This is a genomic window from Streptomyces yangpuensis (assembly GCF_024666385.1).
Classification (GTDB): Bacteria; Actinomycetota; Actinomycetes; order Streptomycetales; family Streptomycetaceae; genus Streptomyces; species Streptomyces yangpuensis.
In genome coordinates this window covers 2,666,510-2,724,180 of record NZ_CP102514.1, presented here as the reverse complement: position 1 = coordinate 2,724,180, position 57,671 = coordinate 2,666,510, and the positions used below count along the sequence as shown (strand labels likewise).

Here is a 57,671-nt window from a genome sequence, read left to right as displayed (position 1 = left end):
ACGGGGCCGGGCGCGGGCGAGGAGGTCCGCAGGGTGGGCGAGCTCCTCGCGGAGCAGCTGCGCGGCCCGAGCGGGCTGCCGCTGCCGGTGACCGTCGGGGCGCGGGGGGACGGGATCCGGCTCAGGATCGACGCGGCGGCCGACGGGGTCGGGGAGGAGGGGTACCGGCTGGTGTCCGGGCCGAGCGGGGTCGACCTTGTCGCGCGGACCCCGGCCGGACTCTTCCGCGCGGGCCAGACCCTGCGTCAGCTGGTGCCCGTAACGGGGCCCGGGACGGTGCCGGGCGGCACGGTCACCGACCGGCCGCGCTTCGCCCACCGGGGAGCCATGGTCGACATCGCACGGCACTTCTTCACGGTGGAGCAGGTGAAGCGGTACGTGGACCAGCTCGCCCAGTACAAGATCAACACGTTGCACGTGCACCTCACCGACGACCAGGGGTGGCGGCTGGCCATCGACTCCTGGCCGCGGCTGGCGCAGTACGGCGGCGCGAGCGAGGTCGGCGGCGGGCCGGGCGGCCACTGGACCAAGGACGAGTACCGCGAGCTGGTGGCGTACGCGGGCGAGCGGTACGTGGACGTGGTCCCGGAGATCGACATGCCGGGGCACACCAACGCGGCGCTGGCCTCCTACGCCGAGCTGAACTGCGACGGGAAGGCGCCGCCCCGGTACACCGGGACCAAGGTCGGCTTCAGCTCGCTGTGCGTGGCGAAGGAGCGGACGTACGAGTTCGTCGACGAGGTGCTCGGGGAGCTGGCGGAGCTGACGCCCGGCCGCTACCTGCACATCGGCGGCGACGAGGCGCACGCGACGCCGGCGGCGGACTACGCGGCCTTCATGGACCGGGCCCAGGAGGTGGTGGGCCGCCACGGCAAGACGGTGGTGGCCTGGCACCAGCTGGCATCGGCGCGGCCGGCGGCCGGGGCGGTGCTCCAGTACTGGGGGCACGACAAGACCTCCGCCGCGGACCGGTCGGCCGTGGCGGCGGCGGCGAAGGCCGGGCACCCGCTGATCCTGTCGCCCGCGGACCGGGTGTACCTGGACATGAAGTACGAGGCGGCGACGAAGCCGGGGCTGTCGTGGGCCGGCCACGTCCCGGTCGCCCGGTCGTACTCCTGGGACCCGGGGACCTACCTGGCCGGGGTGCCGGAGTCGGCGGTGCTCGGGGTGGAGGCCCCGCTGTGGACGGAGAACGTCGCGACGCGGGCCGAGTGGGAACTGATGGCGTTCCCGAGGGTGCTGGGCCTGGCGGAGCTGGGCTGGTCCCCGGCGGCCGCCCTCGACTGGACCGCGTACAGCCGCCGCCTCGCGGCGCAGGCGCCCCGCCTGGACGCCCAGGGCATCGGCTACCACCGCGCCCCGGACGTCCCGTGGACGCGCTGACCACGCGGCCGTCGCCCGGGCACGGCGAAGGCGTGACCGCGACGAGGGCCTTTTCGACGTCGCGGTCACGCCGTCACACGGTCGGCGCGGGGGAGGTGCCGAGGGACCGTATCGGCACCTCCCCCGCCCCGTGTCTCACCGTCGGGCGAAGGCCGCGACGGGGTTCTTGAGGCTGCCGATCAGCTGGAGCGCGGCGGACGGGTCGGAGAGGTCGACCATCTGCTTGTTGTTGCGCAGCTGGAGGCGGTTGAGGCAGGACAGCTGGAACTCCTCGGCGAAGAAGTCGTAGCGCTCGAACTTCTCCGCCAGGGCCGGCATGGACTCCTGGTAGTCGTGGGCGCAGTCGGCCACGGCCCGCCAGAAGGTCTCCTCGGTGCAGATGCCCTCCGTGACGAGGATGGAGGACAGGAAGCGGAAGAAGCAGTCGAAGACGTCGGTGAAGATCGACAGCAGCTTCATGTCCTCCGGGACGTCCGCCCGGATCCGCTCGACCGCGGGCGGCAGCACCGCGTCCGCGTCCATGATGACGATCTCCTCGGCGATGTCCTTGAAGATCGCACGCTGTACGACGCCGTCCTTGATGACGAGGATGGTGTTCTCGCCGTGCGGCATGTACGCGAGGTCGTACTGGTAGAAGCAGTGCACCAGCGGCAGCAGGTACGCGCGCAGGTAGGGCTTCAGCCACTCGGCCGGGGTGAGGCCGGACTCCTCGATGAGGGCGCCGACGAAGGACCTGCCCTCGGCGTCCACGTGGAGGAGCGAGGCCATGGTGGCCAGGCGCTCGCCGTCCCCGAGGGAGTTCACGGGGGATTCGCGCCACAGGGCCGCCAGCATCTTGCGGTACGGCGAGTAGCGGTCGGTGGCGCGCTCGTACTGCAGGTGCCGGTAGCCGATCGCCGCCCGCTCGCGGATGATCGAGAAGTCGACGGACTGAAGAACCTCGTCGGACTCGATCAGCTGGTGCAGCCAGTCGTTGATGGCGGGGGTGGCCTCCATGTAGGCGGCCGACAGGCCCCGCATGAAGCCCATGTTCAGGACGGAGATGGCCGTCTTGACGTAGTGCTTGGTCGGGGTGGTGGTGTTGAAGAAGGTACGGATCGACTGCTGCGGGAGGTAGGCGTCCTCGCCCTCGCCGAGCAGCACCAGCCGGCGGCCCGCGATCTCCGCGGCGAAGGTGATCGTGGTCTTGTTCCACCACTGCCAGGGGTGGACCGGGAAGAGCAGGTAGTCCGCCGGGTCCAGGTCCAGCGAGCGCAGCTTCGCCGCGAACAGGTCGACCGCGGCGTCGCCGAGCTCGGCGCGCATGAAGCTGTCGTGCTCCAGGCCGGCGCCGGCCGTGAACGTGGCGACGTCCTTGTGCGCGGCGGCCCAGATCAGGTGGACCGGGTTCGCGGCCTCCGGGGCGTACGCGTGGTACTCGTGCACCCCGAAGCCGAGCCGGCCGTTGTTGGCGACGAAGCAGGGGTGACCCTCGGTCATGCCGGTCTCGATGTCCTGGAAGGAGGACTTGGCCAGCACGGCGGCGGAGATCTGCGGCTTGGTGTACTTGAAGGCCGAGCCCGCCAGGGTGGAGGAGATCTCCTCCAGGTAGACCGGCATGACCTCTGCGCTCAGCCCCAGGGTCTGCTGGAACTCGATGTGGAAGTCGAGGGCGTCCAGCGGCAGCGACTGCCCGTCCCGCAGCCGGGTGAGGGTGGCCTCGTCCACCGACCAGTGGTCGAGGACCTGCCGGGCGGCGTCGAAGTGGTACTCCACCGCGCCGTCGTCGGAGACGACCGAGTAGCGGTCGCCGCCGAGGGAGACGGGGGTCAGCAGGCGCTCGTGCGCGAACTCGGCGATGGCCTTGCGGACCAGGGCGCGGTTGGCGCGGGCCCACAGCTCGGGGGCGAGGTGGGAGACGGTGTCGGTGAGGCTCATATCGACACCCCCTGGGCGATGCCGGTGGCGGCCTCGAACTGCGCGCGGGTGCAGAAGCTCAGCAGCGCTTCCTTCTCCGGCTTGGTGACCTGGCGCTCCGGCACGAAGCCGACGACCGCGTTCAGGGCGTGCACGGCGGTGTTGGCGACGTCCGGCTCGACGACGACGCGCGCGGTGGCCGGGTCGGCGAAGATCGCGGCCATGACGGTCGTGATGACCGCCCGGGTGAAGCCGTGCAGCGGCCGGTCGCTGGGCGCGACGAGGAAGTGCATGCCGACGTCGCCCGGCTGGGCGTCGTACAGGCCGACCAGTTCCAGCTCGCTGGGGTCGTAGGTCTCCATCAGGAAGGCCGGGCGGCCCTCGTGCAGGCCGATGTAGGCCTGGTGGTGCTCGTGGGCCGTGATGCGCATGTACTCGCGCTCGACGTCCGGCAGCGAGGCGTCCTGCATCATCCAGAACGAGGCCTTGGGGTGCGTGACCCAGCCGTGGAGCAGCTCCGCGTCGGCGAAGGGGTCCAGCGGGCGGATCGCGAAGTCCCCGAGGACGGAGTCCGTCCTGGAGTAGAGGGTGTCGGTGGTGCTCATGCGTGGGTGCCTTCCGGGGCGGCGAACTGCTGGAACGCGATGGACTTCTCGACCTTGTAGTACTCGCGGCCGAGCAGCTCACCGACGAGATACGCGTTGCGGTACGCGGCCATGCCCAGGTCGGGGGAGGTCAGGGAGTGGTTGTGGGTGGTGCCGTTCTGGAGGTACACCTCACGGCCCGTGGTGTCGACGCTGTAGTTGCGGGCGGCGTCGAGGCGGCCGCGGCCGTCGAAGTTCAGCCGGTCGCGTACCGGGTTCAGGAAGTCGGGGGTCCGGTACTTGTAGCCGGTGGCCAGGACCAGGCCCTCGGTGCTGAGGGAGAAGTCCCGCTCCTGCTCCTCCTGGCGCAGCCCCAGGGTGTAGGTGCCCGTGGTGGTGTCGTACGCCGTGCTGTTCAGCGAGGTGTTGGTCAGCAGGGTCGTGGGCACCGTGCCCGGCATGGTGATCTTCTTCTGGTAGAGCAGGTCGAAGATGGCGTTGATCAGGTCGCCGTCGATGCCCTTGAAGAGGTTCTTCTGCTGCGTCTCCAGCCGGTAGCGGGTGTCCTCGGGGAGGGCGTGGAAGTAGTCCACGTACTCGGGGGAGGTCATCTCCAGCGTCAGCTTGGTGTACTCCAGCGGGAAGAAGCGCGGGGAGCGCGTGACCCAGTTGAGCTGGTAGCCGTACACGTCGATCTCGGCGAGGAGGTCGTAGTAGATCTCCGCGGCGCTCTGGCCGGAGCCGATCAGGGTGATGGACTTCTTCTTCTGCAGCTCCGCCTTGTTGGGCATGTAGGCGGCGTTGTGCAGGAAGTCGCCACCGAGGCCGGCGCAGGCCTCCGGGACGTACGGGGTGGTGCCGGTGCCCAGGACGAGGCGGCGGGCGCGGTGGGTCTCGCCCCGGTCGGTGCGGACCTCGTAGAGGGCGGCGGCCTCGTCGTAGGTGACCTCGGTGACGGAGGTGGAGTACAGGACGTTGTCGAGGCGGTCGGCGGCCCAGCGGCAGTAGTCGTTGTACTCGGCGCGCAGCGGGTAGAAGTTCTCCCGGATGTAGAAGGAGTACAGCCGGTCCTGGTCCTTCAGGTAGTTCAGGAAGGAGAAGGGCGACGTCGGGTCGGCGAGGGTGACCAGGTCCGACATGAAGGGCGTCTGGAGGTGCGCGCCGTCCAGGAACATCCCCGCGTGCCACTCGAAGTGCGGCTTCGACTCGATGAACAGGCCGTTCAGCTCGTCGATCGGCGCGGTCAGGCAGGCCAGCCCCAGGTTGAAGGGACCGAGGCCGATGCCGATGAAGTCGTGGGGCTCAGTGGTGGACGGCAAGGGATTCTCCCAGGAACTGCTCGGCGTGTGCGGCGAGGAGGTCGAGGACGGCGGTGATGTCGGCCGTCGTGGTCTGCGGGTTGAGGAGGGTGAACTTCAGGTACTGCTTCCCGTCCACCTTGGTGCCGGCGACGACGGCCTCACCGGAGGCGAAGAGCGCCTTGCGGGCGTGGAGCTGGGCCTCGTCGAGGAGTTCCGCGGGAACGTCCTCGCCGGGCAGGAAGCGGAAGACCAGGGTGGAGATCTGCGGTGCGACGACGACCTCGAAGCGCGGGTCGGCCGTGATGAGGTCGTAGCCGGCGGCGGCGAGGTCGATGACCTCGTCGAAGAGCGAGCCGATGCCGTCGGCGCCCATGATGCGCAGCGTCATCCAGAGCTTGAGGGCGTCGAAGCGGCGCGTGGTCTGGATGGACTTGTCGACCTGGTTGGGGATCCGCTCCTCGGCCATGCGCCGCGGGTTGAGGTAGTCCGCGTGGTACGTGGCGTGCTTGAGGGTGTCGCGGTCGCGGACCAGCATCGCGCTGGAGCTGACGGGCTGGAAGAACGACTTGTGGTAGTCGACCGTGACCGAGTCGGCGTGCTCGATGCCGTCGAGGAGGTGCCGGCGGGTGGGGGAGACCAGCAGTCCGCAGCCGTAGGCGGCGTCCACGTGCATCCACGCGGAGTGCTCGGCGGTCAGGCGGGCGATCTCGGGGAGCGGGTCGATGGACCCGAAGTCGGTGGTGCCGGCGGTGGCGACGACGGCCATGGGGAAGAGGCCCTCGGCGGCGCACTCCTCCAGCTCCAGCGCGAGGACGGAGGTGTCCATGCGGCGGTTGCGGTCGACGGGTACGGAGATGACGGCCTCGTAGCCGAGACCCAGCATGGCGGCGGACTTCTGCACGCTGAAGTGGCTGGCCTCGGAGGTGAAGATGCGCAGCTTCGGGAGGAGTTCGGCCTTGGTCAGGCCGATCCCGGCGTCCATGGCGCGCTTCATGACGGTGCGGCAGGCCTCGTCGCGGGCCAGCAGCAGGGCGTGGAAGTTGGACTGGCTGCCACCGGAGGTGAAGATGCCGTCCGCCTTCTCCCCGAGGCCGATGCGGCGGGTGGTCCAGTCGATGAGGCGGCGCTCGATGAGCGTGCCGCCGATGGACTGGTCCCAGGTGTCGAGGGAGGAGTTGACGGCGGCCATGACGGCCTCGCCGACCACCGCGGGGATGACTACGGGGCAGTTGAGGTGGCCCAGGTAGCGCGGGTGGTGGAAGTAGACGGCGTCGCGGAGGTAGACGTCCTCCAGCTCGGCGAGCGCGGCGGAGGAGTCGCCGAGCGGGGTGTCGAGGTCGATCCCGTCGATGACCGGGGCGAGTTCGTCCACGGATATGCCGGTGTGGGGCCGCTCGGTGGTGGCGAGCTTGGCGGCGACGCGGTCGACGCTCTCGGTGACGGAACGGCGGTAGATGTCCGCGGTCGTCTCGTTCAGCAGATGCCGACGCATCAACTTTCCTCCGGGCAGGGGGGAGATGGGGAGGGTGGGGTGTGTGATGTTTAGGTTAGCCTAACCTAAACAAAATGGCCAAATGGCGATGGACCCTGGTTTCGACCAGGGTCCATCTCGAACTGCCATGTGGCGAAGGGGAGCTGACGGGGAGACGCCCCTACAGCTCGGAGGCGGGGTCCTCGCTGGGCGCCTGGCCCGCGTACGCCTCGGCGAGGAGCTGCTCCTCGCTCGCACCGAGTCGCCAGTAGCCGGTGAAGCGCACCGAGCGGCGGTCGACGGATCGTTCCTGCACGAAGTGGCGGCGCACCGCGCGCACGGTGCCGGCCTCGCCCGCCAGCCATACGTACGGGGCCTCGGCGGCCGGTGCCCCGGCCGAGCGGAGCGCGTCCAGGACCCGTCCGCTCCGTTCCCGGTCGTCGCCCTCGCGCACGATCCAGGTGATGTCCGCGTCGGCGGGCGTGTCCAGTTGAAGCCGGTCGTCCTCGTGCGGGACCTCGAACCAGGCCCGGACCCGCAGGCCCGCGGGCAGCCGCTCCAGGATCGCGGCCGCGGCCGGCACGGCGGTCTCGTCCGCGTACATCCAGACCGCGTCGGCGTCGGCCGGGGCCTGGAAGCGTACGGACTTGTTCTCCGCGACGGCCGGGCCGATCGCGAGGATCCGGCGGCCGGCGCTCGCGCGACCGGCCCAGTGGGAGGCGGGGGAGGAGTCTCCGTGCAGGACGAAGTCGATGTCGACCTCGACCGCGCCCGCCTCGTCACGGCGCTGCTCGCGCACGGTGTAGGAGCGCATGACCGGCCGTTCCTCGTCCGGCATGCCGCGCCAGGCGGCGAACCAGGTGTCCTCGTCGGTGGACGGGAGCTCGGTGTGCTCCACGCCGGACGGGGGCAGGAAGAGCGACAGGCTCTGGTCGAAGCCTCCCGAGCGGAAATCCGTGAGGGACTCCCCGCCGAACGTGACCCGCAGGAACGAGTGGCCCAGGCGGCGGGTGCGGAGCACTTCGAGCGCGAAGAAGCGGAAGTGCGCCACGGCCGGGGTGTCGGACGCGGTGACGGTCATGCGGAAGTCCCCCTGGAAGTCGGTACGGCCTCGGACGTGCCCAGGGCGTGTCCGTGCGGACACGCCCCGGGGGCGGGCGCCCGGGTCACCGGGCGCCGCGCGTGGGTCAGGCGACCTTCTTGGCGTTCTGGACGGCCTTGGCGAGGTCCTCGAGGATCTGGGCGCACTTGTCGTACGAGAAGATCGGCTCGGTGGTGCGCGGGGCGACCTGGCCGGCCTTCACGGCGGGCATCTCGGCCCAGGTGGCCTTGGCCTTCAGCTCCTCCGGCTGCAGGGTGCCGGTGCGGTTGTCGAGCAGGACCAGGTCGGCCTTGTACTTGCCGGCGTTCTCCCAGCTCAGGCTCTCGAAGAAGCCGCCCTCGTCGAGCTTCTCCGGGGTGATGAACTCGACGCCCAGGGACTTGAAGTACTTCAGGTCGGCCGAGGTGTCCGGGGTGGAGGCGTAGAACAGGTCGGCGGAGCCCGAGCCGACGAGGACCTTGATGCCCGGGTTGGCCTTGGTGGCCTCGCGGACCTTGGCGGCCGCGGCCTCGAAGCGGGCCTTGCCGTCGACGGCGGCCTTGGCGTTCATGTCGGCGCCCAGCGACTTGGCGAGTTCCGCCGTGCGCTCCAGGGCCTTGTCCATCGAGACGTTGCCGCCGACGCCGATCGCGGCGTGCGGGGCCAGCTTCAGGATCTTGTCCTTGGAGGCCTCGGGCACGTACCAGTACGAGCCGTCCCAGGTGTTGGTGACGAGCAGGTCGGGCTGGAGGGCGGCGTACTTCTCGACGTTGAACTCGTCGTAGACGTTGCCGAGGATCTCGACCTTGGAGATGTCCATCGAGCCGGCCTGGACGTCGGGCTTGCCGTCGGCGGTCTTGGTCGGGCCGAAGACGCCCTTGACCGAGACGCCGTAGTCGTGCAGCGCGGCGGCGGTGCCGGTGAAGGCGACGATGTTCTTCGGCGTGGACTTGGCGCTGACGTCCTTGCCGAGGTCGTCCTTGAAGCTCCAGGGACCGGAGGACGCGGCGGCGGTGCTGCCCTTGTCGCCGTCACCCTTCGCCGTGTCGGCGCCGCCGCACGCGGCGAGCGCGGCGACGAGGCCGAGGGCACCGCCCGCGGCGATGAAGCCGCGACGGGTGGAGGAGAAGCTACGGGACTTGGGCATAATCGATGTCCGATTTCGTGCGTACCGGGGCGGCCACCAGCGTGCCGTTCGTGGGGAAGGTTAGCCTAACCTTGGCCGAAAACGGTAAGGGGGCCCTAAGTTTTTTTCGGGCCCCTCACCTCGCCCCGTGCACGCACGGGACCGTGCGTCAGCCGGCGAAGCCCAACTCGCGGGCGATCAGCATGCGCTGGACCTCGCTGGTGCCCTCGCCGATCTCCAGAATCTTGGAGTCCCGCCACATGCGGGCCACCGGGTACTCGTTCATGAACCCGTAGCCGCCGTGGATCTGCGTCGCGTCACGGGCGTTGTCCACGGCCACGGTGGAGGAGTACAGCTTCGCGATCGCCGCCTCCTTCTTGAACGGCTCCCCGGCCACCAGGCGGGAGGCCGCGTCGCGCCAGCCGATGCGCGCCATGTGGGCGCGCATCTCCATGTCGGCCAGCTTGAACTGGATGGCCTGGTTGTCGCCGATCGCCTTGCCGAAGGCGTGCCGCTCCCTGGCGTACTTCACCGACTCGTCCACACAGCCCTGCGCGAGGCCCGTGGCGAGCGCGGAGATGGCGATCCGGCCCTCGTCGAGGATCCGCAGGAACTGGGCGTAGCCGCGCCCCTCCTCGCCCACCAGGTTGGCGAGCGGGACCCGGACGTTGTCGAAGGACAGCTCACGGGTGTCCGAGGAGTTCCAGCCCACCTTGGAGTAGGGGGCGGCCACCGTGAAGCCCGGGGTGCCGGACGGGACGATGACCGAGGAGATCTCCGGGCGGCCGTCCGCCTTGCGGCCCGTCACGGCCGTGACCGTGACCAGGCCGGTGATGTCCGTACCGGAGTTGGTGATGAAGCACTTCGAGCCGTTGATGACCCACTCGTCGCCGTCCTTGACGGCGGTCGTGCGGGTGCCGCCGGCGTCCGAGCCCGCGCCGGGCTCCGTCAGACCGAAGGCGCCTAGCACCTCGCCCGAGCACAGCTTCGGCAGCCACTGGCGCTTCTGCTCCTCGGTGCCGAAGAGGTACAGGGGCATGGCGCCCAGGGAGACCCCGGCCTCCAGGGTGATGGCGACCGAGGAGTCGACCCGGGCCAGCTCCTCCAGGGCGATGCCCAGGGCGAGGTAGTCCCCGCCCATGCCGCCGTACTCCTCCGGGAAGGGCAGGCCGAACAGGCCCATGCGGCCCATCTCGGCGACGATCTCGTAGGGGAACTCGTGCCGCTCGTACAGGTCGCCGATCTTCGGGGCGACGACGTCGTGGGCGAACGCCTCGACGGTGCGGCGGAGTTCCTCGTGCTCAGGGGCGAGCCGGTGGTCGAGGGACATGGTGTGACTACTCCTTGTGGGAGAGGGCGCGGACGGTACGGGAGGGGCTGGGGCGTCCCAGCCGTTCGGCCATCCACACGCTCGTGGCGGTGAGGGCGGCCAGGTCGACCCCGGTCTCGATGCCGAGACCGTCGAGCATCCACACCAGGTCCTCGGTCGCGAGGTTGCCGGTGGCGCTCTTCGCGTACGGGCACCCGCCGAGGCCGCCCGCGGAGGCGTCGACGGTGGTGACCCCGTGCCGGAGCGCGGCGAGGGTGTTGGACAGGGCCTGGCCGTAGGTGTCGTGGAAGTGCACGCCGATGCGGTCGGTGGTCACACCGGCCTCGTTCAGCGCGGAGAGCAGGGCCTGGACATGGCCCGGGGTGGCGACACCGATGGTGTCGCCGAGGCTCAGCTCGTCACAGCCGAGGTCCAGCAGGGCCTTGGCCACGGAGACGACCTGATGGACGGGGACAGCGCCCTCCCAGGGATCGCCGAAGCACATGGACAGGTAGCCGCGCACGTGCGCCCCGCCCTCCCTGGCGCGCGCCACGACCGGCTCGAACATCGCGAGGGACTCGGCGACGGTGCGGTTGAGGTTGCGGGAGGCGAAGGTCTCCGTGGCCGAGCCGAACACGGCGATACGGGTGGCCCCGAGGGCGAGCGCGCGGTCCAGGCCGCGCTCGTTCGGCACCAGGACGGGCAGGGCGGCGTCCACGTCGGCGAGCAGCGGGAAGAGCTGCTCGGCGTCGGCCAGCTGGGGCACCCACTTGGGGTGCACGAAGCTGGTCGCCTCGATGGTGGTCAGGCCCGCGCCGGCCAGGCGGCGCACGAACTCCGCCTTGACCTCCGTGGGGACGGCCGTCTTCTCGTTCTGCAGGCCGTCGCGGGCGCCGACCTCGTGGATACGGACCCGGGCCGGCAGGCCGGGGGCCGGGACGGTCATGGGCAGGCCGATCACGCGCCCTCCTCCTCGTCCGCGGTGACGACGGCCAGGACCTGGTCCATGGCCACGGTGGTGCCGGGCGAGACGTCCAGCTCGGTGACCGTGCCGGCGTGCGGGGCGGAGATGACGTGCTCCATCTTCATCGCCTCGACGACGAGCAGGCTCTGACCGGCGGTCACCTTGTCGCCGACGGCCACCTTGACGACGGTGACGGTGCCCGGCATGGGGGCCGCGAGGGTGTCGGCCCCTGCCCGGCCGGCGCCGCTGAGGTTCGCCACGACGGGGTCGTGCGTCTGCACGTGCCAGCTGTCGGCGTCGCGCCCGAGCCAGACCCCCTCCGGGGAGGCCGCGTGGGTGAAGCGGTGCGTGACGCCGTCGAGTTCGAGGGTGAGGGCGCCGGGGGTGCGGCTGACGATCCGGGCGCGCGCCGGTGCGGCGCCGCTGTCGACCGCGTCCAGCAGGATGTCCTGCTCGGCGCCCACCTTCCGGGTACGGACCTCCACCGGGTCCTGGCCCGGGAGGCGGAAGTGGTGGACCGTCCAGGCGGGGGTGCCGCCGAGGCGCCAGCCGTTGGCGGCGTCGAACGGATCGACCCACCCACCCGGCCTCGCCGGCGTGTGCGGACGACCGAGCGGTGCTTCCAGCAGCGCGGCGGCCGCGTACACCTCCGGCGGGACACCCTCCGGGAGGAGCCCCGCCAGGTCGCGCTCGACCAGGCCCGTGTCGAGGTCGCCCGACACCACGTCCGGGTGGGCCAGCAGTCGCCGCAGGAAGCCGGCGTTCGTCTGGACGCCCAGGATCACCGTGTCGGCCAGCGCCGCCCGCAGCATGCGCAGCGCGGCCGGGCGGTCCGGCCCGTGCACGATGACCTTCGACAGCATCGGGTCGTACGTCGAGCCCACCGGAACGCCCGCGGTCAGGCCCGAGTCCGTGCGGACCGCACCGCCCGACGGCTCGGACAGCGCCAGGACCGTACCGCCGGACGGCAGGAAGCCGCGCGCCGGGTCCTCCGCGCAGACGCGGGCCTCGATGGCGTGCCCGGTCAGCCGGATGTCGTCCTGGGTGACCGGCAGGGCCTCGCCGGAGGCGACCCGCAGCTGGAGCTCCACCAGGTCCAGGCCGGTGATCAGCTCCGTCACCGGGTGCTCGACCTGGAGACGGGTGTTCATCTCCATGAAGTAATAGGAGGAGGGGTCCCCGCCCGGGACGATGAACTCCACCGTGCCCGCGCCGACGTACCCGCAGGAGCGGGCCGCGTCCACGGCCGCCGCGCCCATCGCCGCGCGGGTCTTCTCGTCGAGCAGGACCGAGGGGGCCTCCTCGATGACCTTCTGGTGCCGGCGCTGCAGCGAGCACTCGCGCTCGCCCAGGTGGACCACGTTGCCGTGGGCGTCCGCCAGCACCTGGATCTCGATGTGCCGGGGCCGGTCCACCCACCGCTCGACGAGCAGGGTGTCGTCGCCGAACGAGGAACGGGCCTCGCGGCGGGCCGCCGCGATCTCCTCGGCCAGCACCGCCTCGTCCCGTACGAGCCGCATGCCCTTGCCGCCGCCGCCCGCCGAGGGCTTCAGCAGCACCGGCATGCCGATCTCCGAGGCGGCCGCGACCAGTTCGGCGTCGGTCAGGCCGCTGCCGGAGGAACCGGGGACCACGGGTACTCCCGCCGCCTTCACCGTCTCCTTGGCGCGGATCTTGTCGCCCATGAGGGAGATCGCGGAGGCGGGCGGCCCGATGAAGGCCAGCCCGGCCTCGGCGCAGGCCTGCGCGAAGGCGGCGTTCTCCGCCAGGAAGCCGTAGCCGGGGTGCACGGCCTCGGCGCCCGTCCGCTTCGCGGCATCCAGCAGCCGCTCCACGGACAGGTAGCTCTCCGCGGCGGCCGCCGGGCCGATCCGGACGGCCGTGTCGGCCTCCCGTACGTGGCGGGCGTCCGCGTCCGCGTCGCTGAAGACGGCCACGGAGCGGATGCCGAGCTCCCGCAGGGTGCGGATGACCCGGACCGCGATCTCGCCGCGGTTCGCGACCAGAACAGTGCTGAACATCAGTGAGGTCCTCACGTCACATCACGTCACATACGGAAGATGCCGAAGCCCGGCTGTGTCTGATCCTTTTGGCCCAGCGGGGCGTTCGCGCACGCGGTCAGGGCCAGTCCCAGCACCTGCCGGGTCTCCATGGGGTCGATGACCCCGTCGTCCCACAGCCGCGCCGTGGCGTAGTAGGCGTTGCCCTGTTCCTCGTACTGGGCGCGGACCGGGGCCTTGAAGGCCTCCTCGTCCTCGGCCGGCCACTCCTGGCCGGCGCCCTCGATCTGGTCGCGCTTGACCGTCGCGAGGACCGAGGCGGCCTGCTCGCCGCCCATCACCGAGATCTTGGCGTTGGGCCACATCCACAGGAAGCGGGGCGAGTAGGCCCGCCCGCACATCGAGTAGTTGCCGGCGCCGTACGAGCCGCCGACCACCACCGTCAGCTTCGGGACCCGGGCGCAGGCCACGGCCGTCACCATCTTGGCGCCGTGCTTGGCGATGCCGCCGGCCTCGTAGTCGCGGCCGACCATGAAGCCCGAGATGTTCTGGAGGAAGAGGAGCGGGATGCCGCGCTGGTCGCACAGCTCGATGAAGTGCGCGCCCTTCTGGGCGGACTCGGCGAACAGGATGCCGTTGTTCGCGATGATCCCGACCGGGTGGCCGTGGATCCGGGCGAAACCGGTGACCAGCGTCTGGCCGAACTCGGACTTGAACTCCTGGAAACGGGAGGCGTCCACGATCCGCGCGATGATCTCGCGGGCGTCGTAGGGGGTGCGGGAGTCGACGGGGACCGCGCCGTACAGCCCGGCCGGGTCCACCTTCGGCTCCTCCGGGGCCTCGACCGACCAGGGCAGGGGCCCGCGGTCGGGCAGGGTCGCCACGATGTTCCGTACGATCCGCAGCGCGTGCGCGTCGTCCTCCGCGAGGTGGTCGGTCACGCCGGAGACACGGGAGTGGACCTCGCCGCCACCGAGCTCCTCGGCGGTGACGACCTCGCCCGTGGCGGCCTTCACCAGCGGCGGGCCGCCGAGGAAGATCGTGCCCTGGTTGCGGACGATGACGGCCTCGTCGCTCATCGCCGGGACGTACGCCCCGCCCGCGGTGCAGGAGCCGAGGACGGCGGCGATCTGCGGGATGCCGGCGCCCGACATGCGGGCCTGGTTGTAGAAGATGCGGCCGAAGTGCTCCCGGTCGGGGAAGACCTCGTCCTGCATGGGCAGGAAGGCACCGCCGGAGTCGACCAGGTAGAGGCAGGGGAGACGATTCTCCAGGGCCACTTCCTGGGCGCGCAGGTGCTTCTTGACGGTCATCGGGTAGTACGTGCCGCCCTTGACGGTGGCGTCGTTCGCGACGATCACGCACTCGCGGCCGCTGACCCGGCCGATGCCCGCGATGACCCCGGCGGCGGGCGCGGCGCCCCCGTACATCCCCTCGGCGGCCAGCGGGGCCAGCTCCAGGAACGGGGAGCCCGGGTCGAGGAGGGCGTCCACGCGGTCGCGCGGGAGGAGCTTCCCGCGGGCGGTGTGGCGGGCGCGGGCCTTCTCGCCGCCGCCGAGCCGGGCCGCGTCGAGCCGGGCGCGCAGGCCCTCGGTCAGCTCGCGGTGGGCGGCCTCGTTGGTCCGCCAGGCCTCGGACGCCGGGTCCGCGGCGCTCGTCAGCACTGGTGCCTGCTGCATCGGTCGAGCTCCCTTGCTCGTTCCACTTGCTCGGTACACGTTGTTAATCATCGTTAACGCATCTACGGCTCAGGTTAACGACCGCTAACGGCCCTGTCTAGAATGGTTTCCCATGAGCATCAGAGCGGCCGCCCCCACCCGACGCGAGCAGATCCTCAGCGAGGCCGCCCGCCTCTTCGCCGCGCGCGGGTTCCACGGTGTCGGCGTGGACGAGATAGGGGCCGCCGTGGGCATCAGCGGCCCCGGCCTGTACCGGCACTTCGCGGGCAAGGACGCCATGCTCGCCGAGCTGCTCGTCGGCATCAGCGAACGCCTCCTCACCGGCGGCCGCCACCGGGTCGCGGAGGCGGCGGGCGACCCGTGCCGGGTCCTGTCCTCCCTCATCGACGGCCACATCGACTTCGCGCTGGACGACCGGGCGCTGATCACCCTGCACGACCGCGAGCTCGACCGGCTGCGGGAGGCCGACCGCAAGCTCGTCCGGCAGCTGCAGCGCCAGTACGTGGAGCTGTGGGTGGAGGTCGTACGGGAGCTGCACCCCGAGGTCGGCGAGGCGGAGGTGCGGGTCGCCGTGCACGCGGTCTTCGGCCTGCTCAACTCCACCCCGCACCTGGGCGCCCTCGGCCGCGAGGCCACCGAATCGCTGCTGCGCAGGCTCGCGCACGGGGCCTTCGGGGCGCTGTCGGCGTGACCCGGGGCGTCCGCCGACCGGAATGGACGCGCCGCCTCCGCCCCGGCGGCGGCAGAATGGCCCGTATGCCGAAGCCGATAGAGACGTCCGTACCCACCCGCGCCGAGCTCATCGACCATCTGGTCCGCACGCGGATCGCGGGGCAGGTCGCGACGCCGCGCGAGAACAACCTCTCCCACTACCGCAAGCTCGCCAACGGCGACCGGCACTACTGGCTGGGCCTGGAACTGGGCGACCGCTGGACCGACGAGCAGGACGTGCTCGCCGTGATGGCGGAGCGCTGCGGGGTCGTGGACGACCCGGAGGTCCGCTTCGGCCAGGACACCATCGACCCCGAGCTGACGGTGGCCGGCCTGGACCGGCTGGCGGCGCGGCTGCGCAAGGCGGCGGCCGACCGGCAGCGCGTGCTGTTCGCCACCGGTCACCCGGGCGGCCTGCTGGACGTCCACCGCGCGACGGCGGCGGCCCTGCGCGCCGCGGGCTGCGAGATCGTGGTGATCCCGCAGGGCCTGGTCGCGGACGAGGGCTCGGTGTGGCAGTTCGCGGACGTCGCCGTGCTGGAGCGGGGCGCGACCCTGTGGCACACCCATTCGCCGGCGCCGATGGCGGCGATCCTGGACGCGCTCGCGGCCGAGGGCCGCCCCCAGCCGGACCTGGTTGTGGCCGACCACGGCTGGGCGGGCTGCGCGGCCCAGCGCGGCCTGGACGCGGTGGGCTACGCCGACTGCAACGACCCGGCCCTCTTCCTCGGCGAGGCCGAGGGCACCCTCCAGGTCGCCGTCCCCCTGGACGACCACGTCCGCGACCCCCGCTACTACGACCCGCTGGTGGCGTACCTGCTGCACGCGGCGGGCCTGCTCTGACGGCGCTGGCACGGCGCACACGAAAGGCCCCGACCGGGAACTACCGGTCGGGGCCTCCTGTTAGTGATGTGCGGTCAGGTCTGGCAGTACATCGCCAGGTACACCCGTCCGTCCCAGTCCTCAGAGCTCTGTATGAAGGACGTGTAGTCCACCGAGCACTGCCCGTTCCAGTCGTGAGCCTTAATGCTCCACTTGTAGAAGAGACCCTGTGTCAGCCTCCATCCCTCGCCGTCCGGACGCGAGTGTTCGGCTACCTTCTGCGGTGTAACAGAACTGAATGAGGGGGGATCCATGCCGAGGCTGGTCAAGTAGGCCCTCGACTTGTCCGGGGCGCTCCGAAACGTCAGCTGGGCGGAGAATCCGTCCCTGTCCGAACCTTCGCAGAACTGAACTTCTTCACTGGTTGGGAGCTCCGGCAGGCCATACTTCTCGAAGATCTGAGGTGAGATCGCCATCGATTTGCAGGGCTGCTCCTGCAAGGCCAGTTCGCCCAAGGTCGAACATCCGGTCAAGGTGAGTACCCCGGCCAGTACGGCGATGACAGTGGACCTGTCGATTCGAAGGCTCATCGGACTGATGACGTGTGGACGCTGCTCTTGCCTACCATTGCATACTCCCGGGCCGATCCGTATTCGTGCATGTCCGCGAAGTACTTCAGCGGGATGTGCATCGCCTTCTTGTTCTTGTCAAAGTTCCAGTCCTTGTAGATTTCCACAGTGTATTTCGCCTTGGCTGTGGTGGTGGGGCCCGGTCCGGATACCTCCATCGTGCCGGATATGCGCATTACGGCGTGACCGATCGCGTTCGCGTTGTCAAAGTTCGTGAACTGTGTGCCGAGCCAAGCGCTGTCCCCGTCGAATGAGCAGCTGCTGTCCGACCCGCAGCGGCCGCGCGCCTGCTCTGCCCATTTCACGAGTACTTCATTGACGCCCGTGGATCCATTGTCCAGGCCCTCTCCGGTGACGAAGCCTTCGTCGGGTGCCATGAGTTCGTCCACGTCCACCTCCTTGTCTTTCCCGTTGCCGTCCACATAGTGCCCCCACAAGTCGCACGAAAGGGTCAGCTGGGCATCGCAGGCTCCACCCATCAATGTGTAGTACCCGGCCACCTTGGCCGCGAGTATGATATTGAAGGACGTGTGCCAACGCTGCTTGGAGGCGTACTCCGCATTTTCTGACGGAGTGTGCGGCTTGGTCTTTCCTGGTGTGGAGAGCTTTTTGCCGCAATAGATTCCGCATCCTCTGGAGCGCTTGACGCCGTAGCCCGCGCTGTACCTCTTCGCGGCTTCGACGACACTTTGCGGCTTGGACTGGAACCCGCCGTCGGTGTTGTTGCCCTCGAAGTACTTCAGGCCGTCGGGGTCGGAGAAGGTGAACGGGTTGTTCGCGGCATACGTATAGCCGTGGAGCTGCTGGGCGTCCTTCAGGTCCATGATCGGGTCCACCGAGATGAAGCGGCCGATCAGGGGGTCGTACTCGCGGGCTCCGATGTGGGTCAGGCCGCTGTCGTTGTCCTGCGTGCCTCCGACGAAAGTCTTTTCGCCGGTCCACGTCGTCGGCTGGGTGCCGCGGGTCTCGCCGAACAGGCCCGTCTTGCGGCGGGTGACCGTCTGGGTCGTGTCGGCGGTCACCTGAGTGGTGCCGGTGTTGTGGTGGTCGGCGAGGGTGAAGGTGAGCTTGCCGCCAGTGCGGACGGCGACGTCGCCGTAGTAGCGGGTGCCCGTGACCGTGCCCGACTTGTCGAGCTTCAGCTCGTTGCCGGACGGCAGGTAAAGCGTGGTGCTGTCCTTCTCCTTGCGCAGGAGGCGGTTGCCGGTTGTGTCGTAGATGAACCCGTCAGTGGTCAGGCCCTGGACGAGGGACTTCAGACGTCCTTCCGCGTCCCAGTCGAGGTACTGGGTTTCACCCGTGCCGCTCTTGCGGGTCTTGGTGTTGCCGACCGCGTCGTAGGTGAAGGTCTCGTCGTGCGGGTCGGTGCCGGTCTGGGTGACCTTCGGGAGGTCGTGCTTCCCAGGCGTCGGGGGCGCGTAGGTGCGGACGGTGTCCGCCGTCGGGCCCGAGGCGGTCTTGTGCTTGGTCTCCGTCTTGCGGTTGCCGACGGCGTCGTAGGTGTACGTGGTCCAGTACGGGTCCTCACCACCGATGACGGTGGCCGATGGGGTGGTCGCGCAGGTCTCACCCTTGTTGGTCCACGCCTCGGTGATACGGCGCAGGGCGTCGAGGTTGACGCACTGGGTGTCCGTGGTCCGGGCGGCGTCCTGGCCGTATGCCGAGGCGATCGCCGTCAGGTTGCCGACGGGGTCATTGGTGTACCGGGTGTCCTCGAGCCGCGTCGGTGCCACATCGCGGTCGATGACCGCGCGCACGAGCGCGCCGGTGTGGGGGTCGTACTCGTTGGAGCGGTACAGGCGCTGGCCGGATGCGCCCAGTTGCTTCAGGACAGTGCGGCCGTAGTGGTCGTAGGACATGGCCGTCACCAGGCGACTGGAGCCCGCTGCCATGCTCTTCAGCAGGCCCGACACCTCGTGGTAGGTGCTGCCCACCGACTCGGCCGGGAGGCCGCCCATGGCGGGCTGCCTGGTCGAGAGGACCTGGCCCGTGATGTTGTAGACGTTCGTCCACTGGTACGTGCCAGCCATCGCGCCGGTATCGGGCGTGGACGGGATGACGACCTGGGTGTCGAGCGGCTGGTACAAGTCGTTGTACGACAGGACCTGCGAGGTGTACGCCTTGCCGTCGACGTGGCGGGTCGACTGCGAGAGCTGCCCCTTGGCCACGGTGTCGTAGACGGTCGAGGTCAGCGTCGTTGCGCCCTGCTTGGTGGCCACGGCACGACCGAGGTCGTCGTAGTCGGTGTGCAGGGTGATACCGCGGGCGTCGGTGACGTCGGTGACGCGGTCACCGGTGTCGTACACGGTCTTGGTGAGACCCTTGTCCGGGTCGTTCACCTCGACCTGGCGGCCGCGGACGTCATACGTGTACGTCCAGTTGGCGTTGGCCGGGTCGGTGATCTGGGCCAGTCGACCGAGCCTGTCGTAGGTGTACGTGGTCGACTGCGAGGTCGACCGAGCCGCGTCGGTGTAATCCTTCTGCTCCACCGGGCGGCCCAGCGCATCGACGGCGGTGGTCGTAGACGTGCCGCCCTGCGGCGGGACGACCGTGGTGGTGTCACCGGTGTAGCTGGTCGTCGTGCGCTTGGTCTCCACGCCGTTCTTCTTGGCGATGACCGCTGTCGGGCGGCCGACGCCGTCGAAGAGGGTGTCCGCGGAGGAGGGGTAGTTGAGCTCCTGTCCGGTGACCAGCTCGGGCGAGGGGGCGCCGTCGGCGTAGTACGTGCCGGAGGTGCGCCAGGCCAGGCCGCGGGTGTCGTAGAAGGTCTCGGTGACCAGGCGTCCGGCCAGGTCGGGCGACTGGGTCTGGGTCTGCCGCTCGCGCAGCAGACCGTCCTGGATGGAGTGGACGACCGAGTATTCGTAGTCGTGCGTCAGCGTCTTGGACGTGACGACGTTGGGCCCGCTGTTGCGGACGGTGTACTCGAAAATACGGCTCGGCTTGCTCGGGTTCGCCTCTTCCGTCCAGTTGGGTGCCCAGACCTTGGTCACCCGGCCGAGGGCGTCGTACGCCGACGTGGTGACCTTGCTGTTGGGGTCGGTGACCTTGGTGGCCTGGCCGCGCAGCGGGTCGAGCCGGCTGGTGACGGTGTGCCCCAGCGGGTTCGTCGCCGTCATCGCGGTCGGTACCTCGCCCGTGGCGGGCGTGTAGGTGGTGGTGGTCACCTTTCCGTAGGCATCGGCGGCGGCCAGGGGCCTGCCATAGAGGTCGTAGCAGAGCTCGTTGCCGGCAGCGCCGCAGGTCGACGGGATGGTCGACGCGGTGTCGTAGCCGTCGCCCTTGCCGTTGATCCTCTCGGTCTTCGTCACCAGGCCCCGGCCGGAGACGGTACCGAGCGCGCTGTTGTCGTAGTACGTACGGGTGTCGCCGACGATGTCGGCCGTCGTGGCTCCGGTCGTCCCGCACGGCAGCGCGACGGTCCTGACCTGGCTCTGCCGGTCCAGGATCCATGTGGCGGTGTTGCGCGCGTACGTGGTCGTGGTGCAGGACTCGTCACCGGTCTTGGCGGTGTCGCCCGTGCTCGACTCCCACTCGACCATGCCGTAGCCGTCGAACTGACGGCTGGTTTCGGTCGTCCGGGTGCCACCGGTGACGGTGGTGCGGTTGGACTCCTTCTCGACGTTCGTCTTGTAGGAGGTGAGGTTGGGCAGTCCCGGCCGCAGACGCTTGGCCACCTCGGCCGAACGCCACGGCGTGCTCGACGTCGCGCTCACGAGCTTGGTGGTGTCGTCGCCGTCGTAGGTGGCCGTCTCCCGGACCATGCCGGCGAATTCGGGACGGTCGGTGACCGCGGCTCCCGTGCCGTCCTTGACCTCCTTGCCGTCGAGGCCGCGGAAGTAGCGGGTCTCCGACAGCGTCTTCGGGTCGCTGGCGGCACCGGTGCGGGTCTGGACGAGTCCGTAGCCGCGCGCGACCGAGTGGACGCGGTCCTCGGCCTTGGTGAACTCGCTGGTGTCCTTGTCCCAGGCCGCTCCGCCCACATAGGCGTAGGAGGTCACCTTGTCGGGTGTCGAGGCGAGGTTGTCGCCCTCCACGATCTGGTTGACGACATAGGTGTTGAACCAGTCGAGCTTGGAGGTGTCACCCTCCCAGGCCCACTTGACGGGGTAGCAGCGGGTGGTGTTCGTCCCGTCCGAGGCCGGCAGCGTGGTGGGGGTGCAGTCCTGCTGCGAGTATGTGACACCGATGGTGCCACCGGTCTCGGTGTTGACCTGGGACATCCGCAGCCGGACGTAGGGGGCCAGTCCGTCGCCGGTCTTGTCCACGCGGTTGGGGCGCTGCTCACCCGCGAAGGTGACGGGGTCGAGCCGGATGTCGTCCGCGGCTCCCGCCTTTGCGGTGCGGGTGATGGACTTCAGCCACATCGGGGTGGAGATGCCGTCGCCCGCCGGCGGGAAGTTCTGGTCCAGGGTCCAGGAGTCGACGTCCTGGTAGGTGCCGCCGGTGAGGAGCTTGGTGTGGATCGCGGTGAGGCGCATCCGTGACCAGAACGTCGGCGAGTACTGGCCCTTGCACTCCGTCGAGCCGTCCTTGCAGAACAGGTCGTAGGGGGAGTCCGGCCAGTTCTTGGCGTTGGCCTCGTCGAAGGTCCCGCAGTTGGTGAGGCAGCGCTCGTCGACACCGAACTGCACCTGCGCCATCGCCTTGCCGCTGTAGACGGCGTCGGAGCGCAGGCCGTAGTCGATGCGGTCCAGCCAGCCGCCGCGGATGTACGGCGTGACCGTGGCCTTGCCGGTGGTCATGGAGACGTTGCGGCCGTAGTTGTTGGTCTCGGTCTTCCAGTAGTACGCCATCGCGTCGCCACCGGGGGTGACGACGTAGTCGAGCTGCCAGCGCCAGGCCTGCTTGCACCAGGCGCTCGCGAACGAGGCGTTGTAGCAGGGCTCACCCGCCTGGTTGCCGAAGACGGGCGCGGTCCAGGCCGAGTTCGTCGTCGGCGTGGAGGCGTCCTTCCATCCCGGGAGACGGTTCAGACCGAAGAAGTACTGTGTGCCGTCGGTCGTGGTGATCTTCCAGTGTTCACCGTCGTTGTCGCCGTTGACGGCGCCGGTGAGCTTCTCGACCTTCTCGCCCGAGTCGGAGGCCGGGTGCCAGCCCTTGCCCTGCTCGTAGACGAGTTCGGTCGACTTGCCGCCCAGCGACAGCGTGGCGTTGTCGTTGAACCAGCACTGGTCGCCGACCTTGGCGGTGTTGGTGCCGCCCGTCTTGTCGTCGTTGCAGGGCTTGTACCTGCGCTCGATGAAGCCGGGCTCCCAGGACCAGCCGTCACCGATCCACGAACCCTGGCTGTTGGACATGCCCGTACGGCCGTCCACGGACTGGGAGTTGTAGTTCAGCGAGATCTGCGGGCCCAGACCCCCGGGCACCGCTGGGGTCGCGACCGGGTAGGACCAGGAGAAGGCGCCAGTCGAGCCGCCCGCGCTCCAGGAGCCGGAAGGCTGGAGGGAGGTCGCCTTGTAGTCACCCGTCGGGCCGGCGTCACCGGCCGTCGTGGCGAGGACCGTCGCGCCGGCCGAAGCCGCGGATGCCGACTTCGCGGACACGCCCGCGGACTTGGCCGAAGGCGCCGTGCCCTGCGTGATCACCTGCGCCGAGAGCTTGCCCGCGCGCGTGTCGTTCTGCGTCTGCACCGGCGTCTGCGTACGGCACTCGGCGCGCTCCGGAGTCGTCAGCGCACACGCCGGAAGCTCCACCAGGCGCAGGCGGGAGGCGTAGTCGCCACCGTAGGCGCTGCGGAAGGAGCTGTAGTCCACCTCGACCTTCGCCGGTGCGGCCTGTGTGCCGCCGTCCGAGCGGCCTACCGACAGCAGGACGCCGTCGACGCCCGCCTTGCGCGCAGCGTCCTTGCCGACGAGGGAGACCTTGACCTTCGACGGCGCTTCGGCCGCCTTGCCCGGCGGGACGTAGACCGCCACCGGGAGCTTGCCGGCCTGCTGGGAGCCCGGATCGACGACCGGCCCGCGAGCGGAATCCGACAGGAACGACTTCGAGACCGGGCCCGAGGCGGCGCTCAGACTCACCTCCGCCGAACCGGCCGTGGGCCAGGAGACCTTCGGCGCCTTCCAAGGAGTCGCGCCCGCGTCATCGGCCTTCTTCGCGCCACCCGCGCGGACCGGCTTCACCGGTACCGCCTTCGGCTGCTTGAGTTCCGGTAGCGACGGCTTGGATTTGCCATCCGCTACGGCTACAGCGCTGGGCAACAAGCCCGAGAGGACGGCTGCGGCCAACGCCACAGAAAGTCCTCGCGCACGGAATTTTCTCACACCCCACCCCATGCTTCTAGAAAGATTTACGGCGCAGACTAACAGGCAGAATTCGCCAATCCGACATCCTGGAATGAGCCCCATTTCGGGGCAAGGGGATCTAGTGGCTCATAAGGGTTGACACGCATCTGACTGGCGTAAAAATGCCAGGTCAAGGTGCAGGTGCTGTCCGAAGCTCCCAGTAGAGTCAGCCGCGTAGATACCGGGCAGATGGAGTGCGTGTGAGAAGAAGAGAGGCCCTACTCGGCGTGCCGGGTGGGCGGGGGATTTCACGGGTCATCGCGGTGGCCCTGATAAGCGGAATTTCCGCTACCGGATTGACTGTCATTAATCCTTCAACGATTGCGGTGGCGGCCCCTGATCCGGTGGCCGAAGGATCCATGACTCCGGAAGACTTCGCGCTTGCCAAGGCGAAGGAGACCGGACAGCCCTACGAGCTGACCTCGGCCCGCACCGAGAACTCGGACACCTGGGCGCTGCCGACCGGCAAGTGGTCGACCAAGCGGCACGGCACGACAGTGCGTGTGCGCCAGGACGGCGGCTGGGTGTCCGCCGACCCGACGCTGCAGTTCGCGACGGACGGGAAGGTCAAGCCCAAGGCGTCGGCCGTCGCGATCACCTTCTCCGGCGGCGGCACCGGGCCGCTGCTGACCGGTGTGAGGAACGGCCGGACCCTGTCGTTCACCTGGCCGCAGGCGCTGCCCAAGCCGACCCTCGCCGCGAACGTGGCCACGTACGCCAACGTGCTCCCCGACGTGGACCTCCAGCTGAAGGCCGAAGTCGAGGGCTTCTCCCAGCTGCTGGTGGTCAAGACCCCCGCGGCCGCGCAACACCCTGACCTCGCCACACTTAAGTTCAAGCTCGACATGGTGGGCCTGAACGTCACCAAAGACGCGACGACCGGTCTGTTGACCGCCACCAATCCGGCCGGTGAGATCGTCTTCACCTCGCCGAACCCGGTCATGTGGGACTCCACCACCACCGGGGAAGCTGCCCCGGTTGCACGGGCGGCGGTGGCCGGCGCCACTTCGGGGACGAGCGAAGCCCCCTCAGATGTCTTCGTTACGCCGTCCGGGGCCAAGAGTGCCCAGATGCCCACGGTCGTCACGGGTGGGAACCTGGAGATCAAGCCGGACCAGGCGCTCCTGAAGAATGCCGAGACCAAGTACCCCGTCTACATCGACCCGTCGGTGGCGTGGGGCAACCGGCAGAACTGGGCCTGGGCCTACCGCACCTGGGCGGACAACTCCTACTGGAACACGAAGGAGGACGTCCGGGTCGGCTACGAGTCCCAGACGCAGGGGCTTTCGCGGTCGTTCTTCCAGCTCGACACGTCCGTCGTCAAGGGCGCCAAGGTGTCGAAGGCGACGTTCCGGATCAAGGAGACCTGGTCCTGGTCCTGCACCCCCAAGCGCGTGGAGCTGTGGACCACCAATTCCATCTCGCCCAAGACGACATGGAACAACCAGCCGGCCCGGCGGAACCATCTCGACGGCTTCGACGCCGCCAAGGGGTGGGGGGATGCGTGCCCCGCCGGCAACCTCGAGTTCAATGCCACCGCCGGTGTCCAGGAAGCGGCCTCCAACGGCTGGTCCAGCATGACCGTCGGCCTGTACGCGGGCAACGAGGGCGACAAGTACCACTGGAAGCGGTTCGACCCCAAGACCGTCACGCTGGAGATCGAGTACAACAACCCGCCCAACACGCCCTCCGACCCGGGTATCGCCCCCTGGGTTCCGTGTGAGCAGGGAGGCTCGGTCGGCAACACCGCGATCAGGCTCTACGCGACGGCCTCCGACCGCGACGCGGGCGAGCTGAGCACCGAGTTCCAGCTCTTCAAGGAGGGCCAGAGCAGCCCCGCGCTCACGCAGAATCTCCCCTCCAGCAACGGCAAGTTCGTCACGTGGAGCGTCCCGGACGCCTCCCTGCCCGACGGGACCTACACCTGGCGGGCCCGGACGACCGACGGTGACGGTGCCCAGTCGGGCTGGTCGCAGACCTGCAAGTTCACCGTGGACCGGGCACGGCCAGCGGACGCACCGAAGATCAGCTCCACCGTCTTCCCCGACGGCACGAACGGCTGGCCCGCCGGCACCGCCAAGGCGCGCACCACGGGCGACTTCACCCTCTCCGCCAACGGTGACAAGGACGTCGTCTGGTACGGCTACTACACCGACTGGGACCCGGAGGTGAAGAGCACCTTCGTCGACGCGGGCACGGCGTTCACCGCGAAGCTCACCCCTCCCGGCGCAGGCCCCCACTTCGTCTACGCCTTCACCCAGGACGCCGCCGGAAACCGCTCGGACACCGCGGTGTACCGCTTCTACGCAGCGCGCGAGGCGGCGAAGGACGGACCGCACGACGTCAACGGTGACGGCAACCGCGACATCTGGAGCAACGACCTCTTCGGCAGCCTCCTGACCTATACAGGTCAGGGCAACGGCAAGTTCTCCGCGATGATCAGCTCCCCCAAGTCCTTCGCCAACGCCCAGGTCGCCAATCTGGGTGACTGGGACGACGACGGCTACAACGACATGCTGGCCCTCCACCCGAAGCCCGGAGTGCCGGGCAGGAAGCTGTGGGCCTACGGGAACAACGGGCAGGGCGCCGTCATCGGCTCCACCGAGCTGTTCGCTGCGCGGCCCGAGGAGAACCACTGGTCCGACGCCGATCAGGTCGTCGCGCCCGGCGACCTCGACAAGGACGGCATCCCCGACATCCTCGTCAAGCAGGGGGCCAAGCTCTACGCCTACTTCAACACCCCCGCCGGCCAGTTGGACGACACTCCGCCCGTGCTCGTCGGTGGCACCGACTGGGGCAAGTACACGGTCATCGCCGCCGGAGACCTCAACAAGGACACCGTCCCGGACCTGCTGCTGCGGGACAACGCCACCGGTGACGTCCTGAGCAGCCTCGGGCGCAAGAGCCCTGATCCCAGGCACACGGTCGATCTGGCCACCTGGGGCACCCTGACGCCCGCCAAGGTGCACTCCGGCCTGCCGCTGGGGAGCTACCCGCAGATCGGCTCGTCCGGTGACCTGAACGGTGACGGGGTCGTCGACCTGTGGGCCCGCCAGGCGGACAACACCATGGTCGCCTGGCCCGGCAAGGTCGGCGGCGACGGTGTCACCGTCGCCTCCTTCGGTGCGCAGTTCCAGATCGACGGGGTCCCGGGCGCCCGGATCCCCGCCGGCACCACCCTGGCCTCGGGCCAGGAGTACTCCAGCGGCAACTCCAAGCTGCTGATGAAGTCCGACGGCAATCTGGTCCTGCTGAGCAAGAGCGGCAAGCAGCTCTGGGCCACCGGTACCGCCGGGAACCCGGGTGCCACGGCCCGGATGCAGAGCGATGGAAGCTTCGTCGTCCTGTCGGCCGACGCCAAGACCACCCTCTGGAGCAGCAAGACCAGCACTCCGGGTTCGTACGCGATGCTCCTGCCCCGCGGTGTGCTCGTCATCTACACCGCCTCCGGGCAGAGCCTGTGGAGCAGCGGCAGTCAGAGCCGGCCGGACTACGACGGCGACGGCTACACCGACGTGGCGGTGCGCGACGTCAACGGCCACCTCTGGATCTATCCGGGCACCGGCGGTGCGGGTACCGGCACGCTGGGCCAGCGGTACCTCGCCGGCAACGGCTGGTGGCGTGACCACTGGACGAACGTCTACTCCGCCGACCTCAACAACGACGGGTACTCCGACATCGTCACCCGCAACAAGTTCGGGGACCTGTACCTGTACCCGGGCACCGGCAGGACGGGGACCGAAACGCTCGCCAACCCGGTCCTCATCGGTACCGGCTGGGACACCTACGCCGACCTCGGCTTCGGAGACATGAACGGCGACGGCCGCACCGACCTCATCGCCCGCGGCAGCGACGGCAATCTGTGGGTCTACCCCCACAAGGGCGGCACCGGCACCGGCACCCTCGGTGACCGGGTCTCAATCGGCTTCGGCTGGCATCCCCAGAACTGGCCCGCCCTGCGGTTCGCCGACCTCAACGGCGACAACAAGGCCGACGTCCTTGCTCAGAGCAACACCGGCAAGCTGCACCTCTACCCGAACAGCAGCAGTGCCGATTCCATCAGCCTCGGCAGTCCCAGCGTCGTCGGCGAAGGCTGGTGGAACGGGGAGTGGACCCCCTTCGCCAGCGACCTCAACGGCGACGGCAAGCCGGAGCAGGTCGGCGTCACCCGTACCGGGGACTTCTTCGACTTCCTCCCCGAGGGCCGCAGCCTGATCGGCGTCGGCTGGGTCGGATACGACATAGTCCTCTGACCGCTGTGAACAGGTGAGGGGGTGAGATCCCACAGGGATCTCACCCCCTCGGTCCTTTCCACCTTCTTAGGAGCGCGCGCCGACGGGATCCCGCTCACCCGCCGGGACTTCCGGTCCCGGCGCCGAGGACGAGTGACTTGCGCGGCCGGTGCCCCGGCCTCCGCCCAGGTCCTTCAGGCGCATCGCCGGCTTCTCCACGCAGTGCCACGAGACCATCGCCAGCAGGACGGTCACCGCGAGGCTCAGGCCGAGGTAGGGCAGCAGGCCCCAGCGGGCGAAGCCCAGGATCACCAGCGCCTGTTCGACGACGAAGCCGTAGATGTAGATCCCGTACGAGTAGTCGTTGCGCGCGCCTACGCGGCGGAAGGGGGCCGGGAGGCGGATCGCCAGCCACACCAGGAAGTAGGCGAAGGCAGGCAGGCCGACCACGAAGAGGAAGCCGTAGTGCGCGCTGAGCGCCAGCACCAGCAGTGAGCCGAACCCGAGCACATCGCTGACGGGTATCCGCTCGCGGTACAGCTCGATGACCGCTCCGAGCGCGAAGGCGAATCCGAGGTAGATGACGAGGACCGGATTCGTGAAGCCCAGTACGGGGAGGTCGACCGGGTGGAAGTAGGTGGCGTCGAAGGAGCCCGCCCAGAAGCGGTCGCCGACGGCCTGCCGGATGACGAGCCACCCCAGGAGGCCCGCGATCAGCAGCACCGCGCGCCGTGCACGGGCGAGAACGCCCGTCAGGGCCAGCAGCGCCACGCCGCCGTAGCAGAGGACTTCGTAGTACAGGGACCACAACGCCCCGTCGATGCTCCGGTCATGAGCGACACCCTTTGCCATGGCATCGGACATCACGTTGGAGACGTCGTTCTGGTTGAGCTGGATCGCCCCGTTCGAGCGCAGGTATTCCAACGGGCCCCAAGCGTGGCCCCAGAAACCGTCCAGCGTCCCGTGAAGTTTCCAGTACAGAACCGGAGCGGCGGCGAATGCTGTCAGGAACAGGCAGACCCACAGCCCGGGCAGCAGGCGCAATGCCCGGTGCCACAGGAATCTCCCCAGCCCCAGGCGCACGCCGCTGCGCGTGACGAGAATCCCCGAGAGGATGAAGAACCCGTAGACCGACCACTTTCCGAGGTCGGCTTGACCTTGCGTGAAGGAGTGGCCGAATTCAGTCTTTCCGAAACCGAGCACACGCGCGTGGGAGACGACAACGGCCGTCGCCAGAAGCAGCCGGATAAAGCCCAGGCTGTTGTTCCGGCCGGTCAGCAGTTCGGCAACGGAGCCGTGGGACCACCGCCCCGACCACCGAGAAGTGCGGTTGTCCACTTACGTGCCTATCCCCTGGTTCGGTCAACCGCAAAAGGCTGCCGGGGTTCGACGCCCCCTGTCCAATCCACTTCGCGTGAAGTGGCGCAGGTCACGGCGATCCGTCCATCGGGTCCCGCGGATCAGGTGCGCGGGATGCGGACCACGCCCTCCTGGATGACCGTGATCGCCAGGCGGCCGTCCTGGGTGTAGATGCGGGCCTGGCCCAGGCCCCGGCCGCCGTGGGCCGAGGGGGACTCCTGGTCGTACAGCAGCCATTCGTCCGCGCGGAAGGGCCGGTGGAACCACATGGCGTGGTCCAGGGAGGCGCCGACCACGTCGCCCACCGCCCAGCCGCCGCGCCCGTGCGCGAGCAGGACCGCGTCGAGCAGGGTCATGTCCGAGACGTAGGTGGCCAGGCAGGTGTGCAGCAGCGGGTCGTCGTCCGCGAGCTTGCCCTGCGTGCGGAACCAGACCTGCGAGTGCGGCTGAAGCGGTTCGCCGACCGTGCCCCAGGGCGGGGTGGTCGCGTACCGCAGGTCCACCGCGCCGCGCGCCTCCAGCAGCCGCTCGACGGTGCCCGGGTCGCGGAAGATCTCGCGGTACGGGGGCAGCGCCTCGGCGGCCGTCGGCAGGGACTCGGGGTCCGGGGCGGCCGGCATGGGGACCTGGTGCTCCAGCCCTTCCTCGTACGTCTGGAAGGACGCGGAGAGGTGGAAGATCGGCTGCCCGTGCTGGACGGCGACCACGCGCCGGGTGGTGAAGGAGCGCCCGTCGCGGATCCGGTCCACGGAGTAGACGATCGGCGCGCCGGAGTCGCCGGTCCGCAGGAAGTACGAGTGCAGCGAGTGCGGCAGACGGTCCGCGGGCACCGTGCGCCCGGCGGCGACCAGGGCCTGCGCGGCCACCTGGCCGCCGAACACGCGCGGCACCAGGGAGGTGCGGCTGGTCCCGCGGAAGATGTTCTCCTCGATCTGCTCCAGGTCGAGCAGATCGAGGAGATCCGTCAGTGCCTCGTTCAACGGGACTTACAGACCCATCGACTTGGCGATGATCGACTTCATGATCTCGCTGGTGCCGCCGTAGATGCGGTTGACGCGGTTGTCGGCGTACAGGCGGGCGATCGGGTACTCGTTCATGTAGCCGTAGCCGCCGTGCAGCTGGAGGCAGCGGTCGATGACGCGGTGCGCGACCTCGGTGCAGAAGAGCTTCGCGGAGGCGGCCTCGGCCGGGGTCAGCTCGCCCGCGTCCAGGGCCTCCAGGGCGCGGTCGGCGACGGCCTGGGCGGCGTCCACCTCGGCCTGGCAGGCGGCCAGCTCGAACTTGGTGTTCTGGAAGTGCGCGACGGGCTTGCCGAAGACGGTGCGCTCGGTGACGTATTGCTGGGCGAACCGGACGGCCGCGGCGGCCTGGGCGTACGCGCCGAAGGCGATGCCCCAGCGCTCGGACGCCAGGTTGTGGCCGAGGTAGTAGAAGCCCTTGCCCTCCTCGCCGAGCAGGTCCTCGACGGGAACCTTGACGTCGACGAACGCCAGCTCGGCGGTGTCGGAGGTCTTCAGGCCCAGCTTGTCGAGCTTGCGGCCGATGGAGTAGCCCTCGGACTTGGTGTCCACGGCGAAGAGGGAGATGCCGAAGCGGCGGTCGTCCGCGCTCGGGGCGGAGGTGCGGGCGCAGACGATCACGCGGTCGGCGTGGACGCCGCCGGTGATGAAGGTCTTGGAGCCGTTGAGGACGTAGTGGGTGCCGTCCTCGGAGAGCTTGGCGGTGGTCTTCATGCCCGCGACGTCGGAGCCGGTGCCCGGCTCGGTCATGGCGAGGGCCCACATCTCCTCACCGGAGACGAACTTCGGCAGGAAGCGCTTCTTCTGCTCGTCGTCCGCGAGCATCTTGATGTAGGGGAGGGCGAGTAGCACGTGCACGCCGGAGCCGCCGAAGTTCACGCCGGCGCGGGAGGTCTCCTCGTAGAGGACGGCCTCGAACTTGTGGGTGTCCAGGCCGGCGCCGCCGAACTCCTCGGGCACGTTGATGCCGAAGACGCCCAGCTCGCCGAGCTTGTAGTAGAAGTCGCGCGGCGCCTGGCCCGCGGCGAACCACTCGTCGTAGACGGGGACGACCTCGGCCTCGATGAAGGCCCGGATGGTCTCGCGGAACGCCTCGTGGTCCTCGTTGAACACCGTACGGCGCACGGCCGGCTCCCTTCGTCGCGGCGGTCCGCCGCCTATGTCTAAGCGCTTGCTCATAGCAAGTTACCGGCGAGTTGGCGACCCTGTCCAGAGCTCGGCAGACGGTATGACAAGCGCCACCCGCGCTGGTGGCGGCACCGGAGGCGGCCTCGGGGACGCCCCTGCCAACGCCCCTGACATCGGCGGGCGGCACCCGCAGGGGGCGGCTCCTGCCCGCGGAGGATCCGGCGGGCGGCCGCTGATCACCAGGATGGGATCCGTCCCGCACCGCCCCGAGCCGACCGACCGGGAGTCCGCATGAACCGCCGTACCCGCACCGCCCTCGCCGCCGCCCTGCTCCTCGGCCTCACCGCCGGCCCCCTGGCCGCCGCCGCCCACGCCGCCCCACCCGCCCCGGCCGCTGCGCATGCCGCACAGGGCCCCGACACCGCGGCGCTGCGCGCGGCTCTCGCCGGGCTGCCCGACCGGGACGCGACGGCCGCCCTCGTCCGCGTCGGCGGGAACGGCAGCTGGACCGGCACGGCCGGAGTCCGCGACCTGCGCACCGGCGCCCCCGCCCTGGAGCACGCCCGCTTCCGGGCCGGCTCCACCACGAAGGTCGTCACCGCGGCGCTCGTCCTCCAGCTCGCCGCCGAGGGTCGGATCGACCTGGACGCCTCCGTCCAGCAGCTGATGCCGGGGCTGCTGCCCGCGACGTTCGCCAAGCCCGTCACCGTTCGCAACCTGCTCAACTTCACCAGCGGCATCCAGGGCGGCGACGGCTTCGGCGACACCGTCGCGGAGGAGTACCCGCACCGCTTCGAGACGATCACTCCGCGGCAGGCCGTGGACTCCGGCACCGCCAAGGGCCCGGCGTTCGACCCGGGCACCCGACAGCAGTACAACAACATCAACTACACGATCCTCGGCATGCTGGTGGAGAAGGCCACCGGCGACTCCTACGCCCACCAGGCCGAGGTCCGGATCTTCCGCCCGCTCGGCATGACCGGCACGTCCTTCCCGCGCGGCACCGACCCCCGCATCCAGGGCGCCCACCACCGCGGCTACCAGCTGATCGACGGCAAGCCCGTCGACGTCACCGAGTGGAACATGTCCGACCGCTTCGCCGCGGGCGACATGATCTCCACCACGCGCGACCTGGAGCGGTTCGTCACCGCCCTCTTCAGCGGCCGCGTCGTCCCCGCCCCGCAGCTGGAGGAGATGTTCACCGTCCCGGACGTCCCCGGCGCCACGCGCAGCGCGAGCCTGGAGCGGTTCACCATCAACGGCAGGGAGGTCTGGGGGAAGACCGGCGCCCGGCCCGGATACCACACGGTGATCGCCGCGACCCGCGACCTGTCCCGCACCCTCGTGTACTCCGTCAACAGCACCGACGCCAAGGGCGACGGGCTCGCGGTCGTCCAGCGGTTCGGACTGCCCGCCTTCAACCGCTGAACGGTCCGGACGTAGCGGCTCCTTTCCGGGGGCCGCACCAATTGTCCAGAGCGGTAGCCGAGGCGGCGGGGCCCGAACGCCTCACAGGACCCTGAGCGCGAACCACAGCTCCATCCGGACGTCCGGGTCGTCCAGGTCCCGGTCCAGCAAGGCCGCGCAGCGCGCCACCCGCTGGCGCACGGTGTTGCGGTGCACGTCCAGGGCGGCCGCCGTGCGGTCCCAGCCGCCGTGGTGCGCCAGCCAGGCCCGCAGGGTCTCGCGCAGCGCGGGGGAGAGCGGCCCGAGCAGGGCCTCGGCGTGGGCGCGGGCCTCGGCCTCCCCGACCAGGCCCGCGAAGCCCGCGTCGGCGTGCCGGGCCAGCGGGGTACGGGCCGCCTCCGCACGCTGGAGCGCCCGCCCGGCCTGGGCGTCGGCCGCCGCCAGGGCGTCCGGCTCCGCGCCCGGCTCCGCCGGGGCGCTCACCCCCAGCCGCCAGCCGGGCTGCGCGCCGGGCTCCCGGTCGGCCAGCAGCCGTACGACCGACCCGCGCGGGTCCAGCAGTACGGTGCCCAGCGCGTCGGCGAGGGCCCGCGGGTCGCCGCCGCCGCGGGCGTGGACGGCGTACCAGGGCCCGGCCGTCAGGGCCGCGGCGGGATCCCCGTCGAGCAGCAGCCGGGTCAGGGCCGCGGCCTCGGTCCCGGCGGGCCGCTCGGCGGTGAGCAGGGTCAGCAGTACGGCGGCGACCGAGGCCACGGTGTGGTCGCCGGGCGCCCGGGCCGGGGTCGCGGTGCCCAGCGCGGCCCGCCCGGCCAGGGCGTAGGCGGTCAGGTGGTGTCCGCCCGCCCGGTCCGTGGCCGTGGCGGGCCCGCCCTCGCGGCCGACCCGGGCCAGCAGCGCGGACAGTGCCTCCCGGGCCGGCGCGGGCAGCTCCGGGCCCGCCGTCCGGCCGCCCGGCCACAGGGCGGCCGACCCGCCCAGGCTCGCGGCGAGCCGGGCCAGCACCGCCGGGACCGGATCGGGCCGGGCCGCGGCCGCCGCCAGGGCCTGCTGGGCCTCCGTGGTCCGGCGCAGCTCCCGGGTGCGGGCCTCCGCCGTCAGCCGCCCCACCGCGCGGGCGACCGCCGAGAACGGGGTCCGCGGCGGCACCTCCAGCAGGGGCAGCCCGTGCCGGGCGCAGGCCTCCGCCAGAGCTGCCGGTACCTCCTCGTGCACCGGAGCCACGCCGAAGCCCAGGGCGGCCGCCCCCGCCCCGGCCAGCCGGGCCACGTACCCGTCGGGGTCCTCGGCGGGGCCCGCCCCGGCGGTCAGCAGCAGCTCGCCGCCGAGCAGGTAGGGGGAGGGGTCGGGCATCTCGGAGGCGTGCACGCCGTGCACCCCGGCGGCGGCCGGCCCGGCGAGGTGGCGCAGGCCGAGCTCCCGGTCGGCGAGCAGTGAGGCGAGGAGCACCGGCGGGGTGAGCGGCTCCCCGGCCGGTCCGTTGCCGTACTCCGGATCGTGGGGAGCGGCGGACATGGATACTCCATACATATCGGTGGGGCCATATGGATGAAACGTACACTCCCCACCCTCGTGCGGCCCGCTTACGCTCGAAGTACCGCACACGTCAGGCCAGAGAAAGAGGCACAGCCATGAGCACGCAGCCGCGCGGACCCGTCGACTCCTCCCGCATCCCGCGCTACGCGGGCCCGGCGACCTTCGCCCGGCTGCCCCGCCTCGACGAGGTCGGCTCCGCCGATGTCGCCGTCGTCGGCGTGCCCTTCGACTCCGGCGTCTCCTACCGCCCCGGCGCCCGCTTCGGCGGCAACGCCATCCGCGAGGCCTCCCGCCTGCTGCGGCCCTACAACCCGGCGCAGGACGCCTCCCCCTTCGCCCTCGCGCAGGTCGCGGACGCCGGTGACATCGCGGTGAACCCCTTCAACATCAACGAGGCCGTCGAGACGGTCGAGGCCGCGGCGGACGAGCTCCTCGCGGGCGGCTCCCGCCTGATGACCCTCGGCGGCGACCACACCATCGCCCTTCCGCTGCTGCGCTCCGTCGCCAAGAAGCACGGCCCGGTCGCCCTGCTGCACTTCGACGCGCACCTGGACACCTGGGACACCTACTTCGGCGCCGAGTACACCCACGGCACCCCGTTCCGCCGCGCTGTGGAGGAGGGCATCCTCGACACCGAGGCCCTCTCCCACGTCGGCACCCGCGGCCCGCTGTACGGCAAGCAGGACCTCGACGACGACGCGAAGATGGGCTTCGGCATCGTCACCTCGGCGGACGTCTACCGCCGCGGCGCCGACGAGGTCGCCGACCAGCTGCGCCAGCGCATCGGCGACCGCCCGCTCTACATCTCCATCGACATCGACGTCCTGGACCCGGCGCACGCGCCGGGCACCGGCACCCCCGAGGCGGGCGGCATGACCTCCCGCGAGCTCCTGGAGATCATCCGCGGTCTGTCCTCCTGCAACCTCGTTTCCGCCGATGTGGTCGAGGTGGCCCCGGCGTACGATCACGCGGAGATCACCTCGGTCGCGGCCTCGCACACCGCGTACGAGCTCACCACGATCATGAGCCGCCAGATCGCGGCGGCGAAGGCGAAGTAAGAAGGGCACCGCACCCCCGTGACGCACGACCACGACCTGGTACTCCGTCCCACCGAGGCCCAGACGGCCGCCGCCCTGGCCGCGCCGCCGGGGCGGACGGGCGGGGACCTGGTCGTGGAGACGCTGCGGTCGCTGGGCGCCACCACCGTGTTCGGACTGCCGGGGCAGCACGCCCTCGGCCTCTTCGACGCGGTGGGACGCTCCGACCTGCGGCTGGTCACCCTCCGGGTGGAGAACAACGCGGGCTTCGCGGCGGACGCGTACGGCCGTGTCACCGGTGAGGCCGCGCCCCTGCTGCTGTCCACCGGCCCCGGCGCGCTCACCGCCCTGCCGGCCCTGGCCGAGGCGGCGGCGGCCTCGGCCCCCGTCCTCGCCATCTCCTCCCAGGTCCCCGTCGCGGGCCTCGGCGGAGGGCGGCGCGGCCACCTGCACGAGCTGCGCGACCAGGCCGCGTCCTTCCGGGACGTGGTCAAGTCGGTCCACGCGGCCCGCACCCTCTCCCAGATCCCCTCGGTGATCGCCGAGGCCTGGGAATCGGCGCTCACGGCCCCGCACGGCCCGGTCTGGGTGGAGATCCCGGAGGACGTCCTGCGGTCGGAGACGATCGTCCCGCCGGTCACGGGCATGGACGCGACCCCGCACCAGCTCGCCCCCCGCCCCGAGCTGACGGCGGTGGCGGCACACTGGCTGTCACGGGCCTCCCGGCCGGTGATCATCGCCGGCGGCGGGGTCGTCCGCGCGGACGCGTCCGGCAAGCTCAGGCAGCTGGCGGAGCGCCTGAACGCCCCCGTGGTCACCACCTTCGGCGGCAAGGGCGCCTTCCCCTGGACGCACCCGCTGTCCCTGCAGTCCTGGCTGGAGGACCGTCACATGACGGACTTCCTGGAGGACGCCGACGTGCTCCTCGTCGTCGGCTCGGGCCTCGGCGAACTCTCCTCGAACTACCACACGTTCTTCCCCACGGGCCGGGTCGTCCAGATCGAGGCCGACCTCGGCAAGCTGGAGTCCAACCACCCCGCCCTGGGCATCCACGCGGACGCCCGCCTCGCCCTCCAGGCCCTGCTGGAGACGGTGACCGAGCGGCAGGACGACCACGCCCCCGAGCGGGTCCGCATGGTCCTGGAGGACGTCGCCGCCCGCCTCGCCGACCAGGACCTGGCCCTGGAGCAGTCCCTCCTGGCCTCGATCCGGTCCGCGCTGCCGCCCCGCTCCCCGTCCTTCTGGGACATGACGATCCTGTCCTACTGGGCGTGGTCGGCCTTCGACGCCAAGCACCCCAACACGATGCACTCGGCCCAGGGCGCCGGCGGCCTCGGCTACGCCTTCCCGGCGGCCCTCGGCGCCTGCGTCGCGGAGCCGGGCACCCCCGTCCTCGCCGTCTCCGGGGACGGCGGCGCGATGTACTCGCTCGCGGAGCTGGCCACCGCCCGGCAGCACGACCTCGACGTCACCTGGCTGATCGTGGACGACGGCGGCTACGGCATCCTGCGCGAGTACATGACCGACGCCTTCGAGGGACGCACCACGGGCACCGAACTCACCCGCCCCGACTTCGTCGCGCTCGCGGAGTCCTTCGGCGTCCCGGCCACCACGACCACCCCGGACTCCCTGACGGCCGACCTCCGCAAGGCCCTCGCCACCCCGGGCCCCTCGGTCCTCGTCCTCCCGGCCACCCTCAGGATGTTCGCCCCGACCCACCTCTGATCCCTGCCGCGCGCTGCCCGCCCGCGCCCCCGCCGGGGCGCGGACGACCCGGACGGCGCACAGTGCGGGGCTCCCCGCGTGCGCCGGAGGCCACCGGCGTACACGTTCGAATTGTTGCGGCGGGATGAAATCCGCCGGTCGGGGCGTTCCCGCTTCCGGCAGGACAGGACCGAACGGGGAGGCCTACGTGGCGGCGGCAGAGACAGCGGCGGGGGAGAAACAGGGCTGGGCAAGGCGGCTGGCCGGCTACACGTGGCGGTACAAGGCCAACGTGCTGCTCGCCCTCGGCTCCTCGCTGGCGGGCATGGCCGTCATGGCACTCGTACCGCTCGTCACCAAGGTGATCATCGACGACGTCATCGGGGACCGCACCAGGCCCATGGGACCCTGGGCCGGGCTGCTCATAGCCGCCGCCCTGCTCGTGTACGTCCTCACCTACATACGCCGCTACTACGGCGGACGCCTCGCCCTCGACGTGCAGCACGACCTGCGCACCGACATGTACGACACCATCTCCCGCCTCGACGGGCGTCGCCAGGACGAGCTGTCCACCGGCCAGGTCGTCGGACGTGCCACCACCGACCTCCAGCTCATCCAGGGCCTGCTCTTCATGCTCCCGATGACGATCGGGAACTTCCTGCTCTTCGGGATATCCCTGGGGATCATGCTGTGGCTCTCGCCGCTGCTGACCGTCGTCGCCCTGCTGATGGCCCCCGCGCTCTGGTTCATCGCCAAGCGCAGCCGCAAGAAGCTCTTCCCCGCCACCTGGTACGCGCAGAGCCGGGCCGCCGCCGTCGCGGGCGTCGTCGACGGGGCCGTGACCGGCGTACGCGTCGTCAAGGGCTTCGGCCAGGAGGAGCAGGAGACCGCCAAGCTCCGCGACGCCGGACGCGGGCTGTTCGCCGGACGGATGCGGGCCATCCGGCTCAACTCCCGCTACACCCCCGCCCTGCAGGCCGTGCCCGCGCTCGCCCAGGTCGCCATGCTGGCGCTCGGCGGTTGGCTGGCCACCGAGGGGCGGGTCACCCTCGGCACCTTCGTCGCTTTCTCCACCTACCTCGCCCAGCTCGTCGGCCCCGTCCGCATGCTCGCCATGGTCCTCACCGTCGCCCAGCAGGCCCGCGCCGGCGGGGAGCGGGTCTTCGAGCTCATCGACACCGAGCCCGCGATCCGCGAGGGCGCGCACGAACTGCCCGCCGACGCACCCGCCACGGTCGAGTTCGAGGACGTCCGCTTCGGCTACGACCCCGAGCGGCCCGTCCTCGACGGGTTCTCGCTGTCCGTGGCGGAGGGCGAGACCGTTGCCGTCGTCGGCGCCTCCGGCAGCGGGAAGTCCACCGTCTCGCTCCTCATGCCGCGCTTCTACGACGCCGACGGCGGCACCGTCCGCATCGGCGGCCACGACGTCCGCGAGCTGACCTACGCGTCCCTGCGTGGTGCGATCGGACTCGTCCCCGAGGACTCCTTCCTCTTCTCCGACACCATCCGCGCCAACATCGCCTACGGCCACCCCGGCGCCACCGACGAGCAGATCGAGGCCGCCGCCCGCGCCGCCCAGGCCGACGGGTTCGTCCGGGCCCTGCCCGCCGGGTACGACACCAAGGTCGGAGAGCAGGGCCTGACCCTCTCCGGCGGCCAGCGCCAGCGCATCGCCCTGGCGCGCGCGATCCTCACCGATCCCCGGCTGCTGCTCCTCGACGACGCCACCTCCGCCGTGGACGCCCGCGTCGAGCACGAGATCCACGAGGCCCTGCGCACCGTCATGGCCGGCCGGACCACCGTGCTGATCGCCCACCGCCGCTCCACGCTCGCGCTGGCCGACCGGATCGCCGTCCTCGACCGCGGGCGGCTCGCCGAGATCGGGACGCACGAGGAGCTTCAGAAGCGCTCGCCGCTCTACCGCAGGCTGCTGACCGACCCCGACGCGCTCGGCGCCGGCTCGCCGCGGACTCCGGACGCCCTCGCGATGGCGGAGTTCGAGAGCGAGCTCGACCGCGACCTCGAACGCGACATCGAGCTGGAAGCCGAGATCGACTCCGAGCCCGTCAACGCCAAGCGCAGGGTCCCCGCCGGGATCACCCCCGAGCTGTGGCGCCGCCGCGAGGAGCCCGACGGGGCCCCCGCGACGGCTCCCGCCGCCGGCGCGGGGGCGCCCGGCGCCGGCCACTCCATGGCCGGCGCGGTGGCCGGGACGCCCGCCACCCCCGAACTCCTCGCGCAGGTGGCCGCGCTGCCGCCCGCCGACGACCGGCCCGACGTGGACGAGGCGCGCGCCGCGGCCGCCGAGGACAGCTACGGGCTGCGCCGCCTCCTCAAGGGCTTCTGGGCGCCGCTCGCCCTCTGTCTCGCCCTCGTCGCCGTGGACGCGGGCGCCGGACTGCTGCTGCCGGTCCTGATCCGCCACGGCATCGACCAGGGTGTGGAGCAGGCCGTGCTCGGCGCCGTCTGGGCGGCCGCCGGGCTCGCCCTCGCCGTCGTCGTCGCCCAGTGGGCCGCGCAGTTCGCCGAGACCCGGATGACGGGCCGCACCGGCGAGCGCGTCCTGTACTCCCTCCGCGTCAAGATCTTCGCCCAGCTCCAGCGGCTCGGCCTCGACTACTACGAGCGCGAACTCACCGGCAAGATCATGACCCGGATGACCACGGACGTGGACTCGCTGTCCACGTTCCTGCAGACCGGACTGGTCACGGCCGTCGTCTCCGTCTTCACCTTCTTCGGGATCCTCGTCGCCCTGCTCGTCCTCGACGTCGAACTCGCACTGATCGTCTTCGCGACCCTGCCCGTCCTGGTCATCGGGACGATCGTGTTCCGCCGCAGGTCCGTCGCCGCCTACGAGCTCGCCCGCGACCGGGTCAGCCTGGTCAACGCCGACCTCCAGGAGTCCGTCTCCGGTCTGCGTATCGTCCAGGCCTTCCGCCGCGAGGGCTCCGGCGCCACCCGCTTCGCCGAACGCAGCGACTCCTACCGCGAGGCCCGGGTCCGCGGCCAGTGGCTGATATCGGTCTACTTCCCGTTCGTCCAGCTGCTGTCCTCGGCGGCCGCGGCCGCCGTGCTGATCGTCGGCGCGGGCCGGGTGGAGGCCGGGACGCTCACCACCGGCGCGCTGGTCGCCTACCTGCTGTACATCGACCTGTTCTTCGCCCCGGTCCAGCAGCTCTCCCAGGTCTTCGACGGCTACCAGCAGGCCACCGTCTCCCTCGGCCGCATCCAGGACCTGCTGCGCGAGCCCACCACCACCCCGCGGCCCGAGGCCCCGCGCGAGCTGCCGGAGCTGCGCGGCGAGATCGCCTTCGAGGACGTCCGCTTCCAGTACGGGACGGCCGCCGAACGCGGTGAGAAGGGCGAGGCTCTGGCGGGCATCAGCCTGCGCATACCCGCCGGTCAGACCGTCGCCTTCGTCGGCGAGACCGGAGCCGGGAAGTCCACCCTGGTCAAGATGGTGGCCCGGTTCTACGATCCGACCTCCGGCCGCATCACCGCCGACGGCACCGACCTGCGGGAGCTCGACCTGACGGCGTACCGCCACCGGCTGGGCGTGGTCCCTCAGGAGTCGTACCTCTTCCCGGGGACCGTCCGGGACGCCATCGCCTACGGGCGGCCGGAGGCGAGCGATGCCGAGGTGGAGGCCGCCGCCCGCGCGGTCGGCGCCCACGCCATGATCGCCACCCTCGACGGCGGCTACCTGCACACCGTCGCCGAGCGCGGCCGCAACCTCTCCGCGGGCCAGCGCCAGCTGATCGCGCTGGCCCGCGCCGAGCTCGTCGACCCGGACGTGCTGCTCCTCGACGAGGCCACCGCCGCCCTGGACCTGGCCACCGAGGCCCAGGTCAACCAGGCGACGGACCGGCTCTCCGGCAAGCGCACGACGCTGGTGGTGGCGCACCGGCTGACCACCGCCGCGCGCGCCGACCGGGTCGTGGTCATGGACCGCGGCCGCGTCGTCGAGGACGGCTCCCACGCCGAACTCCTGGCGCGCGACGGCCGGTACGCGGAGCTGTGGCGCACCTTCGTCGGGGAGGACGAGCGCGCCGCGGCCTGAGCGGGAGGAGAGCCGCCGCCACCCGGGCCCCGGGGTCAGAACGCGCCGAACAGCAGGTTCCCCGGGGCGTCCTCGTCGGTACCGGTGTAGTACTCGCGTACCGCGCCGAGGAGTTCGTCCACCGTCGGTGAGCCGTCCCCGTCCGCGTCGATCCGCCGGAACAGCGCCTCGGTGTGGGCGGGGCCCAGGTTCGTGTCGAAGGCCTCCTGCGCCCGGTGGAACCCGCTGCGTCTGCGGCAAGCCGCATCCGCGGCTACGTCGTGCGGACTTGAGATCACCCGGCGTGATCTTCCGGCCGGCCGTGAACTCCCGTCTCCCCGGCGGGGAGTTGCGGATCCACCCGTACGAGGGAGGCGCGTTCGCGGCGGGGGTGGCCGGGTGCTTGCGGACGGCAACCTTTCAGGGCGTCCGGGCGTCGTACGTGCGTGCGCACATCGTCCGTGCGCACGATCGATCGGGGGGACCGGATGGTGAAGGGGCGGGGTGGGCCGGGCCGCCGGGCCGCAACTCTGGGAGCGCTCACAGGAGCCCTGTGGCTCTCTGTCGGTGGCCTCTTCGCCGGGCCGCCCGTCCAGGCCGCGGGCGGGGGCGGGGGCTGTACGGGCCGGCTGGCGCGGACGGTGCCGTTCGAAGCGGGTGAGCTGCGGGTCTACAAGAGCCGCACCCGGGCCTGCGCCATGGCCGTGGCCCGGACCGCGGGCGAGCGGCGGCGGATGGCAGTGAGCATCCAGCCGCGCGGTGGCGCACCGGTACTCGACGCCGGGCGATTCACCCGATACGCCGGGCCCGTCACCGTCGGGGCGATCAGCCGCTGTGTGTATGTAAAGGGGAGCGTGGGAGGCGGTTCGGCCGACTCCGGCTGGATCCTTTGCTGAGGGACAGTCCCAACTGGGTCTGTTCAGTGGCGTGTTGCCCCGGCTAGGTTCACGGCGACCGAAGTGAACTCAAGGGGAGGGCGAATGCGCAAGACGCTCGGATGGCTGCTGTCGCTCGTGGTGCTCATCGGCACCATGGGGGCGGCCGGCTCCACGGCACATGCGGCCACCGCCGCGGAGCCGACGGCGGCCGCGGACATCAAGGACCAGATCCTCGGCATTCCCGGGATGAGCCTGATCGAGGAGAAGCCGTACCCCGGCTACCGATTCTTCGTGCTGAACTACGAGCAGCCGGTCGACCACCGGCAGCCGTGGAAGGGCACCTTCAAGCAGCGCCTGACCCTGTTGCACAAGGACGTCTCGCGGCCGTCGGTGTTCTTCACCTCCGGCTACAACGTCAACACCAACCCGCGCCGCAGTGAGCCGACGACCATCATCGACGGCAACCAGGTGTCCATGGAGTATCGATTCTTCACGCCTTCCCGGCCCGACCCGGCCAACTGGGCCAACCTGGACATCTGGCAGGCGGCCAGTGACCAGCACCGCATCTTCACCGCCCTGAAGAAGATCTACAAGAAGAACTGGCTGGCCACGGGCGGCAGCAAGGGCGGCATGACGGCGACGTACTACGAGCGCTTCTACCCGCGCGACATGGACGGCGTCGTCGCGTACGTCGCGCCCAACGACGTCGCCGACAAGGAGGACTCGGCCTACGACCGGTTCTTCGCCAAGGTCGGCACCAAGGAGTGCCGCGACAGGCTGAACGCCGTGCAGCGCGAGGCGCTGGTGCGCCGCGAGCCGCTGGAGGCCAAGTACGCGGCGGCCGCCGCCGAGAACGGCTGGACCTTCACCACCGTCGGCAGCCTCGACAAGGCCTACGAGGCCGTCGTCCTCGACTACGTCTGGGCCTTCTGGCAGTACAGCCTGCTGGCCGACTGCGCCTCGATCCCGGCCGCCGCCACCGCCACCGACCAGGAGATCTGGGACTCGATCGACGCGATCTCCGGCTTCTCCGCCTACGCCGACCAGGGCCTGCAGACGTACACGCCGTACTACTACCAGGCGGGCACCCAGCTCGGCTCCCCGGACATCAAGCAGCCGCACCTGGGCAACCTGAGCCGCTACGGCTACCAGCCGCCGCGCAACTTCGTGCCCCGCGACATCCCCATGACCTTCCAGCCCGGAGCCATGGCGGACATCGACAGGTGGGTGCGCGACAACGCGAACCAGATGCTGTTCGTGTACGGCCAGAACGACCCGTGGGGCGCCGAGCCGTTCCGCATCGGGTACACGGCGCGCGACAGCTACGTGATGACCGCGCCGGGCGCCAACCACGGGGCGAACGTCGCCAAGCTCCTCGACGGCGAGAAGGCCCTCGCGACCGCCAAGATCCTCCAGTGGGCCGGCGTGGCCCCGGCGGCCACCCTCGCCGACACCGGCCGGGCGGCGCCGCTGGCGGCCCCGGACGCCGAGCTCGACCGGCGCGACCTGGACCGTGAGCCGCAGCTGCGCCCGTAAGGCCGTAACCCCCTTGGGGTGAGGGCGTGCCCGCGTTCGGTGCGGGCACGCCCTCCGTCGTACCGGCGGCCGGTCTCAGGAGCCGTAGGAGAGCCCGTGGCCCAGCGGGTAGCGGCCCGGGACCGGGACGGGCAGACGGCCCGAGGGCCGCGCCGCCCCCGTCAGGACACGGGCCGCCGCCCGCATCTCCGCGTCCCCCCAGGAGTACGTCGCCAGCTCCGCGGCGCAGGCCGGCAGCCGGGCCGGGTCGTAGGGGTTGCGGAGCGCCACCAGGACCACCGGAACACCGGTGGCGATCAGCTCCGTCACCAGGGTGCGCTGCGGGCCGTCCCCCTCCGGGACGTTGTACGTGCACACCAGCACCGCCGCGTGCCCGGGCGCCGCGGCCACCGCGCGCGAGGGCGGCACCGCCGTGGCCCGGCAGCCCAGCGTGGTCAGCTCCCGGGCCAGTACGACGGTGGGCGGGCCGGTCGTCCCGCTGGGGGAGACCGGGTCCGTCCCGGTGACCAGCAGCCGGGGCGCGGCCTTGGCGTCGATCGGCAGCAGCTTGCCGGGATCGGCCAGCAGGGTCGTGGTCGCGGCCGCGATCCGGTCGGCGGCGTCCAGGTGTTCACGTGCGCCGACGACCGCGCCCACCGTCGAGGCGGAGGGGTACGCCTCGTCGAACAGGCCCCGGCGGGCCTTCAGTTCCAGGATCCGCAGCACCGACTCCTCGACGCGCTCCTCGGTCAGCTCGCCCGACGCGACGGCCGCCAGCACGCCGCGGTGGGCCAGGGGCAGGTCCGGTGGGTTCAGCAGCTGGTCGCAGCCCGCCAGGAGGGCCAGTACGGGCACGCGGTCGTCCCCGTACTTCTGCCGGACCCCGGCCATGTCCAGGGCGTCGGTGACCACCACCCCCTGGAAGCCGAGGCGTTCGCGCAGGATGCCGGTGACGATCGGCCGGGAGAGGGTCGCCGGGTCGCCCGAGGGGTCGAGCGCGGGGAAGACGATGTGCGCCGTCATGATCGCGTCCACCCCGGCCTCCACCGCGGCCCGGAAGGGCGGCTCGTCGAGCTCCTCCCAGGCGGCCCGGGTGTGCCGCATGACCGGCAGGCCCACGTGGCTGTCGGTCTCGGTGTCCCCGTGGCCGGGGAAGTGCTTGGCCGTGGCGGCCACCCCGGCGCCCTGGTAGCCGCGTACCTGGGCGGCGACCAGCTCCGCTGCGGCGCGCGGGTCGGAGCCGAAGGAGCGGACGCCGATGACCGGGTTGGCCGGGTTGACGTTGACGTCGGCCACCGGTGCGTAGTCCTGGCGGATGCCCATGGCCGCGAGTTCCGTGCCCGCGATCCGGGCGGCGCGCCGGGCGTCGGTGGCGGAACCGGAGGCGCCGAGGGCCATGGCCCCCGGGAACAGGGTCGCGGGCCTGCCGATCCTGGCCACGGCGCCGTGCTCCTGGTCGGTGGAGAGCAGCAGCGGGATCCGGGCGCCGGTGGTGAGGGCGGTCTGCTGCAGACCGGCCGAGAGCGCCGCGATCTGCTGCGGGGTGCGGGTGTTGTGGGCCCAGGCGAAGTACACGATCCCGCCGAGGTGGTAGCGGGAGACCAGTTCGGCGGCCGTGCGCACGCCGAACGCCGCGTGGTTCTGCTCGGCGTCCGCGGGGTCGGGGTCGGTCGCGGAATGCCCGTACGCCCGGGAGACGAAGAGCTGCCCGACCTTCTCGGCGAGGCTCATGCGGTCGACGGCGCGGCGCAGCCGAGCCCGGTCGGGGTGGCGGCCGGGGGGACCGTCCGGGTTGAGGGCGTCGTCGGTGGTGCGTGCGGGGCCCGAGGCGGTGGCGGCCGCACCCGCGGCCGTGGCGGCGACCGCGACGGCCGCGGCGAGCAGGTTCCGGCGGGAGGCGTGGTTCGGCACGCGCCGGACCCTACCGGTGGTGTCCGGGCGGGGCCGGGCGTGTCGCTGCGTGTCGCTCTGCGGGGGTCGGCGGCGGGGCGGGGCCGACGGCGGGGCGGCGGTGTGGGGCCGACGGGGCCGGGCGCGCGCCGGGGTGTCTCCTCGGGCGCCGAACGTGGCGGGGCAGCGCGCAGTGGCGGGGTGGTTGCGTTCGGCGCCCTGCGGGGACACCCCGGCACACACCCGACCCCGTCGGCGGCCGTGGTCGGGGCCGCCCCGGCGTGCACCCGGCGCCGTCGGCGGCCGTGTCCGGCCCCTTCGGGCCCCGGGATCGGTGGCCGGGTTACTGCGGGGGCCAGTGGGTCTGGAGGGTGCGGACCGTTTCGGTGATGGCCGGGCGGCGGGCGGCTCCGGTGCGCCAGAGGGCGTACAGCCGGCGGACGGGGCCCGGTTCCAGCGGTACGGCCACGGCTCCCGGCGGGAGGGGGCCGGTGCCCAGCCGGGGGACGACCGCCACCCCGAGACCGGCCGCGACCAGGGCGACGATGGTGTGGTTCTCCTCGGCGACGTGCGCGATGTCCGGCTCGAAGCCCGCGGTGCGCAGCGTCCGCATCAGCCAGTCGTGGCAGACCCGCCCGGGCGGCTGGCACACCCAGCGCTCACCGCCGAGGTCGGAGCGCCGGACGGCGGCGCGGGTGGTGAAGGGGTGGCCGGCGGGGACCACCAGGTCGCAGAGATCGTCACCGATCAGGGCCTGTTCCACCCCCTCGGGCGCGGGCAGCGGGGCGATGTCCCAGTCGTGGGCCACGGCCAGGTCGGTGACGCCCCGGGCCACCAGGTCCACGGACAGGTGCGGGTCGACCTCGGTGAGGCGTACGTCCAGGGCCGGGTGGCGGTGGGCCAGGTCGGCCAGTACCCCCGGCAGCAGGCCGCGTGCGGCCGAGGCGAACGCGGCGACCGTGAGCAGCCCGCTCGGCTGCCCGCGGCGCTCCTCCAGGGTGGTCTCGGCGCGTTCGACGATCGCCAGCAGCTCCTGTGCGGTGTCCGCCAGATGGCGGGCCTCCTCGGTGAGGGCGACGCCGCGCCCGCGCCGTTCCAGCAGGGTGGTACGGGTCTCCCGCTCCAGCTTGGCGATCTGCTGCGAGACCGCGGAGGGGGTGTAGCCGAGGGCGGCCGCCGCGCCCGCGACCGAGCCGTGGACGGATACGGCGTGCAGGGCGCGCAGCCGGGCGAGATCGAGCATGCCCTCATCCTATTCGGTAGCAGCGCTTCATCCATGGGTGAAGACATTCGCGCTGGTGCTACATCGTCGGGCGGTCGATGCTCGGTCCATGCGTCCCGTACACACCGCACTCGCCGTGCTCGTCGCCGCAGTGTGGGGCTTCAACTTCGTGGTCATCGAGATCGGCCTCGGCCATTTCCCGCCCCTGCTGCTGTCCGCCCTGCGCTTCCTCGTCGCCGCCCTGCCCGCCGTGTTCTTCGTCGGGCGGCCGAAGGTCGCCTGGAAGTGGGTCCTCGGGGTCGGCGCCGCCCTCGGCATCGCCAAGTTCGGACTGCTCTTCACCGGCATGGACGCGGGGATGCCCGCCGGGCTGTCCTCGCTCGTTCTGCAGATCCAGGCGGTCTTCACCGCCGTTCTCGCCGCCGTCGTGCTCCGCGAGCGGCCGGGCCGGGTGCGGGTGACCGGGATGGCGGTGGCGGTGGCCGGGATCGCCGTCGCCGCCGTGGACGGGGGGACCTCCGGGCCGGTGCTCGGCTTCACCCTGGTCGTGGCGGCCGCCGCCTGCTGGGGGGTCTCCAACGTGCTGACCCGCAAGGCCTCCCCGCCCGACGCGCTGAACTTCATGGTGTGGGTGTGCACCGTGCCCGTGCTGCCGCTGTTCGGACTGTCGCTGCTGCTGGAGGGGCCCGAGCGGGACCTGGCCGCGCTGCGGGCCCTGGACTGGTCCGGGGTGGGCGTCATCGCGTACGTCGCGTGGATCTCGACCGTGTTCGGCTTCGGGGCGTGGGGCTACCTGCTGCGCCGCTACCCGGCCTCGTCGGTGGCTCCGTTCAGCCTGCTGGTGCCGGTCTTCGGGATGTCCTCGGCGGCGCTGGTGCTGGGGGAGCAGGTGTCGGGCCTGCGGTGGGTGGCGGCGGTGCTGCTGGTGGGCGGGGTGGCGCTGACGTCGCTGGCGCCCGCGCGCGCGGCCGTCAGCGCGCAGAGCCGTCCTGCAGCGGCAGGCGCCAGTCCTGCCCGACGAGGGAGACCCCGTACGAGCGGTGCGGGCGCTCCGCGACGAGGGTGAACCCGGCCCGCAGGTAGAGCTCGCGGGCGTCGGCCAGTACGTCGTTGGTCCACAGCACCAGTTCGCGGTAGCCGGCCGAGCGGGCGAAGGCGACGACCGTGCCGACCAGCAGCCCGCCGATGCCGCGGCCGCGCCCCTCGGGGTCGACCAGGAGCAGCCGCAGGCGGGCGGTGCCGGGTGCGCCCTCCTCCCGTACGCACATCACCGAGCCCACCGGGCGGCCGTCCAGCTCGGCGATCCAGACCCGTTCCAGGTACGGGTCGTGGTCCTCGGCGAAGTCGGCGACGATCCGGGCCACCAGGCCCTCGAACTCGGTGTTCCAGCCGTACTCGGCGGCGTACAGCGCGCCGTGCCGCTGCACGATCCAGCCCAGGTCGCCGGGGGCCGGGTCGCGCAGGCGGACTCCCTTGGCCTCGGGGTCCTGGGGTGTCCGGGGTGCCGAGGGCGTGTCCATGGCGCCCGAGGATAGCGCGCGGGCCGGGCCGGGGGGATGCCTCGCGGCCGCCGGCCCGCACGGGGCCGCACGAGGTGTTCCGGAGGGCTGTGTCCGGCCGCCGCCGAGGATCCGGACGGGGAGGTCGCCGAGGCCGCCCTCGCCCGCGGGGCCGCCGAGCGTCGACACGCCCCGCGGCGGGGGCCGGCCACCTCGGCGACGGCACCTCGGGTAGGCGTTGGGTAACGGAAACGTAAATCTGCGACCCCGGATGCAACCCTCCGGGGGGACCGCGGGTCGTATGGTGCGTCGGCACTTCCGGGGAGGGATCCGGGGGGATCGGGAAGTCCGGCGAGGGAGGGGTAACCGTGAGGGGGTCCGGCCGCGAGGCGGGACCCCCTTCGCGCTGTCCACAGGGCTGACGGGATGTCGGCGCCGCCCGGTAGCTTCGGGTCATGGCAACGGACGGGGTACGAGCGGCGGTGCAACTGGCGGTGGTCGAGGGCGTGCTCGAACGCATCACCTACGCCAACGAGGAGAGCGGCTACACGGTCGCCCGCGTCGACACCGGCCGCGGCAGCGGCGACCTGCTCACCGTGGTCGGCTCGCTGCTGGGGGCGCAGCCCGGCGAATCGCTGCGCATGGAGGGCCGTTGGGGCTCCCACCCGCAGTACGGCAGGCAGTTCACCGTGGAGAACTACCGCACCGTCCTGCCCGCGACCATCCAGGGCATCCGGCGGTATCTCGGCTCCGGTCTGATCAAGGGCATCGGGCCGAGGATCGCCGACCGGATCGTGGAGCACTTCGGCACCGACACCCTCGACGTGATCGAGGCCGAGCCGAAGCGGCTGGTCGAGGTGCCGGGGCTCGGCCCCAAGCGGACGAAGCTGATCGGGGCCGCCTGGGAGGAGCAGAAGGCCATCAAGGAGGTCATGGTCTTCCTCCAGGGCGTCGGTGTCTCCACCTCCATCGCGGTGCGCATCTACAAGAAGTACGGCGACGCCTCCATCTCCGTCGTCAACAACCAGCCCTACCGGCTCGCGGCCGACGTGTGGGGCATCGGCTTCCTGACCGCCGACCGCATCGCCCAGGCCGTCGGGATCCCGCACGACAGCCCCGAGCGGGTCAAGGCCGGACTGCAGTACGCCCTGTCCCAGTCCACCGACCAGGGCCACTGCTTCCTGCCCGAGGAGAAGCTCATCGCCGACGGGGTCAAACTGCTCCAGGTGGACACCGGGCTGGTGATCGAGTGCCTGGCCGAGCTCGCCGCCGACCCGGAAGGTGTCGTACGGGAGGCCGTGCCCGATCCGCAGGGCGGGCCCGACCCGCTGACCGCCGTGTACCTGGTGCCCTTCCACCGGGCCGAGCTGTCGCTGGTCGGGCAGGTGCGCCGGCTCCTGAACGCCGAGGACGACCGAATGCCCTCCTTCCAGGACGTGGACTGGGACCGGGCGCTGGGCTGGCTCGCCGGGCGTACGGGGGCCGAGCTCGCCCCCGAGCAGCGGGACGCGGTCAGGCTGGCGCTGACCCGCAAGGTCGCCGTCCTCACGGGCGGCCCCGGCTGCGGCAAATCCTTCACCGTGCGCTCCATCGTCGAGCTGGCCCGGGCCAAGAAGGCCAAGGTGGTGCTGGCCGCGCCCACCGGCCGGGCGGCGAAGCGGCTCTCGGAGCTCACCGGGGCCGAGGCCTCCACGGTGCACCGGCTGCTGGAGCTCAAGCCGGGCGGGGACGCCGCGTACGACCGGGACCGGCCGCTGGACGCCGACCTGGTCGTGGTCGACGAGGCCTCGATGCTGGACCTGCTGCTGGCCAACAAGCTGGTCAAGGCGGTGGCGCCCGGTGCCCACCTGCTGCTCGTGGGGGATGTGGACCAGCTGCCCTCGGTCGGCGCCGGGGAGGTGCTGCGGGACCTGCTGGCGGAGGGCGGCCCGGTGCCCGCGGTGCGCCTGACCCGGATCTTCCGGCAGGCCCAGCAGTCCGGTGTGGTCACCAACGCGCACCGGATCAACACCGGGCTGCCGCCGATCACCGACGGACTGCCGGACTTCTTCCTCTTCCCCGAGGAGGACACCGAGGCGGCGGGCGTGCTGGCCGTGGACGTGGCGGCCCGCAGGATCCCGGCCCGGTTCGGCCTCGACCCGCGGCGGGACGTCCAGGTGCTCGCCCCCATGCACCGCGGCCCGGCGGGCGCCGGGAACCTCAACGGGCTGCTCCAGCAGGCGATGACGCCGGCCCGGCCGGACCTGCCGGAGAAGCGGTTCGGCGGCCGGGTCTTCCGGGTGGGCGACAAGGTCACCCAGATCCGCAACAACTACGAGAAGGGGGCCAACGGCGTCTTCAACGGCACGGTCGGCGTCGTCATCGGCCTGGACGCCGACGAACAGCGCCTGACGGTGCGGACGGAGGAGGACGAGGAGATCGTGTACGAATTCGGTGAGCTCGACGAGCTGGCCCACGCGTACGCCGTCACCATCCACCGCTCCCAGGGGAGTGAATATCCCGCTGTGGTGATCCCGGTCACCACCGGCGCTTGGATGATGCTCCAGCGAAATCTGCTCTACACGGCCGTCACCAGGGCGAAGAAACTGGTCGTCCTCGTCGGGTCCCGGAAGGCCCTCGGCCAGGCGGTGCGTACCGTTTCCGCAGGCAGGAGGTACACGGCGGTCGCGCCGAGACTCTCCGGACGGATACCGGTGGGAAACATCACCTAGATGATCGATCATTTGGGGTTCCCGCACCGGTGCGGAGGGGGCAGGATGAGCAGGTTGGCGGCACTCAGTGCCGTCGGACAGACCGAAGGCCGACCCCGAGTGCACTCTCCTGCGCCAAATGGGGGAAGGTAGAGGCAGTCAGGGCACCTCGAAGAAGAGGCACTACGTCGGTGAGGGATGACGTGAGCGACAACTCTGTAGTACTCCGGTACGCGGACGGTGAATACACCTACCCGGTGGTCGAAAGCACCGTCGGCGACCAGGGCTTCGACATCTCGAAGCTGCGGGCCCAGACCGGGCTCGTGACGTTGGACAGTGGCTACGGCAACACCGCCGCCTACAAGTCCGCGATCACCTACCTCGACGGTGAGCAGGGCATCCTGCGTTACCGCGGCTACCCGATCGAGCAGCTGGCCGAGCGTTCGTCCTTCATCGAGGTGGCCTACCTGCTCATCAACGGTGAGCTGCCGACCGTCGACGAGCTCGCGTCCTTCCGCAACGAGATCACCCAGCACACGCTGCTCCACGAGGACGTGAAGCGCTTCTACGACGGCTTCCCGCGCGACGCCCACCCGATGGCCATGCTGTCGTCCGTGGTCAGCGCGCTGTCCACGTTCTACCAGGACAGCCACAACCCGTTCGACGAGAAGCAGCGCCACCTCTCGACGATCCGCCTGCTGGCCAAGCTCCCGACGATCGCGGCCTACGCGTACAAGAAGTCGGTCGGCCACCCGGTGGTCTACCCGCGCAACGACCTCAGCTACGTCGAGAACTTCCTGCGCATGACCTTCTCCGTGCCGGCCCAGGAGTACGACCTGGACCCGGTCGTGGTCTCCGCGCTCGACAAGCTGCTGATCCTGCACGCGGACCACGAGCAGAACTGCTCCACCTCCACCGTGCGCCTGGTCGGCTCCTCGCAGGCGAACATGTTCGCCTCGATCTCCGCCGGCATCTCGGCCCTGTGGGGTCCGCTGCACGGTGGCGCCAACCAGTCCGTCCTGGAGATGCTGGAAGGCATCAAGAACGACGGCGGCGACGTCGACGCCTTCATCCGCAAGGTGAAGAACAAGGAGGACGGCGTCCGCCTGATGGGCTTCGGGCACCGCGTCTACAAGAGCTTCGATCCCCGGGCGAAGATCATCAAGGCGGCGGCGCACGACGTCCTCTCGGCGCTCGGCAAGAGCGACGAGCTGCTCGACATCGCGCTCAAGCTGGAGGAGCACGCGCTCGCCGACGAGTACTTCGTCTCGCGCAACCTCTACCCGAACGTGGACTTCTACACCGGTCTGATCTACCGGGCCATGGGCTTCCCGACCGAGATGTTCACCGTGCTCTTCGCGCTCGGCCGGCTTCCCGGCTGGATCGCCCAGTGGCAGGAAATGATCAAGGAGCCGGGTTCCCGCATCGGCCGCCCGCGCCAGATCTACACGGGCGAGGTCCTGCGCGACTTCGTTCCCGTCGAGGCCCGCTGACCCGAGGCCGCCCGGCGCCGCGTACCTGTGCGCGGCGCCGCCCCAGGCATACGAGAAGCGCCCCGCCGTCGATCCCCCCACGGGTCGACGGTCGGGGCGCTTCCCTTTTCCCCCCGAAACGGATTCCCCCCACGGGACCCGGATCGGGGCGTCCTTGAGCCGGGACCCGTTCGGGTCGGGAGGGCCGCTCAAAGCCTCCCGCGGGCACGTGTCCCGGCCGGCGGATGCCACGGAAAACCCCCAAGGTTTCCGTGGAACGTCCCCCAAGACGTTCCTGGCATCGTCCCATTAGACCTGTCACGACCCCGGATGGTTACATTGAGGTCACTGTGATCTGCGTCTCCCGTGAAGGAAGTGTGGGAACGATGCGAAGGCGATCCACTAGCGGAAGGACCTCAACCGCAGGCTGTTGGTCACTACGAAGACCGAGGAGAAGGCCATCGCGGCCCCCGCGATCATCGGGTTGAGCAGACCGGCCGCCGCCAGCGGAAGCGCCGCGACGTTGTAACCGAAGGCCCAGAAGAGGTTGCCCTTGATGGTGGCCAGGGTCCGGCGGGAGAGCCGGATCGCGTCAGCGGCCACCCGCAGGTCGCCCCGTACGAGGGTCAGGTCGCCGGCCTCGATGGCCGCGTCGGTGCCCGTGCCCATGGCGAGCCCCAGGTCGGCCTGGGCCAGTGCGGCCGCGTCGTTGACCCCGTCGCCGACCATGGCGACCGTACGGCCCTGCGTCTGGAGCCGGCGCACGACGTCCACCTTGTCCTGCGGGAGCACCTCGGCGATCACCTCGTCGATGCCCACCTCGCGGGCCACCGTCTCGGCGACGGCCCGGTTGTCGCCGGTCAGCAGGACCGGGGTCAGCCCCAGCTCCCGCAGCCGGGCGACCGCCTCGGCGCTGGTGTCCTTGACCGCGTCGGCCACGGTCAGGACCCCGCGCGCGGCGCCGTCCCAGGCCACCAGCACGGCGGTGCTCCCCTCGGCCTCGGCGGCGGCCTTGGCCCGCGCGAGCCCGTCGGGCAGGGTGATCGCCCAGTCGGCCATCAGCTGCTCGCGGCCCACCAGGACGGCGTGCCCGTCGACCACGCCCTGGACGCCGAGACCGGCGAGGTTCTCGAAGCCCTCGGGCACCGGCAGGGTGCCCGCCCGCTCGGCGGCGGCGGTGGCGACGGCCCGGGCGATCGGGTGCTCGGAGGCGTGCTCCAGGGATCCGGCCAGGCGCAGCAGTTCCGCCTCGTCCACGCCCTCGGCGGTGACGACCCCGGCGAGGGTCATCCGGCCCGTGGTGACCGTGCCGGTCTTGTCCAGGACGACGGTGTCCACGCGGCGGGTGGACTCCAGCACCTCGGGGCCCTTGATCAGGATGCCGAGCTGCGCGCCCCGCCCGGTGCCGACCATCAACGCGGTCGGGGTGGCCAGGCCCAGGGCGCACGGGCAGGCGATGATCAGGACGGCCACGGCGGCGGTGAAGGCGGCCGTCGCGTCGTCGGTCGCGAGCAGCCAGCCGGCCCAGGTGGCGAGCGCGAGGACCAGGACGACGGGCACGAAGACCCCGGAGATCCGGTCGGCGAGGCGCTGCACCTCGGCCTTGCCGTTCTGCGCGTCCTCCACCAGCTTGGCCATCCGGGCGAGCTGGGTGTCGGCCCCGACCCGGGTGGCCTCGACGAGCAGGCGCCCGGAGGTGTTGACGGTGGCGCCGGTGACGGAGTCGCCGACGGACACCTCGACCGGGACGGATTCGCCGGTCAGCATGGAGGCGTCGACGGCGGAGCTGCCCTCGACGACCGTACCGTCGGTCGCGATCTTCTCGCCGGGGCGGACGACGAAGCGGTCGCCGACGGTGAGCGCGGCCACCGGGATGCGCACCTCCTTGCCCGCGCGCAGGACGACGACGTCCTTCGCGCCCAGTTCGAGCAGGGCCTTGAGGGCGGCGCCCGCCTTCCGCTTGGAGCGGGCCTCCAGATAGCGGCCGAGGAGGATGAAGGTGACGACTCCTGCGGCGACCTCCAGATAGATGGCGGAGGAGCCGTCGGTGCGGGAAATGGTCAGGTCGAAGCCGTGGCGCATGCCGGGCATGCCCGCGTGGCCGAAGAACAGGGCCCACAGCGACCAGGCGAAGGCGGCGAGCGTACCGACCGAGACCAGGGTGTCCATGGTCGCGGCGCCGTGCCGGGCGTTGGTCCAGGCAGCCCGGTGGAAGGGGAGGCCGCCCCAGACCACGACGGGCGCGGCCAGGGTCAGCGACAGCCACTGCCAGTTGTCGAACTGCAGGGCGGGGATCATCGCGAGCAGGACGACGGGCAGGGCGAGCGCGGCGGACACCAGCAGCCGCTGCCGCAGCGCGGCGAGCACCGGGTCGGGAGCGGCGGCCGGCTGCTCCTCGTCGGGTGCCGGGGCGGGCGGGGCGGGCGGCGCGGGTTCCTCGGCGGTGTATCCGGTCTTCACGACGGTCGCGATCAGGTCCTCGACGCGGACGCCGTCGCCGTAGGAGACGTGGGCCTTCTCGGTGGCGTAGTTCACCGTGGCCTCGACGCCGTCCATCCGGTTGAGCTTCTTCTCGATGCGGGCCGCGCAGGAGGCGCAGGTCATCCCGCCGATCGAGAGTTCGACCGCCGTTATGGGTCCGTCGTGCACTGTGCTGGTCATGTTCCGGCTCCAGGAAGATGGCCGGGCCGTACGGGTCCAGTATGAGCTGGCCGGTACGGCCCGGCGGAGTGCTGCGAAGTGCCGCGGGTGCTGCCGAAGGGGTGCGGGTGCCGCTCAGACCCGTCCGGCCAGCTCATAGCCCGCCTCGTCGACGGCGGCGCGGACGTCCTCGTCGGCGAGCGGGGCGGCGGAGACCACGGTGACCTCGCCGGACGCGGCGACGGCCTTGACCGAGGTGACGCCCGGCAGGGCGGCGATCTCGCTGGTCACCGCGCCCTCGCAGTGGCCGCAGGTCATGCCGGTCACCCGGTAGACGGTGGTGGTCTGGGTGTCCGTCTCGGCGGTCATGTCGTTCTCCTCTTCAAAGGCGTGTGCGGTCACCGGGAGGGCGGCCAGGACTCCACCGTCCTCCCGATGAATCGAGACTATACCCCTGGGGGGTATAAAGCGAGCATCGGCATCCGGTCTTCTTCCGCCGTCGCGGGGGTCAGTCGTCACGGCGCCCCCGGTTGCCGGGCCGCCGCGCCACCCAGGCCCGGACCGTGTCGACGTACCAATAGGGCTTGCCGCCCTCCACATGGTCGGGCGGCGGGAGAAGCCCGTGCTTGCGGTAGGAGCGCACGGTGTCCGGCTGGACCCGGATGTGTGCAGCGATCTCCTTGTACGACCACAGCTGTCGGTCGCTCATCTGGGACACCTCCTGGTCCACGGCGCGGGGCCGGCCGGGAGGCCGTACGGGGAGCCGGCGCGTGGACGCTGACGATCACTCGGGTTGTGCCCGGGGAACGACGCGGGACCGGGGTCGGAGAGGTGCTGTGTACTCCCTGTGACGGAAGACCCGCGTAACGCGGACAAGCGTGACAAGAGAGCGACCCCTGTGACCGCAGAGTCACAGGGGCCGGATGAGGACAGCGGCAGAAGAACGGGAGAAACGCGGCAGAAGGGGGCGCTCAGCGGTACAGGGCCGGCCGGTCCGCGAGCTCCACCACGGTCCGTACGCCGCTGCGCGCGGCCGCGAGGCCCGCCCGCGAGACGGCGGCCGCCGCGTAGCCGTCCCAGGCGTCGGGCCCCGCCACCCCGCCGCGCGCGGCCGCCGCCACCCAGCGCCGCAGCTGCCGGTCGTAGGCGTCGGCGAAGCGCACCGTGAAGTCCTGGTCGATCGCGCCGCCCCAGCGGCCCGCCGCCTGCACCACCATCGCGTGGCCGTCGCCGATCCGGGCGCTGCCTGCCTCGCCGACCGCCTCGCACTGCACCTGGTAGCCGAAACCGCAGTTCACGAAGATCTCCACGTCGACGACGGCTCCGCCGGTGGTCTCCAGCAGCACCATCCTGGGATCGGCCAGCCCCTCGGGCGCCGCCGACGACGGCCGTGGCGAGAGCACCGTGACCGCGGAGATCTCCTGCCCCAGCAGCCAGCGGGCCGCGTCCACCTCGTGCACCACGGAGTCGCTGATCAGCATGTCGCTCGTGAAGAAGGACGGCGAGGAGGCGTTGCGGTGCCGGCAGTGCAGGAAGAGCGGACGGCCGATCCCGCCCGCGTCCAGCAGCTCCTTCAGCCGCTCGTACTCGGCGTCGTGCCGCCGCATGAACCCCACCTGCACCAGGCGCCGCCCCAGTCGCTGCTCGGCCTCCATGACACGCAGCGCGCCGGCCGGCTCCGGCGTCAGCGGCTTCTCGCACAGCACCGGCAGCTCCCGCTCCAAAGCCTGCAGGATCGCCTCCTCGTGGGCCGGCCCGGGCGACGCGATCAGCACCGCCCCGACCCCGGGCGCGGCTATCGCCGCCGCCGGATCGGTGTGCGCACTCGCGCCGTCGAGGGCGGCCGCGACCTCCTTGACCCGGTCCCCGTCCGGGTCGGCCACGGCCACCACCCGGGCCCCGCCCACGGTCCGCCCGAACCGGCGCACATGGTCCGCGCCCATCTTCCCGGTGCCGATGACGGCGATGCCGAGCGTGCTGGTCATCTCGTGTTCCCTCCGAAAGTGTCAGCGGGCGCCGCAGGAGCGCAGGTAGTCACGGGTACGGCGGGCGATCGGCAGCGGCCGGTCGGGCGGGCAGGGGTACATGTCCTGCTCCACGATGGCGAAGAGATCCACCCCCAGGCGCTGCGCCGCGGCCAGTACGGGCTCCAGCGCGGGCACCCCCGACGGCGGTTCGCACATCACCCCGCGGCCCACGGCCGGCCCGAAGGGCAGCTCCTCGGCGACGACTTCGGCGAGGATCCGCGGGTCCACCTGCTTCAGGTGGAGGTAGCCGATCCGCTCGGCGAACGTCTCGACGGCCCGCACGCTGTCGCCGCCGCAGTACGCGTAGTGCCCGGTGTCCAGACAGAGGGACACCAGGCCCGGATCGGTGGCGTCCAGGAAGCGGGCCACGTTCTCCGGCGTGTCGATGTGGGTGTCGGCGTGCGGATGGACGACGATCCGCAGCCCGTACCGGTCCCGCACCTCACGGCCGAGGCGCTCGGTCTGCGAGGCCAGTTCGCGCCACTGCGCCGGGGTGAGGGTCCGGTCCTCCAGCACCTTCCCGGTCTTGTCGTCCCGCCAGAAGGAAGGGATGACGACGAGATGGGCGGCGCCCATGGCCTGCGTCAGCGCCGCGATCCGCGACACGTGCTCCCAGGTCTCCTCCCACACGGCGGGCCCGTGATGGAGTCCGGTGAAGACCGTTCCGGCCGAGACCCGCAGGCCGCGCGCCGCCGTCTCCTCGGCGAGCCGGACGGGATCCGTGGGCAGGTAGCCGTACGGGCCGAGCTCGATCCACTCGTACCCGGCGTCGGCCACCTCGTCGAGGAAACGCCGCCAGGGGGTCTGCTGCGGGTCGTCGGGAAACCAGACACCCCAGGAGTCCGGGGCCGAACCGATGCGGATACGGGTCAACGCGGGCGGGGAGGACGTCATAACGGCCACCTTAGGGTGGAGGACGAGTGGGAGGACTGACTGTGACCGGCACCGGCGATCCGTATCCGTTCGACCTGATCACGATGGGCCGGATCGGGGTGGATCTCTACCCGTTGGCGACCGGCGTACCACTGGCCGAGGCGGAGACCTTCGGCAGGTTCCTGGGCGGCTCCGCGGCCAACGTGGCCGTCGCCGCGGCCCGCCTGGGCCGGCGGGTGGCGCTGGTCAGCCGGACCGGGGCGG

At 71.1% G+C, this 57,671-nt stretch carries 37 protein-coding genes and 1 pseudogene (2 of these 38 running past the window's edge); 13 read left to right on the top strand and 25 right to left on the bottom strand.

All coding sequences use genetic code 11. The features are described 5' to 3' along the window. Positions 1 to 1,383: the 3' portion of a beta-N-acetylhexosaminidase gene (locus NRK68_RS12375; RefSeq protein ID WP_183065492.1), read on the top strand. The gene continues 198 nt to the left of window position 1, outside the view; 1,383 of the gene's 1,581 nt are visible here — the last part of the coding sequence; the start codon falls outside the window, past its left edge; its stop codon occupies positions 1,381 to 1,383. Positions 1,384 to 1,518: 135 nt separating this feature from the next. On the opposite strand, the gene NRK68_RS12370 is transcribed toward NRK68_RS12375, so the two are convergent. From NRK68_RS12370 to NRK68_RS12325, 10 genes are all read right to left on the bottom strand, one after another. Further along, entirely contained in the window at positions 1,519 to 3,300 is a 1,782-nt protein-coding gene (locus NRK68_RS12370; RefSeq protein WP_257855787.1) for an IucA/IucC family protein, read from the bottom strand. Beyond that, a complete protein-coding gene (locus NRK68_RS12365; protein WP_183065490.1) occupies positions 3,297 to 3,884 on the bottom strand; it encodes a GNAT family N-acetyltransferase in 588 nt (195 codons plus the stop codon). Before NRK68_RS12365 ends, NRK68_RS12370 begins: the two co-directional genes overlap by 4 nt. Beyond that, positions 3,881 to 5,182 carry a lysine N(6)-hydroxylase/L-ornithine N(5)-oxygenase family protein gene (locus NRK68_RS12360; RefSeq protein WP_257855786.1) on the bottom strand — a complete coding sequence of 434 codons (1,302 nt, stop codon included), beginning with the start codon at positions 5,180 to 5,182 and terminating at the stop codon, positions 3,881 to 3,883. Before NRK68_RS12360 ends, NRK68_RS12365 begins: the two co-directional genes overlap by 4 nt. Continuing rightward, positions 5,166 to 6,656, bottom strand: a complete 1,491-nt coding sequence (locus tag NRK68_RS12355) for a pyridoxal phosphate-dependent decarboxylase family protein (protein WP_183065488.1) — start codon at positions 6,654 to 6,656, stop codon at positions 5,166 to 5,168. The genes NRK68_RS12360 and NRK68_RS12355 overlap by 17 nt, the downstream gene beginning before the upstream one ends. 160 nt (positions 6,657 to 6,816) lie before the next feature. After that, positions 6,817 to 7,716: a siderophore-interacting protein gene (locus NRK68_RS12350; RefSeq protein ID WP_257855785.1), complete on the bottom strand. Its 900-nt coding sequence runs from the start codon at positions 7,714 to 7,716 to the stop codon at positions 6,817 to 6,819. A 106-nt stretch (positions 7,717 to 7,822) separates the two neighbouring features. After that, positions 7,823 to 8,863, bottom strand: coding sequence for an ABC transporter substrate-binding protein (locus NRK68_RS12345; protein WP_183065486.1), 1,041 nt, complete (start codon positions 8,861 to 8,863; stop codon positions 7,823 to 7,825). A gap of 148 nt (positions 8,864 to 9,011) precedes the next feature. After that, entirely contained in the window at positions 9,012 to 10,172 is a 1,161-nt protein-coding gene (locus NRK68_RS12340; RefSeq protein ID WP_183065485.1) for an acyl-CoA dehydrogenase family protein, read from the bottom strand. Between the two features lie 7 nt (positions 10,173 to 10,179). After that, entirely contained in the window at positions 10,180 to 11,097 is a 918-nt protein-coding gene (locus tag NRK68_RS12335) for a hydroxymethylglutaryl-CoA lyase (RefSeq protein ID WP_183065627.1), read from the bottom strand. Positions 11,098 to 11,108: 11 nt separating this feature from the next. After that, entirely contained in the window at positions 11,109 to 13,136 is a 2,028-nt protein-coding gene (locus NRK68_RS12330) for an acetyl-CoA carboxylase biotin carboxylase subunit (RefSeq protein WP_257855784.1), read from the bottom strand. 26 nt (positions 13,137 to 13,162) lie between these two features. Further along, positions 13,163 to 14,794, bottom strand: coding sequence for a carboxyl transferase domain-containing protein (locus NRK68_RS12325; RefSeq protein WP_183065483.1), 1,632 nt, complete (start codon positions 14,792 to 14,794; stop codon positions 13,163 to 13,165). 112 nt (positions 14,795 to 14,906) lie between these two features. Here NRK68_RS12325 and NRK68_RS12320 point away from each other — a divergent pair, with 112 nt between their 5' ends. Next, positions 14,907 to 15,485, top strand: coding sequence for an SACE_7040 family transcriptional regulator (locus NRK68_RS12320; RefSeq protein ID WP_046774821.1), 579 nt, complete (start codon positions 14,907 to 14,909; stop codon positions 15,483 to 15,485). A gap of 56 nt (positions 15,486 to 15,541) precedes the next feature. Further along, entirely contained in the window at positions 15,542 to 16,348 is an 807-nt protein-coding gene (locus tag NRK68_RS12315; RefSeq protein WP_257855783.1) for a phosphatase, read from the top strand. Positions 16,349 to 16,422: 74 nt separating this feature from the next. Here NRK68_RS12315 and NRK68_RS12310 read toward each other — a convergent pair whose 3' ends face one another. Next, the gene (locus NRK68_RS12310; protein WP_257855782.1) at positions 16,423 to 16,917 is read right to left on the bottom strand and encodes a hypothetical protein; all 495 of its coding nucleotides are present in this window, start codon (positions 16,915 to 16,917) and stop codon (positions 16,423 to 16,425) included. After that, entirely contained in the window at positions 16,914 to 23,081 is a 6,168-nt protein-coding gene (locus NRK68_RS12305) for an RHS repeat domain-containing protein (protein ID WP_257855781.1), read from the bottom strand. The genes NRK68_RS12310 and NRK68_RS12305 overlap by 4 nt, the downstream gene beginning before the upstream one ends. 521 nt (positions 23,082 to 23,602) lie before the next feature. On the opposite strand from NRK68_RS12305, the gene NRK68_RS12300 reads away from it, so the two are divergent. Next, positions 23,603 to 27,496, top strand: a complete 3,894-nt coding sequence (locus NRK68_RS12300; RefSeq protein WP_257855780.1) for an FG-GAP-like repeat-containing protein — start codon at positions 23,603 to 23,605, stop codon at positions 27,494 to 27,496. A gap of 66 nt (positions 27,497 to 27,562) precedes the next feature. On the opposite strand, the gene NRK68_RS12295 is transcribed toward NRK68_RS12300, so the two are convergent. The 3 genes from NRK68_RS12295 to NRK68_RS12285 form a co-directional block, all read right to left on the bottom strand. Next, complete coding sequence (locus NRK68_RS12295) at positions 27,563 to 28,813, bottom strand: acyltransferase family protein (protein WP_257855779.1); 1,251 nt, start codon at positions 28,811 to 28,813, stop codon at positions 27,563 to 27,565. A 122-nt stretch (positions 28,814 to 28,935) separates the two neighbouring features. Beyond that, the gene (tesB, locus tag NRK68_RS12290; protein WP_257855778.1) at positions 28,936 to 29,814 is read right to left on the bottom strand and encodes an acyl-CoA thioesterase II; all 879 of its coding nucleotides are present in this window, start codon (positions 29,812 to 29,814) and stop codon (positions 28,936 to 28,938) included. Between the two features lie 6 nt (positions 29,815 to 29,820). Beyond that, positions 29,821 to 30,978 (bottom strand): acyl-CoA dehydrogenase family protein, encoded by a 1,158-nt coding sequence (locus NRK68_RS12285; protein WP_030655469.1) that lies wholly within the window; start codon positions 30,976 to 30,978, stop codon positions 29,821 to 29,823. A gap of 294 nt (positions 30,979 to 31,272) precedes the next feature. Here NRK68_RS12285 and NRK68_RS12280 point away from each other — a divergent pair, with 294 nt between their 5' ends. Further along, positions 31,273 to 32,409 carry a serine hydrolase domain-containing protein gene (locus NRK68_RS12280; RefSeq protein ID WP_257855777.1) on the top strand — a complete coding sequence of 379 codons (1,137 nt, stop codon included), beginning with the start codon at positions 31,273 to 31,275 and terminating at the stop codon, positions 32,407 to 32,409. 81 nt (positions 32,410 to 32,490) lie between these two features. Here the strand turns inward: NRK68_RS12280 and NRK68_RS12275 are convergent, their stop codons facing one another. Next, positions 32,491 to 33,900 (bottom strand): PucR family transcriptional regulator, encoded by a 1,410-nt coding sequence (locus tag NRK68_RS12275; protein WP_257855776.1) that lies wholly within the window; start codon positions 33,898 to 33,900, stop codon positions 32,491 to 32,493. A 116-nt stretch (positions 33,901 to 34,016) separates the two neighbouring features. Between NRK68_RS12275 and speB the strand changes: the two genes are divergently transcribed. From speB to NRK68_RS12260, 3 genes are all read left to right on the top strand, one after another. Beyond that, complete coding sequence (gene speB / locus NRK68_RS12270; RefSeq protein WP_030032703.1) at positions 34,017 to 34,979, top strand: agmatinase; 963 nt, start codon at positions 34,017 to 34,019, stop codon at positions 34,977 to 34,979. Between the two features lie 18 nt (positions 34,980 to 34,997). Beyond that, positions 34,998 to 36,683 carry a thiamine pyrophosphate-binding protein gene (locus NRK68_RS12265; RefSeq protein ID WP_257855775.1) on the top strand — a complete coding sequence of 562 codons (1,686 nt, stop codon included), beginning with the start codon at positions 34,998 to 35,000 and terminating at the stop codon, positions 36,681 to 36,683. Positions 36,684 to 36,870: 187 nt separating this feature from the next. Beyond that, positions 36,871 to 40,722 (top strand): ABC transporter ATP-binding protein, encoded by a 3,852-nt coding sequence (locus NRK68_RS12260; protein ID WP_257855774.1) that lies wholly within the window; start codon positions 36,871 to 36,873, stop codon positions 40,720 to 40,722. A gap of 35 nt (positions 40,723 to 40,757) precedes the next feature. Here the strand turns inward: NRK68_RS12260 and NRK68_RS12255 are convergent, their stop codons facing one another. After that, complete coding sequence (locus NRK68_RS12255; protein ID WP_257855773.1) at positions 40,758 to 41,000, bottom strand: EF-hand domain-containing protein; 243 nt, start codon at positions 40,998 to 41,000, stop codon at positions 40,758 to 40,760. A 681-nt stretch (positions 41,001 to 41,681) separates the two neighbouring features. On the opposite strand from NRK68_RS12255, the gene NRK68_RS12245 reads away from it, so the two are divergent. Further along, positions 41,682 to 43,115, top strand: coding sequence for a serine protease (locus tag NRK68_RS12245; protein ID WP_257855772.1), 1,434 nt, complete (start codon positions 41,682 to 41,684; stop codon positions 43,113 to 43,115). A 75-nt stretch (positions 43,116 to 43,190) separates the two neighbouring features. Here the strand turns inward: NRK68_RS12245 and NRK68_RS12240 are convergent, their stop codons facing one another. Beyond that, positions 43,191 to 45,005: a glycoside hydrolase family 3 protein gene (locus NRK68_RS12240; RefSeq protein ID WP_183065473.1), complete on the bottom strand. Its 1,815-nt coding sequence runs from the start codon at positions 45,003 to 45,005 to the stop codon at positions 43,191 to 43,193. Between the two features lie 322 nt (positions 45,006 to 45,327). Further along, positions 45,328 to 46,227, bottom strand: a complete 900-nt coding sequence (locus tag NRK68_RS12235; protein ID WP_183065472.1) for a LysR family transcriptional regulator — start codon at positions 46,225 to 46,227, stop codon at positions 45,328 to 45,330. A gap of 88 nt (positions 46,228 to 46,315) precedes the next feature. Here NRK68_RS12235 and NRK68_RS12230 point away from each other — a divergent pair, with 88 nt between their 5' ends. Then, positions 46,316 to 47,272: an EamA family transporter gene (locus tag NRK68_RS12230; protein WP_183065471.1), complete on the top strand. Its 957-nt coding sequence runs from the start codon at positions 46,316 to 46,318 to the stop codon at positions 47,270 to 47,272. On the opposite strand, the pseudogene NRK68_RS12225 reads toward NRK68_RS12230, so the two are convergent. Then, positions 47,178 to 47,675 (bottom strand): annotated as a pseudogene (locus NRK68_RS12225) (GNAT family N-acetyltransferase); the annotation flags it as partial. The gene NRK68_RS12230 and the pseudogene NRK68_RS12225 overlap by 95 nt on opposite strands. A gap of 485 nt (positions 47,676 to 48,160) precedes the next feature. Here NRK68_RS12225 and recD2 point away from each other — a divergent pair. Beyond that, positions 48,161 to 50,416 (top strand): SF1B family DNA helicase RecD2, encoded by a 2,256-nt coding sequence (recD2, locus tag NRK68_RS12220; protein ID WP_183065469.1) that lies wholly within the window; start codon positions 48,161 to 48,163, stop codon positions 50,414 to 50,416. A 182-nt stretch (positions 50,417 to 50,598) separates the two neighbouring features. Then, positions 50,599 to 51,888, top strand: a complete 1,290-nt coding sequence (locus NRK68_RS12215; RefSeq protein WP_037923550.1) for a citrate synthase — start codon at positions 50,599 to 50,601, stop codon at positions 51,886 to 51,888. A gap of 381 nt (positions 51,889 to 52,269) precedes the next feature. Here NRK68_RS12215 and NRK68_RS12210 read toward each other — a convergent pair whose 3' ends face one another. The 5 genes from NRK68_RS12210 to NRK68_RS12190 form a co-directional block, all read right to left on the bottom strand. Continuing rightward, a complete protein-coding gene (locus NRK68_RS12210; RefSeq protein WP_183065468.1) occupies positions 52,270 to 54,528 on the bottom strand; it encodes a heavy metal translocating P-type ATPase in 2,259 nt (752 codons plus the stop codon). Between the two features lie 114 nt (positions 54,529 to 54,642). Continuing rightward, positions 54,643 to 54,876 (bottom strand): heavy-metal-associated domain-containing protein, encoded by a 234-nt coding sequence (locus tag NRK68_RS12205; protein WP_030958338.1) that lies wholly within the window; start codon positions 54,874 to 54,876, stop codon positions 54,643 to 54,645. Between the two features lie 139 nt (positions 54,877 to 55,015). Then, entirely contained in the window at positions 55,016 to 55,216 is a 201-nt protein-coding gene (locus NRK68_RS12200) for a helix-turn-helix transcriptional regulator (RefSeq protein WP_183065467.1), read from the bottom strand. A gap of 262 nt (positions 55,217 to 55,478) precedes the next feature. Next, on the bottom strand, positions 55,479 to 56,492 hold the full coding sequence (locus tag NRK68_RS12195; protein WP_257855771.1) for a Gfo/Idh/MocA family protein: 1,014 nt from the start codon (positions 56,490 to 56,492) through the stop codon (positions 55,479 to 55,481). Positions 56,493 to 56,513: 21 nt separating this feature from the next. Beyond that, positions 56,514 to 57,428 (bottom strand): sugar phosphate isomerase/epimerase family protein, encoded by a 915-nt coding sequence (locus NRK68_RS12190; protein ID WP_183065465.1) that lies wholly within the window; start codon positions 57,426 to 57,428, stop codon positions 56,514 to 56,516. Positions 57,429 to 57,454: 26 nt separating this feature from the next. Between NRK68_RS12190 and iolC the strand changes: the two genes are divergently transcribed. Beyond that, positions 57,455 to 57,671: the start of a 5-dehydro-2-deoxygluconokinase gene (gene iolC / locus NRK68_RS12185; RefSeq protein WP_257855770.1), read on the top strand. 764 nt of this gene lie beyond the right edge of the window; 217 of the gene's 981 nt are visible here — the first part of the coding sequence; its start codon is at positions 57,455 to 57,457; its stop codon lies beyond the right edge, outside the window.

What these genes read in the sequence shown, in the direction of transcription:
- speB (WP_030032703.1), top strand. Translation starts at nt 34,017, where the DNA reads ATGAGCACGCAGCCGCGCGGACCCGTCGACTCCTCCCGCATCCCGCGC.
- NRK68_RS12315 (WP_257855783.1), top strand. Translation starts at nt 15,542, where the DNA reads ATGGCCCGTATGCCGAAGCCGATAGAGACGTCCGTACCCACCCGCGCC.
- NRK68_RS12310 (WP_257855782.1), bottom strand. Translation starts at nt 16,917, where the DNA reads ATGAGCCTTCGAATCGACAGGTCCACTGTCATCGCCGTACTGGCCGGG.
- NRK68_RS12300 (WP_257855780.1), top strand. Translation starts at nt 23,603, where the DNA reads ATGACTCCGGAAGACTTCGCGCTTGCCAAGGCGAAGGAGACCGGACAG.
- NRK68_RS12345 (WP_183065486.1), bottom strand. Translation starts at nt 8,863, where the DNA reads ATGCCCAAGTCCCGTAGCTTCTCCTCCACCCGTCGCGGCTTCATCGCC.
- NRK68_RS12210 (WP_183065468.1), bottom strand. Translation starts at nt 54,528, where the DNA reads ATGACCAGCACAGTGCACGACGGACCCATAACGGCGGTCGAACTCTCG.
- NRK68_RS12350 (WP_257855785.1), bottom strand. Translation starts at nt 7,716, where the DNA reads ATGACCGTCACCGCGTCCGACACCCCGGCCGTGGCGCACTTCCGCTTC.
- recD2 (WP_183065469.1), top strand. Translation starts at nt 48,161, where the DNA reads ATGGCAACGGACGGGGTACGAGCGGCGGTGCAACTGGCGGTGGTCGAG.
- NRK68_RS12325 (WP_183065483.1), bottom strand. Translation starts at nt 14,794, where the DNA reads ATGCAGCAGGCACCAGTGCTGACGAGCGCCGCGGACCCGGCGTCCGAG.
- NRK68_RS12205 (WP_030958338.1), bottom strand. Translation starts at nt 54,876, where the DNA reads ATGACCGCCGAGACGGACACCCAGACCACCACCGTCTACCGGGTGACC.
- NRK68_RS12275 (WP_257855776.1), bottom strand. Translation starts at nt 33,900, where the DNA reads ATGTCCGCCGCTCCCCACGATCCGGAGTACGGCAACGGACCGGCCGGG.
- NRK68_RS12340 (WP_183065485.1), bottom strand. Translation starts at nt 10,172, where the DNA reads ATGTCCCTCGACCACCGGCTCGCCCCTGAGCACGAGGAACTCCGCCGC.
- NRK68_RS12230 (WP_183065471.1), top strand. Translation starts at nt 46,316, where the DNA reads ATGCGTCCCGTACACACCGCACTCGCCGTGCTCGTCGCCGCAGTGTGG.
- NRK68_RS12355 (WP_183065488.1), bottom strand. Translation starts at nt 6,656, where the DNA reads ATGCGTCGGCATCTGCTGAACGAGACGACCGCGGACATCTACCGCCGT.
- NRK68_RS12235 (WP_183065472.1), bottom strand. Translation starts at nt 46,227, where the DNA reads ATGCTCGATCTCGCCCGGCTGCGCGCCCTGCACGCCGTATCCGTCCAC.
- NRK68_RS12200 (WP_183065467.1), bottom strand. Translation starts at nt 55,216, where the DNA reads ATGAGCGACCGACAGCTGTGGTCGTACAAGGAGATCGCTGCACACATC.
- NRK68_RS12320 (WP_046774821.1), top strand. Translation starts at nt 14,907, where the DNA reads ATGAGCATCAGAGCGGCCGCCCCCACCCGACGCGAGCAGATCCTCAGC.
- NRK68_RS12370 (WP_257855787.1), bottom strand. Translation starts at nt 3,300, where the DNA reads ATGAGCCTCACCGACACCGTCTCCCACCTCGCCCCCGAGCTGTGGGCC.
- NRK68_RS12190 (WP_183065465.1), bottom strand. Translation starts at nt 57,428, where the DNA reads ATGACGTCCTCCCCGCCCGCGTTGACCCGTATCCGCATCGGTTCGGCC.
- NRK68_RS12365 (WP_183065490.1), bottom strand. Translation starts at nt 3,884, where the DNA reads ATGAGCACCACCGACACCCTCTACTCCAGGACGGACTCCGTCCTCGGG.
- NRK68_RS12280 (WP_257855777.1), top strand. Translation starts at nt 31,273, where the DNA reads ATGAACCGCCGTACCCGCACCGCCCTCGCCGCCGCCCTGCTCCTCGGC.
- NRK68_RS12245 (WP_257855772.1), top strand. Translation starts at nt 41,682, where the DNA reads ATGCGCAAGACGCTCGGATGGCTGCTGTCGCTCGTGGTGCTCATCGGC.
- NRK68_RS12195 (WP_257855771.1), bottom strand. Translation starts at nt 56,492, where the DNA reads ATGACCAGCACGCTCGGCATCGCCGTCATCGGCACCGGGAAGATGGGC.
- NRK68_RS12335 (WP_183065627.1), bottom strand. Translation starts at nt 11,097, where the DNA reads ATGACCGTCCCGGCCCCCGGCCTGCCGGCCCGGGTCCGTATCCACGAG.
- NRK68_RS12330 (WP_257855784.1), bottom strand. Translation starts at nt 13,136, where the DNA reads ATGTTCAGCACTGTTCTGGTCGCGAACCGCGGCGAGATCGCGGTCCGG.